The organism is Arachidicoccus ginsenosidivorans (genome assembly GCF_007971385.1).
GTDB lineage: Bacteria > Bacteroidota > Bacteroidia > Chitinophagales > Chitinophagaceae > Arachidicoccus > Arachidicoccus ginsenosidivorans.
This window is the reverse complement of sequence record NZ_CP042434.1, coordinates 5,709,473-5,767,143: the sequence shown is the minus strand read 5'-3', so window position 1 is coordinate 5,767,143 and position 57,671 is coordinate 5,709,473. Positions and strand designations below refer to the sequence as shown.

General features: G+C 39.8%; 46 protein-coding genes and 2 pseudogenes (2 of these 48 running past the window's edge). 32 read left to right on the top strand and 16 right to left on the bottom strand.

Features of this window, described 5'->3' with window-relative positions:
* The 11 genes from FSB73_RS26055 to FSB73_RS23055 all read left to right on the top strand — a co-directional run.
* Positions 1-335, top strand: partial view of a RagB/SusD family nutrient uptake outer membrane protein gene (locus FSB73_RS26055; RefSeq protein ID WP_225974314.1) — the 3' portion only. 139 nt of this gene lie to the left of the window's left edge; 335 of the gene's 474 nt are visible here — the last part of the coding sequence; its start codon lies beyond the left edge, outside the window; its stop codon occupies positions 333-335.
* Positions 335-778 carry a RagB/SusD family nutrient uptake outer membrane protein gene (locus tag FSB73_RS26050; protein ID WP_225974313.1) on the top strand — a complete coding sequence of 148 codons (444 nt, stop codon included), beginning with the start codon at positions 335-337 and terminating at the stop codon, positions 776-778. Before FSB73_RS26055 ends, FSB73_RS26050 begins: the two co-directional genes overlap by 1 nt.
* A complete protein-coding gene (locus FSB73_RS26045; RefSeq protein WP_225974312.1) occupies positions 733-1,359 on the top strand; it encodes a RagB/SusD family nutrient uptake outer membrane protein in 627 nt (208 codons plus the stop codon). The genes FSB73_RS26050 and FSB73_RS26045 overlap by 46 nt, the downstream gene beginning before the upstream one ends.
* 11 nt (positions 1,360-1,370) lie before the next feature.
* Positions 1,371-3,077, top strand: a complete 1,707-nt coding sequence (locus tag FSB73_RS23090; protein ID WP_146787882.1) for a fasciclin domain-containing protein — start codon at positions 1,371-1,373, stop codon at positions 3,075-3,077.
* Positions 3,078-3,120: 43 nt separating this feature from the next.
* Entirely contained in the window at positions 3,121-4,656 is a 1,536-nt protein-coding gene (locus FSB73_RS23085; protein WP_146787879.1) for a fasciclin domain-containing protein, read from the top strand.
* Positions 4,657-4,679: 23 nt separating this feature from the next.
* Positions 4,680-7,859 carry a SusC/RagA family TonB-linked outer membrane protein gene (locus FSB73_RS23080; protein WP_146787876.1) on the top strand — a complete coding sequence of 1,060 codons (3,180 nt, stop codon included), beginning with the start codon at positions 4,680-4,682 and terminating at the stop codon, positions 7,857-7,859.
* Positions 7,860-7,911: 52 nt separating this feature from the next.
* A complete protein-coding gene (locus FSB73_RS23075; RefSeq protein WP_225974311.1) occupies positions 7,912-9,582 on the top strand; it encodes a RagB/SusD family nutrient uptake outer membrane protein in 1,671 nt (556 codons plus the stop codon).
* An 81-nt stretch (positions 9,583-9,663) separates the two neighbouring features.
* The gene (locus FSB73_RS23070) at positions 9,664-9,936 is read left to right on the top strand and encodes a hypothetical protein (RefSeq protein WP_146787873.1); all 273 of its coding nucleotides are present in this window, start codon (positions 9,664-9,666) and stop codon (positions 9,934-9,936) included.
* A 1,313-nt stretch (positions 9,937-11,249) separates the two neighbouring features.
* Positions 11,250-12,455 carry an NAD(P)/FAD-dependent oxidoreductase gene (locus FSB73_RS23065; RefSeq protein WP_146787870.1) on the top strand — a complete coding sequence of 402 codons (1,206 nt, stop codon included), beginning with the start codon at positions 11,250-11,252 and terminating at the stop codon, positions 12,453-12,455.
* A gap of 186 nt (positions 12,456-12,641) precedes the next feature.
* Positions 12,642-13,445 carry an IPT/TIG domain-containing protein gene (locus FSB73_RS23060; protein ID WP_146787867.1) on the top strand — a complete coding sequence of 268 codons (804 nt, stop codon included), beginning with the start codon at positions 12,642-12,644 and terminating at the stop codon, positions 13,443-13,445.
* Positions 13,446-13,589: 144 nt separating this feature from the next.
* On the top strand, positions 13,590-13,895 hold the full coding sequence (locus tag FSB73_RS23055) for a hypothetical protein (protein WP_146787864.1): 306 nt from the start codon (positions 13,590-13,592) through the stop codon (positions 13,893-13,895).
* A gap of 367 nt (positions 13,896-14,262) precedes the next feature.
* On the opposite strand, the gene FSB73_RS23050 is transcribed toward FSB73_RS23055, so the two are convergent.
* From FSB73_RS23050 to FSB73_RS23035, 6 genes and pseudogenes are all read right to left on the bottom strand, one after another.
* A complete protein-coding gene (locus tag FSB73_RS23050; protein WP_146787861.1) occupies positions 14,263-14,712 on the bottom strand; it encodes a hypothetical protein in 450 nt (149 codons plus the stop codon).
* On the bottom strand, positions 14,661-15,692 hold the full coding sequence (locus FSB73_RS23045; protein WP_146787858.1) for an AAA family ATPase: 1,032 nt from the start codon (positions 15,690-15,692) through the stop codon (positions 14,661-14,663). The genes FSB73_RS23050 and FSB73_RS23045 overlap by 52 nt, the downstream gene beginning before the upstream one ends.
* Positions 15,693-16,104: 412 nt before the next feature.
* Positions 16,105-17,319 carry a beta-galactosidase small subunit family protein gene (locus FSB73_RS26040; protein ID WP_262712434.1) on the bottom strand — a complete coding sequence of 405 codons (1,215 nt, stop codon included), beginning with the start codon at positions 17,317-17,319 and terminating at the stop codon, positions 16,105-16,107.
* A gap of 24 nt (positions 17,320-17,343) precedes the next feature.
* Positions 17,344-17,472, bottom strand: a pseudogene (locus FSB73_RS27875) (hypothetical protein); the annotation flags it as partial.
* Positions 17,439-19,184: pseudogene (locus FSB73_RS23040) on the bottom strand (glycoside hydrolase family 2 TIM barrel-domain containing protein); the annotation flags it as partial. The pseudogenes FSB73_RS27875 and FSB73_RS23040, both read right to left, overlap by 34 nt.
* A gap of 107 nt (positions 19,185-19,291) precedes the next feature.
* Complete coding sequence (locus FSB73_RS23035; RefSeq protein ID WP_146787855.1) at positions 19,292-19,714, bottom strand: hypothetical protein; 423 nt, start codon at positions 19,712-19,714, stop codon at positions 19,292-19,294.
* Positions 19,715-19,951: 237 nt separating this feature from the next.
* Here FSB73_RS23035 and FSB73_RS23030 point away from each other — a divergent pair, with 237 nt between their 5' ends.
* The 9 genes from FSB73_RS23030 (at position 19,952) to FSB73_RS22990 (ending at position 29,839) form a co-directional block, all read left to right on the top strand.
* Positions 19,952-20,443 carry a hypothetical protein gene (locus FSB73_RS23030; RefSeq protein ID WP_146787852.1) on the top strand — a complete coding sequence of 164 codons (492 nt, stop codon included), beginning with the start codon at positions 19,952-19,954 and terminating at the stop codon, positions 20,441-20,443.
* Between the two features lie 560 nt (positions 20,444-21,003).
* The gene (locus tag FSB73_RS23025) at positions 21,004-21,543 is read left to right on the top strand and encodes a TlpA family protein disulfide reductase (protein ID WP_158639690.1); all 540 of its coding nucleotides are present in this window, start codon (positions 21,004-21,006) and stop codon (positions 21,541-21,543) included.
* A 65-nt stretch (positions 21,544-21,608) separates the two neighbouring features.
* Complete coding sequence (locus FSB73_RS23020; protein ID WP_146787846.1) at positions 21,609-22,226, top strand: redoxin domain-containing protein; 618 nt, start codon at positions 21,609-21,611, stop codon at positions 22,224-22,226.
* A 439-nt stretch (positions 22,227-22,665) separates the two neighbouring features.
* Positions 22,666-24,183, top strand: a complete 1,518-nt coding sequence (locus FSB73_RS23015; protein WP_146787843.1) for a DUF3375 domain-containing protein — start codon at positions 22,666-22,668, stop codon at positions 24,181-24,183.
* A gap of 137 nt (positions 24,184-24,320) precedes the next feature.
* Entirely contained in the window at positions 24,321-24,884 is a 564-nt protein-coding gene (locus FSB73_RS23010) for a DUF4194 domain-containing protein (RefSeq protein ID WP_146787840.1), read from the top strand.
* Between the two features lie 169 nt (positions 24,885-25,053).
* Positions 25,054-27,015 (top strand): ATP-binding protein, encoded by a 1,962-nt coding sequence (locus FSB73_RS23005; RefSeq protein ID WP_146787837.1) that lies wholly within the window; start codon positions 25,054-25,056, stop codon positions 27,013-27,015.
* Positions 27,012-27,329: a hypothetical protein gene (locus FSB73_RS23000; RefSeq protein ID WP_146787834.1), complete on the top strand. Its 318-nt coding sequence runs from the start codon at positions 27,012-27,014 to the stop codon at positions 27,327-27,329. Before FSB73_RS23005 ends, FSB73_RS23000 begins: the two co-directional genes overlap by 4 nt.
* Before the next feature lie 119 nt (positions 27,330-27,448).
* Positions 27,449-28,516, top strand: coding sequence for an SbcC/MukB-like Walker B domain-containing protein (locus FSB73_RS22995; protein WP_146787829.1), 1,068 nt, complete (start codon positions 27,449-27,451; stop codon positions 28,514-28,516).
* 96 nt (positions 28,517-28,612) lie between these two features.
* A complete protein-coding gene (locus tag FSB73_RS22990; protein ID WP_146787826.1) occupies positions 28,613-29,839 on the top strand; it encodes a Wadjet anti-phage system protein JetD domain-containing protein in 1,227 nt (408 codons plus the stop codon).
* A gap of 336 nt (positions 29,840-30,175) precedes the next feature.
* Here FSB73_RS22990 and FSB73_RS22985 read toward each other — a convergent pair whose 3' ends face one another.
* On the bottom strand, positions 30,176-31,399 hold the full coding sequence (locus FSB73_RS22985; protein WP_146787824.1) for a hypothetical protein: 1,224 nt from the start codon (positions 31,397-31,399) through the stop codon (positions 30,176-30,178).
* 339 nt (positions 31,400-31,738) lie between these two features.
* Between FSB73_RS22985 and FSB73_RS22980 the strand changes: the two genes are divergently transcribed.
* On the top strand, positions 31,739-32,851 hold the full coding sequence (locus FSB73_RS22980; protein WP_146787821.1) for an RNA-guided endonuclease TnpB family protein: 1,113 nt from the start codon (positions 31,739-31,741) through the stop codon (positions 32,849-32,851).
* Between the two features lie 140 nt (positions 32,852-32,991).
* Here FSB73_RS22980 and FSB73_RS22975 read toward each other — a convergent pair whose 3' ends face one another.
* Positions 32,992-33,984, bottom strand: coding sequence for a tellurite resistance/C4-dicarboxylate transporter family protein (locus FSB73_RS22975; RefSeq protein ID WP_225974902.1), 993 nt, complete (start codon positions 33,982-33,984; stop codon positions 32,992-32,994).
* Between the two features lie 274 nt (positions 33,985-34,258).
* Positions 34,259-34,702 carry a hypothetical protein gene (locus FSB73_RS22970; protein ID WP_146787814.1) on the bottom strand — a complete coding sequence of 148 codons (444 nt, stop codon included), beginning with the start codon at positions 34,700-34,702 and terminating at the stop codon, positions 34,259-34,261.
* Positions 34,703-35,220: 518 nt separating this feature from the next.
* Between FSB73_RS22970 and FSB73_RS22965 the strand changes: the two genes are divergently transcribed.
* The 9 genes from FSB73_RS22965 (at position 35,221) to FSB73_RS22930 (ending at position 46,833) form a co-directional block, all read left to right on the top strand.
* Positions 35,221-35,838, top strand: a complete 618-nt coding sequence (locus FSB73_RS22965; RefSeq protein WP_146787811.1) for an RNA polymerase sigma-70 factor — start codon at positions 35,221-35,223, stop codon at positions 35,836-35,838.
* A 102-nt stretch (positions 35,839-35,940) separates the two neighbouring features.
* The gene (locus FSB73_RS22960; RefSeq protein WP_146787808.1) at positions 35,941-36,933 is read left to right on the top strand and encodes a FecR family protein; all 993 of its coding nucleotides are present in this window, start codon (positions 35,941-35,943) and stop codon (positions 36,931-36,933) included.
* A 134-nt stretch (positions 36,934-37,067) separates the two neighbouring features.
* The gene (locus FSB73_RS22955; protein ID WP_225974310.1) at positions 37,068-40,550 is read left to right on the top strand and encodes a SusC/RagA family TonB-linked outer membrane protein; all 3,483 of its coding nucleotides are present in this window, start codon (positions 37,068-37,070) and stop codon (positions 40,548-40,550) included.
* A 10-nt stretch (positions 40,551-40,560) separates the two neighbouring features.
* Entirely contained in the window at positions 40,561-42,378 is a 1,818-nt protein-coding gene (locus tag FSB73_RS22950; protein WP_262712433.1) for a RagB/SusD family nutrient uptake outer membrane protein, read from the top strand.
* Positions 42,375-42,602 carry a RagB/SusD family nutrient uptake outer membrane protein gene (locus FSB73_RS27150; protein ID WP_317132888.1) on the top strand — a complete coding sequence of 76 codons (228 nt, stop codon included), beginning with the start codon at positions 42,375-42,377 and terminating at the stop codon, positions 42,600-42,602. Before FSB73_RS22950 ends, FSB73_RS27150 begins: the two co-directional genes overlap by 4 nt.
* A 228-nt stretch (positions 42,603-42,830) precedes the next feature.
* Complete coding sequence (locus FSB73_RS22945; RefSeq protein ID WP_146787805.1) at positions 42,831-43,685, top strand: glycoside hydrolase family protein; 855 nt, start codon at positions 42,831-42,833, stop codon at positions 43,683-43,685.
* A complete protein-coding gene (locus FSB73_RS22940) occupies positions 43,634-44,113 on the top strand; it encodes a glycoside hydrolase family 76 protein (protein WP_146787802.1) in 480 nt (159 codons plus the stop codon). The genes FSB73_RS22945 and FSB73_RS22940 overlap by 52 nt, the downstream gene beginning before the upstream one ends.
* Before the next feature lie 16 nt (positions 44,114-44,129).
* Positions 44,130-45,278, top strand: a complete 1,149-nt coding sequence (locus FSB73_RS22935; protein ID WP_146787798.1) for a DUF4972 domain-containing protein — start codon at positions 44,130-44,132, stop codon at positions 45,276-45,278.
* 43 nt (positions 45,279-45,321) lie between these two features.
* Positions 45,322-46,833 carry a DUF4972 domain-containing protein gene (locus FSB73_RS22930; RefSeq protein WP_225974309.1) on the top strand — a complete coding sequence of 504 codons (1,512 nt, stop codon included), beginning with the start codon at positions 45,322-45,324 and terminating at the stop codon, positions 46,831-46,833.
* A 511-nt stretch (positions 46,834-47,344) separates the two neighbouring features.
* Here FSB73_RS22930 and FSB73_RS22925 read toward each other — a convergent pair.
* Positions 47,345-47,941, bottom strand: a complete 597-nt coding sequence (locus tag FSB73_RS22925; protein ID WP_146787793.1) for an AAA family ATPase — start codon at positions 47,939-47,941, stop codon at positions 47,345-47,347.
* A complete protein-coding gene (locus FSB73_RS22920; protein WP_146787790.1) occupies positions 47,938-48,603 on the bottom strand; it encodes an AAA family ATPase in 666 nt (221 codons plus the stop codon). Before FSB73_RS22920 ends, FSB73_RS22925 begins: the two co-directional genes overlap by 4 nt.
* Before the next feature lie 1,106 nt (positions 48,604-49,709).
* Between FSB73_RS22920 and FSB73_RS22910 the strand changes: the two genes are divergently transcribed.
* Positions 49,710-50,771 (top strand): AAA family ATPase, encoded by a 1,062-nt coding sequence (locus FSB73_RS22910; protein ID WP_146787787.1) that lies wholly within the window; start codon positions 49,710-49,712, stop codon positions 50,769-50,771.
* 296 nt (positions 50,772-51,067) lie between these two features.
* Positions 51,068-51,277 (top strand): carbohydrate-binding protein, encoded by a 210-nt coding sequence (locus tag FSB73_RS22905; RefSeq protein ID WP_146787784.1) that lies wholly within the window; start codon positions 51,068-51,070, stop codon positions 51,275-51,277.
* A 373-nt stretch (positions 51,278-51,650) separates the two neighbouring features.
* On the opposite strand, the gene FSB73_RS22900 is transcribed toward FSB73_RS22905, so the two are convergent.
* The 5 genes from FSB73_RS22900 to FSB73_RS22880 form a co-directional block, all read right to left on the bottom strand.
* Positions 51,651-52,538 (bottom strand): glycoside hydrolase family 16 protein, encoded by an 888-nt coding sequence (locus tag FSB73_RS22900; RefSeq protein ID WP_158639688.1) that lies wholly within the window; start codon positions 52,536-52,538, stop codon positions 51,651-51,653.
* A gap of 50 nt (positions 52,539-52,588) precedes the next feature.
* Positions 52,589-53,341 carry a hypothetical protein gene (locus FSB73_RS22895; RefSeq protein ID WP_146787778.1) on the bottom strand — a complete coding sequence of 251 codons (753 nt, stop codon included), beginning with the start codon at positions 53,339-53,341 and terminating at the stop codon, positions 52,589-52,591.
* Positions 53,342-53,636: 295 nt separating this feature from the next.
* A complete protein-coding gene (locus FSB73_RS22890) occupies positions 53,637-55,019 on the bottom strand; it encodes a RagB/SusD family nutrient uptake outer membrane protein (protein ID WP_225974308.1) in 1,383 nt (460 codons plus the stop codon).
* 17 nt (positions 55,020-55,036) lie between these two features.
* Positions 55,037-57,346, bottom strand: a complete 2,310-nt coding sequence (locus tag FSB73_RS22885; RefSeq protein ID WP_146787774.1) for a SusC/RagA family TonB-linked outer membrane protein — start codon at positions 57,344-57,346, stop codon at positions 55,037-55,039.
* Positions 57,307-57,671: the end of a SusC/RagA family TonB-linked outer membrane protein gene (locus FSB73_RS22880; RefSeq protein WP_158639687.1), read on the bottom strand. The gene runs 787 nt beyond the window's last position; only the last 365 of its 1,152 coding nucleotides appear in the window; its start codon lies off the right edge, out of view; it ends in the stop codon at positions 57,307-57,309. Before FSB73_RS22880 ends, FSB73_RS22885 begins: the two co-directional genes overlap by 40 nt.

The window sequence follows — 57,671 nt, the reverse complement described above, 5'->3', positions numbered from 1 at the left end:
CCGTTATCGGCGTCTATGCCTCATTAATGGGTGATCCCTCTAATGGTGCAAAGAACCTGGATATTACTTTATTTAAGTGGGGAGAATTGCGTGGTGATATGCTGGCCGCTTCTCTTGGTGCCAGCAGTAATGATATTGAAGTCATGAATATGACTACCCAGACTGCAAACCCGATTGTGGATTGGAGTCCGGTGTATAAAATTATCAATCTATGTAATACGGTTATTGCATACGCGCCTAGCGTATTGGAAAATGACCAGACCTTCACAAAGGACATGTTAAATGGATATATAGGCGAAATGAAGACACTTAGGGCATTAATGTATTTTATTTAGTGCGCAGTTTTGGAGAGGTGCCGCTTAAATTAGACCCCACTTCAAATGATGACCAGATTGTCCAAATGGCGAAAAGTTCGCAAGCAGATGTGTTACAACAGATCGTAAAAGATCTTAAAGATGCAGAGCCGCTGACCCTGACCACTTATGGGAATCAGGCTTCCGATAAAGGGCGAATCACCCGCTATACAGTAGACGCCATTGAGGCAGACGTATACCTCTGGATGGAAAACTATCCTGATGCGGTGACTGCCTGTGACAAGATTATTAACGCAAAAAATTTGGCCTTATTGCCAGCAGCACTGCCTGGTTTACCACCCTATTTAGAAACGGAAATTCTACAGAAAGCATTTTTGAAATTCAGTTTGACCAGCAAAAACTCAACGATTTTTATAATATGTTTGGGGCATCATCCAAGGAGTTTATTGCTTCCAACAAGGTAATGGATGAGATTTATACTACAGAAATCAGTGATTCTACCAATGCTCAGGATATCCGAAGTGCCGGCGCCTCGGTTCGGGCGGAGGATAATGTAATCTGGAAATACGTAGGCAGCAATGCCACCAGTATGATCGGAAACAGTGATTCTTATACCCATTGGTTTTTCTACCGTTATGCGGACGTACTATTAATGAAGGCGGAAGCGCTGGCGCAAATACCGGGTAGAGGACAACAGGCACTTGATCTAGTAAATGTCATCCGCAAAAGAGCAGGTGCACCGGCATCTACCCAGGAAAGCCCTGATGTGAATAACTCAGATGAACTCTCCAGATATATATTAAGCGAAAGAGCCAGAGAATTTGCCTTTGAAGGCAAAAGATGGTATGATGTATTACGCTATGCCAAAAAGAACAATTATGAACATATCAGTTATTTACAAGATTTTGTCGCGGCACTTGTCCCAGCAAATATGGTTCGACTGGTAAAAGAGAAAATATTGGATCATAACAGCCATTATTTTCCGATTTATACCTATGAACTAGAAACCAATAAGTTACTTATTCAAAACCCATTCTACCAATAAACCTATCTGTCATGAAAAGTGTTAGACTATTATCAGTGGTTACCTGCGCATTACTGCTTTGTACAGTGATCGTATGTTGCACCAAAACCAGGTTGACAAGAACTACCTCAACTAGCCCAAATATAATGGATTATTTAAGAAGCGATTCCTTAAACAGGTTTACCCAGCTTGTGAAGATTATTGATCGGGCAGCCTACGCAACTGAATTAAATACCTATGGTACTTATACACTATTTGCGCCAACGGATTCAGCGGTAAATCGTTATTTAATGGCACATAATATAGCCTCCATAGAAGGTCTTACAAAAGAGCAGTGGCAGGAGGTTTTGAAATTCCATTTACTGGAAGAAAGCCTGCCCAGCAGCACTTTTACTGATGGTAAATTACCGGCCATTACCGATTATGGTCAATATTTGATAACAGGCATAAAAAATGTCAATGGCGTTTCTTCCTATTTTATCAATAGGCAAGCCTTGGTGACTCAGGCCAATATTACGGTTGGCAACGGAATTATCCATGCCGTGGATCACGTACTGGAACCCTCCGTGTCAACTATTGCCGAGTTACTGTCTAAAGATACGACCTATTCTATTTTTACCCAGGCCGTTAAAGAAACCGGTTTTTATGATACCCTAAATGCCATGAAAGATCAAGGGGGTAGTCAGATCTGGCTTACGGTAATTGCCGAAAGAAATCAGAGCTACCGAGATTCTGGCATAGCAAACTATAGTGCACTTAAACAACGCTTCAGTAATACCGGTAATCCTAAAAATGTGTTAGACAGCCTGCATTTATATGTGGCTTATCATATTATACCCGATGTCAAGTATTTAGCAGATATCGTCAACACCAATTCACAGTCCACTTTAGCGCCTTTAGAAGTTTTGACCGATAAGCTGGTGGGTGATACCGTTTTAATCAATGACGATTCTTATTCTACCCTGGAAGGGACTGTCTATGAGCCAGGCGTTAAAATAGATTTATCCTCCAGCGATCAATCGGCGACCAATGGTGTATTACATACTGCCCAGGGCGGCATTAAGATTAAAGTCAGGAAGCCTTTTCCCGTTTATTGGGATTTATGCGCAACACAACCTGAGTTAACACGACTTTCGTCCATCTACAGGAAACAAACCTTTTTATTCGATTATGGAGACGGAAATACTTTTGCTGGTATTAAGTGGGAAAAAAGTTGTTTAAAATATAGAGCAGGTGTCAATGGATATTTAGGGGATTATTGGCAGGTCGGCATGGGACGTTCCTCCAGTAATACAGATAATCTGGGGACCTGTTCAGGCAATAGCTGGATTGAATTTACCACGCCCTTACTGGTTAAAGGAAAATATAAAGTCTGGTTCTGTTATTATAGACAAAATTCAACTACAATCTCAGTGCAGGCATTGTTTGATTCTGTTCCTCTGACAAGTGCTTTAATTCAGTTTGACAAAAAAATCTCCTCAGTGGATTTTGCTAAAGAATCAGAACTGGCTGCTATTGGCTGGAAATGGTGGGCAGGTGTAAATAAAAAATCCGGTTCCACTGCAGCGCGTATGCTGGGTGTGGTGGATGTAAAAGAAACAGGTCAACATAAGATCAGGTTTGAGCTGGTATCCGGTGCCAATGCGGATTGCAATTTTGATATGGTTCAGTTTATTCCGGTAGATTGGCCCAGTCAGACTAGCCCTAGGTTCAACCCTGATGGATCCGTCGAATATTAAAATTCAGCTGCTTCCAGTTCTTTAAACTATTAATAACAATTGAATGAAGAAATATATTATAATGATGATGGCCACAATATTAATTGTTGCCTCCTGTAAAAAGTGGGATGATCATATAGCCTTGAACACTCCAGGCTTAAATGAAACCTTATTTGCCCAGATCAAAGGCAATAGTGACCTGTCTTTATTTGCATCATACATAGAAGAAGCAAATCTAGATACCTTACTGAATTCCTCCATGAATCTGACGGTGTTTGCCCCATCCAATGAGGCTTTAAAGCAATTACCCGATTCTATTGGGCAAAACCCCGCAAGTCTACGTAGGTTTCTTTTGAATTTAATTGCCGGTAAGGCCTATTATACAAGAGATGCCAGTAGTGATTTACGCATCAGGATGCTCAGTGGAAAAAGAATTCAGTTTGACCAGGGTAAATTCCAAGAGGCCAATTTGACAAAAAGTGATATGGTGGCTAAAAACGGGGTTTTACATATTATCGACCAGCCCGTATTGCCACTGCCCAATATCTGGGAATATCTCAATGCCACGAAAGGGGAATATAAGCAAAATGCCTATATCGCCTCTTTAAACTATAGAGGTCAGGATTTAAGTCAGGCAGAAATTGACAGTATTGATTTAACAACCGGTGTCCCTGTTTATAAAACAGGGACCGGCATTGTAGAAATCAATACATTTAAAACGAAAGTATATGATGTTGCAGATGAGGATTCCTTATATACCTATTTTGTGCTGACAGATGCTGCTTTTGAAAGCCAACAAGCTAGTATGAAACCTTATTTTAAGGCGCTTAGTGAAGATACCTCTATAAGCAATGCAAATTGGAGTGTTGTGAAAGATTTAGTTGTAAGTGGGTTACATGAGAACTTATCCGCTACGACACAATTCGTTACCAAATCTAATGTTCATTTTTCAATAAATCCCGCTTCGATTGTTGCCACCCAAAAAGTAAGTAATGGTATAGTGTATGTGATGAGTTCCCTATCCATGCCCATAGCAGAGAAAATTCCTGTTGTGTATATTCAGGGAGAAAACCCGATCGGCTTTTCTTCTGAAACCGAGAGTGCACTAGAAGATATTTTTTACCGTAAACGATTTAACCCTATCACGCGTGATACTTTTACGGATATTTATGTAAACCGTGGTTCATCCGGTGCCAATTTTTACGCAGATTATGCGACCAATAATTTATATACTGCTACTTATAAGGTGTATTGGGTGGCTCTTAATGATTATGTCAGTTCAGGTCAGGGGGACGATGCCTATGGAACTACTGGAAATCTCAATCAAATTGTAAAGGTGATGGCCAATGACTCACTCTCTACAGTGTTGTTTAATGAGACAGGAGTGGTAGAGCCCAATACCTATACAGAAACCTATATTGGAGAATTTACAAATGATGGGTACAACTGGTTGCTTTCATACCCCAGGGTTATGCCAGATGGTAGCACCTACGAGGTGAATCCTGCAACCAAATTTATCCGATTGCAGGCGCCCTCCAGTAATAGCAGCCCTTATAATCTGACACTTGATTATTTGAAATTCGTCCCAGTTTTTAATTAATTTATATACTTCCTATGATTATTATGAGAAAATTATTTTATATATTAATTGGAGGATTAATCGGGTTGCCATTGCAGCATGGATTTGCTCAAAGTGTTAAATCCGTCCATCCGTCCATTACAAAACCAAAGGACACCCTACAGGTATCAGGTGTTATATTAGACGTTGTCAGCAAAAGGCCGCTTTATGGAGTGTACGTTTCCTATAAGGATTATGGTGCTGCTATTACGGATTCTTTAGGTCATTTCAGTATTGCTGTTCCCAATATGCAGATTACTTTAATGGTTAAGGCGGAGGACTATAACAATCAGCAGGTAGCCTTAAAAGGACGCAGCTCTATTGAGATATTATTGCAGAAGTCCGGTGCTGCCAGCTTCTATAATGAGATCGTAACACCTTCCAGACAAGTCAGTAGATCAAAAATAACAGGCGCTATGGACGCCATTGAAACAAAGGGCAACTGGAATGCCGATCCCGGCTCCGTTGATAACTTTTTGCAAGGAAAAGTAAGCGGTTTAAATGTAATTAGGCGCTCAGGTACACCCGCTGCGGGAGCTAATTTATATTTGCGCGGCTATAATTCCTTGTACGCTTCAAATCAACCTATCATCATTGTAGATGGGGTTTATTATGATAATGCTACCTACGGTGCCAGCTTGAATAAAGGCTATTATAACAACCCGCTATCCTTTATTGATTTAAAAGACATTGATAAGATTACCGTTATAAAAGACGCTACCTCAACTTATGGCTCAAAGGGCGCTAATGGTGCGATTATTATCACCACTGCCAGGGCGCATGAAGAGGCGACCTCTATTGATGTTTTACTCTCCGGGGGCGTTAATTTTAGCCCCAAGAGCCTGCCAGTGATGGACGCAAGCGATTTTCGCTCCTACCTGTCTGAGATGTTACAATCCAAGGGTATGACAGATGCAGATATCTCAGCATTATCCTATATGAACGACAGTACCTCTTCAATGGATTATTATAATGTACATCAAAACAATAACTGGCAAAACAAAATATTTAGAAATTCATATATGCAAAATGCTTATTTGAAGATAGCGGGAGGAGATAATATTGCCAAATACGCTTTGAGTATCGGTTATGGTAATAATAAATCTCCCTTACAAAATACCGGGCTGACCCGGTATAATATGCGCTTTAATGCGGATCTTAATCTGACAAAAAGACTTATTGCTTCTGCCAATGTTAGTTATTATAGAAATGAGCAAAATATTAGAAATACTGGGATTGCACCCACGACCAATCCCATTTTTACCAGTCTTGTGAAAGCGCCTTTTTTTGCAGATCATCTGATCTCCGCCTCAGGAGTCGTTTCACCACAATATGCAGACCACGACACGTTGGGTATCAGCAATCCTATTGCCATTATCAACAGCGAAAAAGGGCAGAATAATAGTTTTAGGTATAACGGAGGTATTTCATTTAAATACTTATTAAGTAAAAATCTTTCACTGGCCACAACGGTGTCCATTACGAGTCAAAAAATCCGGGAAACCTTTTTTGTTCCCCAAAGAGGAATTGTAAGTGATACCTTAATGAATGACTTACTGGCCAACAACCGGTCAGGCGCTCAGGTAATTAAATTGTTTAATGTCTATAATGATTCCAGGATCAACTATAATCAGCATTTTGGCTTTATCAATGATCTGGATGTGACCTTTGGGTTCCGATATAATAAACTTAAATCTGAACAGGATTACGGATTAGGCTTCAATGCAGCGACAGATCAATTGACCAGTGTCGGATATGGACTAAATACTTTAAGGCAAATAGGAGGTTCGATTGGCTCGTCCACCTGGATGGAGACCTATTTAAATGCAGCTTATGGCTTGCAGGATAAGTATTTTTTGAATGTAAATGCCTCAATGGATGCTTCCTCAAAGTTCGGCAGAAATGTAAATAGTGGGGCATTAAGGATCGCGGATCGACCATTTGGTGTGTTTCCTTCCGCCGGGTTTTCATGGCTTGCCTCCTCAGAAAAATTCATGGCAAACGCTAATTGGCTGGATCTGTTAAAATTCAGGGTATCTTATGGTATGATGGGCAACGATGATATTGGTAATTATACTGCGCGTAGTTATTATACTGCACAAAATCTATTGGGTATTTCAGGGCTTGTTAAAGGAAACCTGGGTAATGAATCGCTTATGTGGGAGCGTGTCTCAAAAGCTAATATCGGTTTAGATGTCGATTTGTTGAATAACCGGCTTAGTTTAACGCTGGATGCTTATCATAATAAGACCAGCCATATGGTTATTTATGAACCCGGACCAACGGTTTCCGGACAGGACTATATTATTACCAATAATGGGGGCATGAAAACGAGTGGTGGTGAAATTTCCCTAAATGCGGTACTCGTGAATAAGCGACGATTCAATTGGCAGCTAGGATTTAATATCGCCAAATATACATCCATTATTACAAAATTACCCACCGGGCCTATTTATACAGATTTTGCAGACGGCGTTATTCTGACCAGTATTGACAACGCCCCAAATCTGTTTTTTGGCTATAAAACAAACGGAGTTTATAGCTCTGATCAAGAAGCTACAGCCGCTGGTCTAAGTAAATTAAATAGCAACGGAACTACGTCTATTTTCCACGGAGGCGATGTTCGTTTTGTAGACCTGAACGGGGATAAGGTCATAGATGAGCAGGATAGACAAGTCATAGGTAATCCTAATCCTGACTTTTATGGAGGGGCTAACACTGCCATCACCTTCTCTAATTGGACATTATCGGCTTTGGTCACTTTTATGAAAGGAAATGACTTGTATAATTACGCCAGACGTCAACTGGAATCAGAAAACAACTTTTATAACCAAACAGCGGCGATAAAAAACAGATGGCGTACGGACGGCCAGATCACGGCTATTCCGAAGGCCACATGGGCTGATCCTATGGGCAATAGCCGGTTTTCTGACAGATGGATTGAAGATGGATCTTATATACGTTTAAAAAACCTTTCATTATCCTATAACATACCCCTGAAAGCAAATAAAGCACTCAAATCGATGAATGTCTTTTTAACTGGAACAAATTTATTGACACTAACAAAATATTTAGGATACGATCCTGAGTTCAGTGCCACTTCAAGCGTATTTGGGCAGGGAGTAGACACTTTTTTAGAACCCCAATATAAAAGCATTGAATTAGGTGTGAAAGTGGGACTTTAATGTGAATAAAAGTGAATCATAAAGCGAATCAGTGTACCGCAATAAATAATACATGATGAAAATAAATAATTTATTACTGGCATTTTCTTTCATCGTTCTACTGGGAACTTCTTGCAAGAAAATGATAGATGAAGAGACCAAGGACGTTGTTGAGCAGAAAAATATGTACAAAAATCTCTATGACGCTGATGCAGCCATCATTGGATTATATGGGCAATTTCAGCAGTTGGCTGCTCAACATGTCGTATTGAATGAATTAAGAGCTGATTTGATGACCGTTACAGCTAATGCAGACGATTATTTAAAACAGATTGAAAACCATGAGGCAAAACTAGGTAATCCATATATAGATCCTAAACCTTATTATAAGGTGATACTTGCCTGCAATGACATGTTATATCATTTTGATATCATGGTTCAAAACAAAATTTTGGATAATACTGAGTATGGCGTACGTTATGCAGATGTTGCCTCTATTCGCAATTGGGTTTATCTTCAGTTAGGAATTCAGTTTGGTCATGTGCCTTATATTACAACTCCTATACAGGATGTTCAGACCTTGGACGCAGTTGTAAATTCAGGTAAATATGCACCTATAAGTTTTGATCAGCTTTTAGATTCTTTGGTCAGTGTCCAGCAGCAATTAGCGATTCTTAGTCCCTACCCAGAAGGAAGTTCTCTAATTACCACCGTAGATGGTTACTCGACCGGGCGGTTTTTTATCAATAAGGAAGTCATGCTGGGTAAACTTTACTTATGGAGAGGAAAAGGAGATGATTACCACAATGCGGCTATCGCTTTCAAATCTGTTATGGAAACTGGCGGTACCGGAGATTATTATACCTATAGAATGACAGGTGCTTCTAAAGGAGATAATAATGATCTGGCGGTAGGGTATATCAGATACCAGGAAGAAAACGAAGGTAGTTTAGTGGATAATAACAGTCAGGGGTGGCGTTCTATTTTTGCCAGGGAAGAAGATCAACTCTTTGATAGAGAATGGATTTGGTATTTACCTTATAGTACACTTTTTAAACCAGAGAATCCATTTATGAAACTATTTTCAAGTACCCAAGGGAGTTATCTGCTGAAGCCTTCTGTTCAGGCAATTGATAACTGGAATAACCAGCTCCAGAAAAATGACTTTCCCTATGATGCTCGTGGGGTGAAATTTTCTTATAATATAGTGAATGGTCAGCCAGAGATTATGAAATATCAATTTAATCCAAATGCACAAAAATGGTTTTTATATAGGGCAGGGGAGTTACATCTGGATTTTGCGGAAGCGGCTAACAGAGATGGTCACCCTGCAATTGCAGACGCAATTTTAAATCAAGGGATACAACCTTCTTTAGGAAACGCAATCATTGATCAGGGAATTCCTTATGTGTTTGATGCAAGGAAAAGTTCCAATCCAAGTATTGCCGGCGATTGGTATTTGAATGCAGGTGTTCGTGGGCGGGCTAATTTATATAGCGTGCCCGTTGAAAGTGGTAGCACGATTTCTATCGAAGATCACATAACAAACGAAAGAGCATTAGAATTGGCTTTTGAAGGTAAAAGGTGGTCTGATTTGTTAAGGATTGCCTTAAGACGAAAAGATCCATCCTATCTGGCTGACAAAGTGTATCAGAAACTTATAAAAGAAAATAATCCCAATGCTACTGCAGTCAGAGCAAAATTAATGAATCAACAAAATTGGTATTTGCCCTTTAAATGGTAAGCATTGATGATGTCTGTACTATTTTAGTTATTGTACTATTTAGTGGTTGTTAATCCGTTTGATAAATTAAATAAACGGTTAATGAAAGAAATGAGTAAAAATAAGTGTTTTGAAAAATCACAGATAACTGTAGAAACTTTTTTAGAGGGACCTAAAATAACCAGCAGGATTGGCTGTGTGATTTGTCGCCATCCGATTTGTTACTTAGTGCAAAACAAGAGGCGATCGATTAATGATCACCCTTTTGCAGAAGATATTATTTTTCTTTGCCAAGAACATTATGAAAAGTGGAGTAAAGGTGCACATAAATTTTGTCCACTCAAAAAATGCTTCAAAATTCAAATATTTCTTTAAAAGATAATGAGAATGATCTCCCTTTTCAAATTAAAGCTTTTGAAACAGTGAGCATAAGAATGGGGCAATTTTACAATCTTGTTCATGTGATTCCTTAAAAGAGAGGCTAAAACCTTTGCTTACCATTGATGAAATCACTGTTTTGGGCCTAAATGTTCTTGATGCGCAGTTATTAATTACGCTATTACTTTTTGATAAATATAATAACAGATTATTAATTGTAAGGAACAGTTTAATAGAATATGCGTCTCCCGATATTCGAATATTATTTTTAAAAAATATGTTGACCATTCTGCAAAATAACGAGGTCATATTTTCAATGCACTATTATTATCCAAATAAAATTGAATTGAAAGTGGTCAAGTTGATGCTTAATGGCGTCTGTATCTCCGTAAAAAATAACTTGATCTTTATTAATGAAAACCCAGTAAAGTCGTTGGATAAGAAAAGTGGGATAGATTTTTCCTTCATTCATATTGGCGCTTGCGATAAAAAAACCGCACAGCAAAGTTTATCTTCCTAATGTCGACAGGTATGAAAAATAGAGGTGTCTGCTTTTAAAATTAAAAATTGATTCTTTTGTGAAAAGTGTTGACCAATTCTTTGTTTGGACACTTAAAAACAACACACGAAAAAGTGGATGAATGTTTTGAAGCAAAAATGGGCCATAAATTCCCACACAGATTTTTTAAATATAAAACTGCCCCAGACCCTGTAATGGATAGGGGCAGTCTCCTTTCATGTTGATTCTATTATTTAATTACTGTACAATAACCTTTTTAGAAATAATCTAACCAATTGATTTATTATTCACCTTAAAATACAAACCCTTAGATAATCCTTCTGTGGTAACTTGCTCGGTATTGCTGGCAGCTGTCAACCGTTTAACCAACTTACCACTAGCTGTAGTGAAAGTTCCAAGTAAAACAGCACTCACAAAAAGTACAAACCTTTTTTAATAAAAGAAGTAAATTTTCTTTTCATATTTTCCGAATTAATGATGAATAAACAAGAACCTTAAGTTGAAATTTCAATAGGATTTGTAAAAATATTCATAACAAATAAGATGATTTGTAGCTATTTGGCGACAGCTTGTAGCTTGGATGTATTGTAAACGGCTTACGCAATTTAAGTTCAATGCTATAATTGAAGGCGTCCAGGCGGGGAACAGGCCACTACTAAACTACTGATTTATGTATTAAGGAATTTCAACATTTATAGCCATTACTGGCCTCAAATTTGAGTCTACTTTATACAATGGAATGATTCAATGAGCGTCTTCTTTTAATAATGTTATGCATTAAAACAACAATATGAACCTGAAATCCAGCGAACCCTTCTGGTTGGTGAAAAACGGTATCCTGAACTCCTATCCATCCTTGAGTCGTGAGATAGAAACAGATATTCTAATTATTGGAGGCGGCATTACAGGTAGCCTAATTGCCCATCAATGTATGGAAGACGGGTATAAGACCGTTTTAGTTGATAAAAGAGAAATTGCTAATGGCAGTACCTCAGCCACTACTTCCATGCTTCAATATGAAATCGATACGCCTTTATATAAACTAATAGAACAGATTGGCGAAAAAGGAGCGGTAGATAGTTACAGGGCCTGCTACCAGGCGATTGATAAGTTGGGCGAGATCGCCCATCATATAAAATCAGACTGTGGTTATAAAAAGAAGGATTCCCTGTATTTTGCAGCAAGAAAAAAAGACGTTTCCTGGTTGAAAAGAGAGTTTGAAGCAAGAAAAAAATACGGATTTCCGGTAAGTTGGCTGGAAGCCAAGGACATTCGCCAAAAATATCACCTTAGCAATACCTATGGTGGCATTTTATCCCGCCAGGGCGGCAGTATGGATGCCTTTTGTTTCACCCACGACCTTTTGGCATATAATCGTAAAAGAGGGCTGTTAATTTATGATAAAACAAATATTGAAAAAGTCAAATATCACAAAGGTAGTATTCAGGCTCAGACAGAATATGGTAATAGCATAAAAGCAAAAAAGGTAATTTATTGTAACGGTTATGAAAGTGTAGAAATTATTAAGGATCGATTTGTAAACCTATTATCCACTTTTGCCATTGTAGGAGAAAGATACGAAGGCGACCAGACTTACCTGAAGGATATTTTGATCTGGAATACGGCTAGACCTTATATATATATGAGGACCACAGATGATAATAGAATACTCATTGGTGGCGAAGACGAAAAATTTGTCAATACAACCAAGCGAGACAGACTGCTGCTGAAAAAACAGCTCAAATTGGAAAAACATCTTGAAAATATCCTTCCAGAACATGACTTTAGGACTGATTTTGTCTGGGCAGGCACTTTTGGAGAAACCAAAGATGGACTTCCTTACATAGGCACACATCCAGATTTTCCGGCTGCTTATTTTGTTTTGGGATTCGGTGGAAACGGCATTACCTTTTCAGTGACAGGGATGTCTATGGTATCTAATATGCTGAAAGGAGAAATCCATCCATTAACGGAGTATTTTAAGTTTAGAAGATAAAAAGAGAGACTAGGGTAGGGTTGTGCAGGGCTGTTTAGTTGGCTTCATTAAAAATGATTTCTTCCTACGGATTAATTATAAGTGGGTTATGGGGTGTTATTTTAAAGAAAAGCGCAATTTTTTTGATATATTTGAAATTATTTTTATAATTTACTGGAATAGCGTTAAAATAATAATTATCCATTGATGCAAGACCGCAATATCGCAACCAAGACCTTAGTCGCCCTTATGTTGGGTGTCGCGGCATTATTATCTTTTGAACTAACGTCTTGTCACAAAAAGAACGAAAATACACCCGATGAACCGCCACCGATTGTAGTACCCAAAGCAGTTATAAAATCATTTTCTCCAGATCATGGTTACTATGGTGATACCATCACAATTAAGGGAAGTTATTTTCTAAACGGCGATAGTGTCTTTTTTGGCGGAGTCTCGGTAAAAACAGTTCTTGAAAACGATTCTGCACATTTTAAGGTGATTATACCGGAAGGCGCACTCAGCGGAAATTTGCAAATATTACGAGGTACTGATTCGGTTGTCTCTGATGCCACCTTTCAAGTAGATCATCATATTTATATCAGTGGAGACGATTACACCTATGGCTATGCCGCTTATTTTGTAGATGGTAAGATTTATATTTGTAACAACTTCGAAAATTCACAAACTGCTGGTATTTATGCTTCGCCCAGTGATGTATATGTTGCAGGATGGGATAACAACCAGGTTGTGTGCTGGCAAAATCAAGTACCTCATAAATTTACCACAGACATCAGAAGGCAAACGGATGTAAAAGGTCTTTTCGTTTCAGGTAGTGATGTATATATAGTGGGCAATGCTCCCACCTATGACCTATCCGCCACTTATTGGAAAAATGGTCAGGAAGTGAACCTTACGCCTACTGGGCAAGGTAGTAGCTTTGGTAACGGCATATTTGTGACAGGGAGTGATGTGTATGTTGCCGGATTGAAAGGCAATGGGCAAGCTCTCTAATGGAAAAACGGCGTTGAAGTACCGCTGGTAGGTTCCAACCAATATCCAGGGGCAACCAGTATTTTTGTAGATGGCGATGACGTATATGTAGCGGGTGCAGATTATTCTACGGCCAGGTATTGGAAAAACGGCGAAAAATTTGATTTGACCAGTTCGGATACCTGCATTGCTTCGACCAATTCCATTATTGTTCAAAATGGCGACGTATACATTACAGGCATGGAAAGGTCCAATCTGGATGGACTATACAGGCCAGTTTATTGGAAAAACGGCGTGACACACTTTTTGAATGAAGGTACTGAATATGCCAATGCTACCGGGATAAGCGTTGTGGATGGGAAGGTGTATGTTTCTGGAATGACCGATTATTATAGGGCGGCATATTGGGTGGATGGTAAAAAGCAGCTAATTGCCGATTTTGGACATACTTCAGGTATTTATGTAAGATAATCCCAGAACTAAAAGGAGCTTACTGATATAAAAGCCCCCGTTTTTTCTATTAATTTAAATCAGCCTTAATTAAAATTTTACTGTTCAACTAGAAAAGTCTCCGTACAGCGGAGGCTTTTCTAGTTGAACAGTAAGGCATTTGGACACTATTATAAATAAAAAAATCAAAGTTTGGATGGCTTGGTTGGATAAAGCTTATAACGCCATGTAAGTTATTTTGCCAGGAGCGATACCAAGATAAAGACTACTTTTTTCCCCTTAAAAGGATGTAAGCAATGAATTAGTTTACTTTTTTAAATATTTGTTGCTGCCAAATCAACCTATTACAAGCCCATTAATATTATAGAACTTAAACCTGTTCAGGTGCCTATTCAAATAATTGATCCATTGTGATCGAATTTTGGACGAGTCTATTTGAATATTGATTGGCTGTTAGGCCAAAGGTCGTAATAAAGGTTATAAATAAAGACTTCTTTGTTTTCGTTTGTTCTTTAAATACACTTTTTTTATTTTCAAGTTGCTGCGCATATTGTTTGGTAATCAGATATTCCGTTTTGGCGAATTTAATTTCACAAAGGTTAATGACAAAATCCTTACGATCAAATAGTAAATCAATTTGTGCTCCTTTACCTTTGATTGGACTGCATTGCCAAGTGGCCTCCTCCGTATAAATACTGCGAATACCCAAAGCTGTTTTTATTTGTGGCGTATGTTTTAAACATATCCGTTCAAAAGCTATGGCACTCCAGATCTTCCAGGATTCATCTAAGCCAAGATTTTCCCATATTTCCTCCCCAGATCCAGCATTTTTTTCCATAAATTTGAAGTAGAAATGGGTGAATTCATCGGAAAGTTTATATATGATTTCTTTAATATTTTATCATTAGGTTTCCATGGAGTTACAAACCCTGATTCGATTAACTCATCAAATATTAATGTTACGGTTCCTCCAGAAGATAATGTCGTTTTTTCAATTATATTTTTCCTAGTAAGACCAGAATTATTTTGAGCTAATACGCGAACGATGGATAGATGGCGTGTAGGATCTTTGAACAGAGAACTGTATAGGTTTTTAAACTCTCCGTTAAGCAATCCATCTTTTGTAAAACAAATTCGGTTAATTGCTTGAGCAACGCTTTCTCCCTTTTTGATATCCTTTAGATAGTGCGGGATGCCTCCCACGACCATATAAATTTGAACAATTTGATAACGCGCCAAATTTACTTGCTTACTGTGTAGAAACGCTTCAGTCTCCTTCAAGGTAAATGGAAGTAATCTTATTTTTCTTGTAATGCGGTTATGTAATCCCCCTTTATTATTAACAACGTGCTCTATCATCCAAGACGCTGCACTGCCGCAGATGATGACTACTAAGTTGTCCTGGTCATTCGCCCAGCTATTCCACCAATGATCAAATGCCTGAAGAAATCCAGATTTAGGCGTATTTAGCCATGGAAATTCATCCAAAAACACCACACATCTCTCCCTCATCAATTTAGGTGTAAGAAAATTTGAAAGTTGGTCAAATGCTTCTGGCCACCCTTCTGGAATTCTATATAATTTTGGATTGCCTGACGCTTTGCCTAAAGTTGAACTAAATTGTTCTAATTGAACAGGAAGCGTTGCGTCCTTTATGCCAACTAGTTGGAACTGCAAATGGTCTTTGAAATAGTTCCTTATTAGAAAAGTCTTTCCGACTCGTCGCCTTCCAAATATGGCAATAAGTTCTGGAACACCGGAATCATAAGCTTCTTTAAGTAGTTCCTGTTTCTTTATTCTACCGATGATCTTTTTCATACTTTTAACAGTCTACACATATTTTCTTGTTTTTAATACGTGAGACGGATGTAATTGATTAACTTCAGCCAAAACGAATAAACAATATTGAGTTATGGCTGAGTATATTAACTTTGTCTTGTAATTCAGTTAGTTGTCGCCTTATTTGCTAGCTTATAGTTGATGATTTAAAACGATTGTAATTTAATAAGTAAACTTCAAATTAATTTTTATTAATTTATACTTGATTATTAGGGGTTTATATGAATGTTTTTCATGGCTTCTAAGTGTCCATAAAATAGGGAAACGTCCCCAAAAAATAAGTCCAGTAAGATTTCCTAAAAGAAAAAACTTACTGGACCTAATTTTTAAATGTAACGATAGAAATTCAATTTACGCTGCTCAGGCAGTTGCCACTATACATAAACAACTACTACTCAGCCGGCGCAATAAGGAAACTATAGCGTAAGGTCGCATTTTTGGGCATTTCATACTGCTCCAGTGGCTGCGGTCCACAGCTGGCATTACCCAGGCCGCGTTGCAGACAATCCAGTGTTAGATATACCTGGGGTTGACTTACACTATCCAGGGCAAAATCATGGAATGCTTGCCATGCGTTGTTATCGGTAAAATGCAGCGCACTGAAGCTCAAATGATCCAGAGAAACCACTTTAAGCCCCTTGTTTTGTGCATTCGTTAAAGATACCCATCTGGTATCTTCTCTTTCACCCATACTCTGTGCATGAACATAATGTTCGTGTCCCATCTCTGTCACAGTTTTGTGGTAAATACCTAAAAATGCACCTGATTTACGGTCCGGGTAGTTTTCAAAGGGGCCGCGGCCGTACCAATTGACCTGCTCTGACTGCGGCACCAGACTCATCCTAAGACCAAACCTAGGCGGCATATAGCCATTTCCAGTATGAAAAGTGCTGGCTACCTTTATTTTCCCATTAGGATAGATGGTATAGGTCACCTCATAAGGGAAAACAGCCTTCTCTCTAGTGATGTCTGCTTCCATTTTGGTTTTTACCAGTATTGTTTTGTCGGTAGCGTTCGTGCTGACGGAAAAATCCTTAACACTAATGTTAGTCTTACTAAATCTGCGTACATCATTATCAATACTGCGGTACCAATTAAATACAGGTCCTTCAGCATTATATATCTGTTCCTGATGATTGTATTGCAAAGAAGTCAGCAGACCACTTTTCTTATTAAAGGTGATGGCAAAGCCAGGGCCTGTAATAAGTAGACTGTCATTAGACTGCGTCATAGCGGCAGGCGCAGCAAATGCCGCCCTGTCGTAAATTTTATGAAAACGCGGCTTTTTGGAAATAGGAATTTGTTCGGCCGCAACCAAATAACCAGCGTCCGCCCACCTGGAAGGAGATTTTAAGGTCGCTTTGATATTTAATAAGAATTCATGGCCATTGGCATCCATTTCAGGTAGTGCCGGCTGGAAGCTAAAGCTACTGTCTGGTGCTACAGAAGGTACTGCTATACTGGCTGAATCTACAGCTATGCCATCCTTTAATAAAACCCATTTAAAATCAAACTGATTTAAATTCAAAAAGTCATATTTATTTGTGATCGTAAAGGCCCCGTCGTAACTGAATTTAATATATTGGTATACCTTTTTTACTTCCATTAATTTGGCAGTCACTCTTCTGTCAGGTGTAGTAAGACCGTCATTACAAAAAGTGCCATCATTTGGTTTATCGCCAAAGTCGCCCCCAGATAATAATGATTCAGCGGTTCGCCTTGTTTTACCAGGCTCTGATCCACCCAGTCCCAGATACAACCACCAATCATCCGTTTGGAATGTTCAATATAATCCCAGTATTCCTTTAAATTACCCATGGCATTGCCCATAGAGTGATCATATTCACAAAGAATAAAAGGTTTATTCGTATTTGCTTCATCGACCCTTTGCATATCCTTTAAAGAAGGATACATCCTGGAATCCACATCCGCTACTTCATTATAACCTTCATAATGCACCGGCCGACTGGTGTCAATATCCTTAATAGCTTTATAAACCGCTTTAAAATTCTGACCCGCACCGCTCTCATTGCCCATAGACCACATAAAGATAGAAGGATGATTCTTATGCTCCAGAACATTGCGCACATTTCGATCTACATAGGCTGGAATCCAATCCGGATCATCACTGATGGATTGATTGCCATGGCACTCCAAATCAGCTTCCGCGATAACATATAAGCCGTAATAATCATACATGGTATACATCCTCGGGTCATTAGGATAATGACTGGTTCTGATGGTATTGATATTATGACGTTTCATCATCAGAATATCTTTTTGCATAAGTGCTACCGGTACGGCTTTGCCGTACCTTGGGTCCAGATCATGGCGGTTAACACCTTTAAAAAAGACTTGCTGCCCATTGATAAAGACCCTTTTATCCTTAATGACCACGTCTCTAAAGCCAAATTTGCTGCTAAGGACTTCTGTGTTCTGTCCTTTGTCGTCCTTTAAAGCAAATATGGCTGTATAAAGATTAGGCCTTTCTGCAGACCAGAGCAGTGGATGTTCAATACGAGCACGAAGATTCACTACACCCTGGCTTTCTTTGCCATTAATAGCCACCTTTGCATTAAAGGTATGAACCGTCTTACCGTTTGGATCCAGAATAGTTACCATTATTTGCCCGACCTTATTTAACCTGGCTGCATTATTTTTTAAATAAGTATTAATGGTGAGTTGAGCGTTGCTATAATTACCACCGGGAAAAGTCGTTTTAATAAAATAGTCCCTGATATGCAATTTAGGCGTAGCAAATAGATAAACCCGGCGGTGAATACCGCTGAGCCGAAACATATCCTGATCCTCAATATAACTGCCATCGCTCCAGCGGTAAACCTGCACCGAGATATCATTTTTGCCCTTTTTTACATAGTTAGTGATGTCAAACTCGGCACCATTATTGGCCCCCTGGCTATAGCCCACCTGCTTGCCATTGATCCAGACATACATGGCGCTATAAGCCCCGTCAAAGTGCAGAAAAATATTTTTACCATCCCAGTTGGCAGGAATATCAAAGGACCTTTTATAAGATCCGACTGGGTTGGGCTCTTTTTCACTGGTCCAGCCTTTGACTGGTTTTATAAAAGGCGGATCATTTTTAAACGGATAAGTAATATTGGTATAAATAGGGGTACCATAACCTTCCATCTCCCAATTAGACGGGACAGGGATCTCTTTCCAGCCAGAGACATCGTAATTTTTTTTGTAAAAGTCTACAGGCCGCTCTGAAGGCTGTTTTACCCAATTGAATTTCCAGTTACCATCCAGTGATTTCCAAAGTGCTGATTTTGTTTGCTCCCAGGGAAGGGTATAAGTGGGATCCTTTTTTAGCGCCTCCACAGAGCTAAATGGTATATATAAACTATGGGCTGGAAGCTTATTGACCCCAATAATCTTTTCATTTTCCCAATTTTCTTTACCAACTGAAGGCGGGAGATCGATTTTTTCTTTGACCGCCACAATCATCCACTGTTGATCGGCGCCCGCAGCACCCTCATTTAGAGGTCTTTGGGATAATTTATTGTCAGCAGGTCCGGCAGTAAAAACCAGGCGGTTTTCACCATGGCCCTCAATTAGAAAAAGCGCTCCATCGGCAGTTGATGAGCCAACTGGTTTAATTTGCCACTGCTGATTGCCATTGCCTTTACTTTGTGACCAGAGCAGTAGCGGATTGCCTTGACTAGGCGACTGATTGCCATTGTCAATACCCAGATGGGAGAAAGGGTTACTAAAGCAGTAGCGCCCCCAGCTGTCTTTTGAACCAACCATAATTGCTGCAAATCACCTTTTTTTTCCTTACTTAAGAATATAGGGTCATTATTGCCAGCATTTTCTCCTATGGTGGCCACACGACCATCCCGGCTGACCAGGCGATAGAACTGATCTGGTTTAAAGGACTGGCCAAAGCCAGTCGCTGCAAGGCAAAGCATCATAATGAGCGTACCCAGCCTTAAAGACCCGAATAAGCCCCATCCTGATAAGTAGTTTTTCTGCATAATTGTGCTTTTGTTTGATGATTTGAGTGGACGAATAAAATTTTTTTGGTGTTGATTTGAAAATCTACAAAAGGTAAATATCGGAAAAAATATGATTTATGCAAACGTTTATCCTAAAGTGCCCTAAAATTAAAGAGAACCTTGTCAATAAAAGGCGGCAGAGGGAATTATTAGATAGACGTTAATTTCAGGGCGCTTTTTTGTCCCAGCAAAAGAAAACCCGTATAATTGCGTCAAATGGCAAGTACCCATATAGCGAAACCTACCCCACAGCGCATAAAAGCTAAAGAACTGAATACAAAGAAGTCTTTGGCTAAAATTCTTATGGGTTTTATTGCCCTTATATGTCTGCTGCTCTCTTCCTGTGTCATAAAATCGCAACTGAAGCGTTATTTAGGGTTTAGCAACGAAAGCATTTTTCTGTTAAGCTCCAGTAACACTACCAAAAAAACGAATCAGTCTGAGCATCAGCAAACCGCCCTAACCTCCACTTTCAATTTTTGTCAGCTCCATGCCCCTTCAACACTTTTATCAGATGGCGCGCACATTGGCCAGGGAGCCCAGCGCCTTTTAGGGCATGGTTTTACCTTATTTCTATCCAGTACATTTCTGCTACTAATGACAGGACTTACCAGTCCAAATGATTTGCTCAAGCTACAGTGCAGCGAAAAGTGGCCGCAGCCAGCCGCCATGCCCTTTTTTATTCGCCATAGACGGCTCCTTATATGATATTAATTTGATACCAATATCAGCTTTTCAACTCCTCTTTGAAACGTAATATGACTAATCCATCACGCACAACCTAGATGGCTAGGGACTTATTTGTTTAAGCAGTGACAAGCAGCGACTAGCAGCAATTAACAGTAAATAACAGTAAATAATAGCCGCTAAATAAAAGTGGACAATAGCAGGAGCAATCCGCCCACATTTAAGTGCCGCTGTTATGTTGCCAGTCTAGCCCATCAAAAGTAGTTTATATACAGGGTGCAAGGAGCGCAAATAAAGTTCCCCTACCTGTCTAAAAAGCCACTGGGCTATTGGGCTGCAAAAATGACCACCTGCCAGCCTGATGGCTGCTTCATTAAAATAATAATTTAAAAAACCTAATATATATTATGCAACAAGTACAAAAAATATACAACAACCAATGCCCTTTTGATGAGCATGACCTTATACTTCCTCGGTTCTTAAATAAGCAAAAAAATACAAACAACATTAGCAGTGTAAAAACCAGTCTCCTGGAACCTTTATTCAAGCCTCAGCCATTGAAAAAAATATTCACCTTAATAATGGGATTATTTTTCAGCATAGCACTACTTGCCTGCCAGAGCGGCCCTGAACAAACAAAAGGACCGGATAAGAAAAATGCGCCGGCCACAACTAACTCCATGACTGATAAAAAGAAGGAGGCAGACCAGATGCCCGATCTGAGGCTTGAAGATGCTAGCGGAAAGGTGGTTCAGATAAGTAATCTGAAGGGTAAAGTCATATTTATTAACTTTTGGGCGACCAGGTGCGCGCCCTGCAGAGAAGAAATGCCTACCATAAATAAACTCCGTGCTCACTTTAAGGACAATAAAGATATTATATTTTTGATGGTGGATGTTGATGGGAAAGTTGAAGCATCCTCAAAATATGTTAAAAACAAAGGATATGACCTTCCTGTCTATAAAGCCGCTGGTGCTATTGCGCCGCAATATCTCGGGCAGGCCATCCCAACAACCATTATACTGGATAAACAAGGCGTCCTTGCCGCCAGAATTGAAGGTGCGATGGATTATGGTACTACGGAGGTCGTAGAAGCGATAAACAAATTGATTAATAAATAATCCTAAGGTAGGGTAAAAGCGACTATGCTAAGAAAGGCTTTTTTTAATGCTTATAAAAATAAAAAATGGCAATAAAGAATAGAAACAAAATCCAGCCGATTGATCAAAATAATAAGGAGACGGCACGCAGTCCGGCAGTGCCCCAAAAAAAGACTTTCAGAAGCGTTTTTACCCATCGCCTTAGGAGCCGGTTAGTCAATATAACCCTTATTGTTATCACTGCCGTTTTGCTGTTTAGCGGAGATGCAAAGACCTGGTTGCTGCAAAAATTGATGCTTACCGGATTATTCAATGCACGCATTGACCAGGCAACCGGTCAAGCATTTTCTAAAAGCCCTACCAAATCAGATGCATCTTATTATGATGCATCTGATTTTACCTTCCAAAATGAAAATGGTCAAAAAACGCAGCTTAGTGAACTTAGGGGAAAAGTCGTTTTTATCAACATATGGGCAACCTGGTGTCCGCCCTGTCGGGCGGAACTGCCGTCCATAGCGAAATTATACCTTGAGTTTAAAGACAATCCCGAGGTCTTTTTTTTACTGCTCAATGAAGACGATATTATGGATTACCAGAGTGGCAATGTACAAGCATTTTTGAAAAAGAGTGGTTATACCCTCCCTGTTTATCGATTAATTACTACCCCCCGATCTTTTATAAAGGAACGCTGCCAACAACCATAGTATTGGATAAAAAAGGACGGATCCGATTCAAAAAGGAAGGCGCCCATAATTTTTCAGGGGACGAATTTATAAATGATATGGCCGCACTTATCAGAGAGTAGCGGAGGAGATATGTGCTGACGACCAGCTATTTTCGTGCTATTTCCCTCAAAATAAAACTACCTGACAACTCCTTATTCTAATCAGGGAGCCCTTGAATTTAATTTGCTAAAATATTTAATATTTTTTGCACAAAAATGTGTATTTTGCAAGTTTATTTTACCATTATAAAATTGTATTTTTGTTGGTTTGAACGAGTTAAGATTTAAACGTTATTTAAAAAGATTAAGCATCATTAGACTAAATAGTTGATTGGTAAGGGATTCTGCCTTGTAATAGGTCGTTTTTAAGCAATTTTGACCGACACTTCTACCATTATTTATCATTTTTCCAAATTAAAATGAATTACGAAAAAGCATTATCCTTATATAAAAGTGATAAAACCCTGCAGCTACTCAGGGCCGAGCATTTTCCTTTATTAGTCAGTTTTTTTTATTTGGCTTTTAAGCAAAAGGAAAGAATCGCCTACCTGGAAAGTGAGTTACAAAGTCTGCTAGGTGACTTTTTATATGCATTACAGCAAAAACAGATAACAGATTATCCCAAGTCGCCACAGGATTATTTAATCAGATGGGCAGAACAGGGCTATTTACGCCGCTATTATGAAACAGCAGACGAACCCATGTTTGAACTTTCCGCCTCCGCAGAAGGTGCATTAAAATGGTTGGAAGATCTGAATAAACAGGAATTTATCGGGACACACAGTCGTTTGCTGCAGTTTTTCCAGCTGCTCAAACAAATCGTCAGTGGTACCGCCGGACCCCAGGAAAGATTAAAAGAATTGGAGGCCGAAAAGCAGAAGATTGAGGATGAGATGACGCAGATCCGGGCCGGTAATTTTGTCAAAACATCCAGTACACAGATTAAAGAAAACTATTATTTAGCGGTAGAAACCGCCCAAAGATTATTATCTGATTTTAGACAGGTAGAAGAGAATTTCAGGATTTTAGATAGACAAACCCGGCAAACCATTGTCAAAAGCAATCTGGCTAAAGGGAAACTGCTGGATCAGGTATTTGAACAGCAAGACTACCTCTGGAATACGGACCAAGGTAAAAGTTTTAAAAGCTTCTGGGAATTTTTGATGAGTCAGCAAATGCAGGAAGAATTAGAAGAATTGCTAGAGAAAGTCAACGATTTGCCAGAAATCGAAGAAGTCAAACGAGATAAAATAGTCGATAAGATCAAAATCAATCTAGTCGATGCTGGCGATAAAGTCAATAGAAGCAATGACGGCCTGATCGAACAACTCCGTAAGTTTGTTGAACAAAAAAACCTGACTGAGAGTAGAAATATCATCAAAAATATAGAAAAAATAGAAGCCTTATTACTTGATTATAAAGAGCAGGTGGCTGACCAGCCTTGGTTAATGGAAATTGACGGCTTTTATAAACCGGATCTTATAATGGGAAGACCCCTGTTTAGCCCACCTGTAAAAGTAGCCTTTACAGGCAGTAGCGTCCAGCAAGGTCAGGCAAATGTGGATACCAATTTATTATTCAACCAGTTTTATGTAGATCTGGAAGTGCTTAGAGGTAATATCAGGCAGGCGCTAAAAGCCAAGCCCCAGGTATCTCTGGGCCAGCTCATTTCCTTATTTCCCATAAAAAAAGGTGTGGCAGAAGTGCTGGGTTATCTTCAGATAGCCACCAACCACAAAAAACACCTTATTTTACGCGATCAGGAAGAGGTATTAGATCTTGGCGCAAAAAATAAGGAGGATATTGAGGCCTTGGCAGTTAAGGAGATGAACCTGGAAGACTTGACTTTAAGGGAGAATGCAATTGAGCAGACACCTAAGCTACCTGGAGCTGGCAGGTATCAATTAAAAGTGCCAGTGATCTTATTTAACCGGTAACATTCGTATTGCTCATTGCCTTTAGTAAAAAAGAGGCTTTGCAAACAAAAGGCAGAAAGAAGAAAACGTACATAATATAAGAAAAGCAAATTCGCTTTAAGTAGTAAAAAAAATTAAACGCGTAGAATTTAATTTATATGGAAGCAAATTATTCATTGAGCCTGATTTCACTTTTAAAGGGCATTGTATATAACCATCAAAAAGAGGTCTGGGAGAATCTGCTTCAATTTGAAGCGGATATAAAAAACTATTTTAAGGACCTGAGTCTGGAAGTATACATTGACAAAACAGAAGGGTACAGCTTTTTAAGGCAATATGAATGGGAAGATGAGCCTGAAGGTGCTCAGCTCCCCAAATTAATTGAAAAAAGACAATTAAGCTATCAAATCTCTTTATTATGCCTAATCCTTAGAAAATATATGCTGGAGCAGGACGCGCAGGGCGGCGCTGTCAGGGTTATTATCACTGAACCGGATATTATTAACCGCGCCAGACTGTATCTGCCAGCGGCAGAAGATGAGGCCAAGCAACAAGACAAGATTGTCAGCGCCATTAAAAAGGTCATTGAGTTAGGGTTTTTGCGTAAAATTGGCAGCAATGAATACGAAATACACCGCATTATCAAAGGGTTTATCAATGCAGAGGTAATAGAATCAACACTTAATGCCTTACAAAAATACGCAACAGAAAAAAATGAGTGATTGGGGCAGACCTATTAATCGCTACAAACTTAATAATTAGAAAAACAACAAGTTATCAACGATAATATATATATTTAAAAATGGGACAGCTGGAATTATTTAACGCAAGTGGAAGTGCAATTGGAGAACCACTTTCAGGATATAGACTCTGGTCAATGGAAGTGCTTAATTGGGGAACTTTGACAGACAGATCTGGTCGCTGGGACTGGAAGGTCACAATGCACTTTTGACAGGGGATATTGGCTCTGGTAAATCCACCCTGGTAGACGCCCTCACCTGCTTATTGGTTCCTTATAAAAAGATCACTTTTAACAAAGCTGCCGGCGCAGAGGGCAAAGAGCGTGATCTATCCAGTTATATAAAGGGGGAGTTCAAAAAGGAGAAAGAAGAAACGACCAAAATTGCTAAAAAGGTTTTTATAAGGCCAGATAATGATACCTATACGGTGATTATCGGTCATTTTAAAAATCAAGGCTATAACGAAACCGTTTGCCTGGCCCATATTTATTGGATTGGAAAGGATAATAAAGTAGAAAAACTATTTATAAGCAGCAGCACACTGCTTACCGTATCCAGGCATTTTAACGGTTTTGCAGATGTAAATGAACTAAGGAAAAATCTTAGGAAAACCCCTGGAGTCACTTTATTTAATGACAACTTTACGCAGTATAGTGAACATTTCAGACGGCTATTCGGTATGAATAGCGAAAAAGCGATTGATCTGTTTAATCAGACCGTCTCCATGAAAGCTGTCAGCAGCCTGACCAACTTTGTCCGTGAACAGATGCTGGAGAGAACCGATATTCAGGAAGAAATCAAATCCCTGCTAAAACGCTTTGAGGATCTAAAAAAATCCCATGAGGCCGTCGTTCATGCCAGAGAACAACATGCTATTCTGAAGCCACTGGTGGAAGCAGCCGTGAGTTATGGACAGGTAAGCGAGCAAATCGAACAAGTTGAAAAGTTATTGCAGGTTGCTCCTTATTGGTTTGCAGAAAAGAAACTGCAATTGATTATTACAGCCATGGAAGTTATTGAAAAGGATCTGGAAAAACTGGCGGCCAAAGAATTACAGCACACGCAAAGAGAGCAGGAACTGGAAACCAAAAAAGAAGGCATTGTTCTGGAAATCGCGGGCAACGGCGGCAAGCGTATTGAGCAAATTGGCCAGCAAATTAAAACCCATGAAAAAGACAAGGCCATTACGCGCAAAGAATATGAAGATTATGATAAACTAATCACTAGAGCCGGGCTTAGTAAAACAGAAAATGAGGCAGATTTTTACCATAATCTGCAGCGTGCAGAGCGAGATCAGGCTGCCTGTCTGGCATTAAAAGATACACTGCGTTTAGAGCGTGACCAGGCTGTATCCCTGCTAAGAAGGCTAGAAGGTGAACTAAGAACAGAACAAGCGGAACTAAAATCTCTAAAAGCCAGAAGAACGCAAATACCTGCCTGGCTGATACAATTTAGAACCCAGCTTTGTAGCGATCTGGAAATTGATCAAGCCGATTTACCCTTTGCCGGTGAACTATTACAAGTACAGGCAGCTGAAAAAGACTGGGAAGGGGCCGTAGAGCGACTACTACATGCAGCGGCCATCAGCTTACTGGTACCCAGTCAGTTTTATAAAAGTGTCAGCCGGTACGTAAATGACAACCAACTTCGCTCCATAGATGGAAGAGGTATAAAACTGACCTATCTGGAAGCTGATTTAAGTAATGTGAAATCCTTAAGTCAGGAACTGGATACAGACAGCGTATTCTATAAAGTGGATATTAAACCAGACAGCCTTTTTTGTGACTGGCTGGAAGCGCATATCAAGAAAAACTTTGGTGATTATATCTGCACAGACGTGGACGGACTAGCACATGTGGCTTATGGACTTACCAGGCAGGGGCTGATTAAAAGTGGTCGCATCAGACATACCAAGGATGACCGTAGTAATGTACTTGACAGACGCCATTTTGTGCTTGGCTGGAGCAATGAGGACAAAATTAAATTGATGGAGTGCTCGGTAGAAGATCTTGAGCAGCAGTTAACTCAGGCAAGTGAAAAGAAGTCCTCCATTGAAAGCAAGGAAAATAAAAATGAAGATCAATATAATATTTTAAATAACATTCTTTTTTGAAAGATTATGCCAGGATCAACTGGCAGCTGCATGCTGCCAGCATCCATGAATTGGAAAAAGAAAGAGATGAATTGCTTTATAACAACGACGTGTTGGCCAGATTAGAGGAGAGCAAAAAAGAAGTTATTGCCCAAATTGAAGCCAGTAAGTCGGAAGGGAGAGCCATGGTGGAAAAAAGAGGAGGTTTGAAAGCTTCCTATGATCAGTATTTGGATGAATCCGCGGCGCTGAGATCTGATTTGCGGGAACTAACCCAAAGTGAAAAGATGAGTGGTTTGCCCAACTTGATCAGAGGCTGGCAACCGTCCAATTAAACCTTAGAGGTATTGACAAACGAAAAGAGGAGTTTATTAAACAATACAGAGGTGATAGCGGGGAACTCAAAAAGCTCACAGGGCGTCAGCGGGGATTTGCGACCCATGCTGAGAATAAAATGCGTGATATTAAGACACATTCCCCGGCAGAATATGATGAACTGTCCGCTACCATAGAAAACCGGGCAGAATACATTAAGAAATTTGAACAATTAACCCGGGAAGATCTAAAAAGACACGAACAGCGTTTTAAAACCCAGCTCAATACAGATGTAATTCGCAGTATTGCAGTATTCCATAATCAGTTACTGCGCTATGAACAAGATATTAGAGAGAAAATACGGACCATTAATCAGAGTCTTGAACAAATCGTCTATAACAGCGTACAGGATACCTATATCACCATTCTTATGGATACCACCAGCCATAAAGAAGTGCGCCAGTTTAAAGAAGATCTTAAAAACTGTTATTCTAATACCCTGGGACAGAACAGTGATCTCTATACAGAGGAAAAATACGAGCAGGTAAAAACCATCCTTGACCGGTTTGCCAGCAGCGAAAATATTGACAAAGAGTGGACCTTAACCGTGACAGATGTTAGAAAATGGTATGAATTTAATGCCATGGAAAGATACCGCCAGGATAATGCGGACAAAGAATTTTATGAAAGTTCCGGCGGAAAAAGCGGCGGCCAGAAAGAGAAATTGGCCTATACCATTCTAGCCAGTGCCTTGGCTTATCAGTTTGGCCTGAATATAGGAGAGGCTAAAAGCAAAAATTTTCGATTTGTCGTAATTGACGAGGCATTTGGTAAGGGGAGCGATGAGAGTACTAGGTATGGACTGGAGCTATTTAGAAAGCTAAATCTGCAGCTTTTAATCGTAACCCCATTGCAGAAAATTCATGTAATTGATAACTATGTAAATTCATTCCATTTTATCAGCAATCCGGACGGCAATAATTCTCAGGTTACAACGCTGACCAAACAGCAGTACTTAAAGGAAAAACAAAAGCGGGAGGGTAGCGCTGACATGGAAGAAACTGAAAATAATCAAAATATTACTGAGACAGAAGATTTGGGCTTGGCGGGTAAAGCGCAAAGTGACGCCAGCAGTGGAGCAGTTCCTTTTGTCGGGGCAGATAGGCAAGAAATCGAGCCGGGCTACCACCGGCTAAATGAAGGGTAAATTACAGCAGAAACTACTTCCTGAATATCGCCCGCTGGTGCCGATCAAGATATTGCTGGGCACCAGCCAGTAGGTGAATCATAAAAATAAACCAAAGTGATTGGTCCAGAAGAAATAAAAAAGCAAGCCTTAAAATGGTGGCCTGAGTTGTTAATAGCAGCGGTTAATGGACAAGATTATTTCCCAAAAAGCATTACCCGGATCGGGAAAATCCAGCCGGGTGATATTTTAGGCAGTTATGCTGCAATACAGCAGCAGTTAGCTGCTTTATTGCAGCATGCAAAACCCAATATAGCCAAAAGTTATGTGGTCCACCTAAAAGACTATCATTTTCAGAAAACAGGGACGCAAAGATTACCTGATTTTATTGAATTTGAAAGCCTGGAGGATTATTTGAATTTCACAGGTAAGCTTAAAGAGTGGCAGGCCTTTCAAATGCATTTACCGTTGATTGAAAATACAATGCCAGCCCTCAAAGATTGGTTATTACTAAATGCGGGTTGGTTAACCAATCCTAATGTGCATTGGACAGCTATTTTACAGGTATGTCTTTATTTTGTGGGTTGCCCACGGCCTAATTTATATATTCGGCAATTGCCCATTCAGGTACATACCAAGTTTATTGAACAAAATGCGGCTTTAATAAGTTCGCTGCTTGATTTTCTACTGCCAGATGATATTAGAAACCCTAAAGAGCACAGAGTAGATAGAAGATATTACTTAAGATACGATGAGCCGCTTATCAGAATAAATAATTTGGATAAAAACCAAAACCTGCTTGAAATTAAGCAAAGAAATTCAAGTCAATCAAGCCATTCAAGTCAATCAGGCCTCAAATTGGCTGATATAAGTATACCAATTAGTGATTTTAATCATTTGGTATTGCCAGTAAATCACGTACTGATCACGGAAAATAAAATGAATTTTCTGACGCTCCCTGATTTGCCAGGCGCCATATCCATCTGGAGCGGAGGGGGATTTCAGGTGAGTAGCTTACGAGACGCGAAGTGGTTAGGAACAGTAAATATTTATTACTGGGGTGATATCGATGAACATGGTTTTCAGATACTGCATCAGCTCAGAAGCTATTTTCCGCATACAAAAAGCGTTATGATGGATGTAGTAACCCTGGAAGCCTTTAGTGAGCATCAGGTAACAGGCGCAAAAAATAAGGCAGAGACGCTCAGCTTACTTACACCAGCGGAACAAAAATGTTACCAGTTAATTAAAAGCAGTTCACTTAATCGTTTGGAACAAGAGAAAATTGACCAGGTATATGCAAAAAACTACCTACTGAATGAGATAATGGGAAGGTCTATATAACCTTACTGTTATGACATTCTTACGGACCAAAATACCGGTAAAATTATGTTTTTGCAGCCATATTAGCACGTGTGGACAGAAATATTTTAAGTCGAATTAAAAACGGCAATTGGGAATAAACCTGTTTTATAAATGCCTGGCTTTATTCCAGTATTTTTGCCATGGCCTGCTCCATTTCCTTAGGATCGTTCCTTAGAAATAGCTCGAAACTTACATGTAGCGGAAAGTAAAGCAGATTTTGCCAAACTTTTTGCATTACCTTATATTCTTTGAATTCAGGTATATGCGTCAATGCTTTATATAAACGCCATAAAGTGCCAATATTTGTAGCGCCTGCTAATGAATTTCCCAGGGTGAAATAATAAAAAAATATTCTCGATAGTTAAATTGCTTTTTTTGCGCCAAATGCTGTTCTAAAAGGCAACCCTGCGCCAAAAAATTACTGATTAGCTCATCGTCTTCGGAAAGGACAATATCCGCAAAGTAATAAATTAGCCACTTCGAGTTTTTAGGAAGTAATTTATGGTAAGTTGAAGACACCTCCAATGCTTTTTGCTGCTGATTTAAATTTTTATAGTAAGTATGCAATAGTATCTTGAACCGCGGATTTTGAGGATATTTTTGAATCATCTCTTCTAATATGGCTACCATTCTTAAAGGCACATTTTGTCCAGCTGTATCTTCAATGCCATACCATAGTGCATTTTCTACCAGCCATTCATGACTTGTGCTTTTATAGGTTGATTTGTCTGGAACCATAGTTAAATTGGCTGGGGAACTTTCAAGTATTGCAAGGGCGTTGTCCCAATCTTTATACCTGGGCCACTCCTGTAAAAATACTTTTTCAAAGGTGTAAGCAAGCGGTATAAACCAGTCATCAAATATCGCGGCCTTATCATCGGAATTGGCCATTAATTCTAGTTGAAAACTTTTCCAGTCAGCAGCTGTCCATTGCTGAACGGTTGTTGGGTCATATAAAACAGCTTCATTATCTGATAATTCGCTATCTGAAATATCGTCTATATCCTGCCATTTTTCTGGCAATTCAGCTGTGTTTTCTTCAGTCTGGACCACCTGAAAAGATGCTAGCTTTTCAAGGCTGATTTCTTCCCAGCCTTCCAGCTGGTCCGGTAGGATACGTTTTGCAATATTAAATTCCTCCGGTAGGTTCTCGCCGAAGCAATGAACACAAAGTGCGGCGTCATAGACTAGCTGTTCCAGCGCTTGAAGCTTGTCAAATGGGGCAAGTTCATAGTCTTTAAATAATTCATCAAAGTCTTCCTGAGATAAATTATAGTCATAAAATACATCAAATAATTCCCCAAAATCATCAGAAATACCAAAATAACCAAACGAAATATTTCCTGTGACATGTCTTCTGGTAAAGACAGCCATTAGGAATTTATCGCCTTGGTCTTTATAATGGCCAAAATAACATCTATCAAAAGGTAAATTACGCAGCCTTTCAGATTCAAAATAACTACGCTTACTTACGGTAGGGGTGGGAACCATCGTTTTTGATTTGCCTTTGCCGTTTTTCTTCTTGTTTGATTTTGCCATGGCACAAATATAATAATATGAGCGTTACAATCTATTTTGCCTTGTAATTGTAATAATTTACTACATGTTTGGTGCGGGCAAAAATTATAATTTAAACAAACAACGATCTGTTTGAGTTCAATTTGATATTACATTTTAAGTTGGTTTGGATGTCTCCATTTTTTGTAGAACATTAAATGACCTTGATCTCAAAACTAAATTATCATTGTCTTTTTTCTTGGGTTGAAACCACCGCCTTTAGGCGGAGGCTTAAGTTCAAGAATTGGCTTGAAAATAATTGTAGTTTTTTGTACTAAATATTTGTGTATACTAAAAGATTTATCTATCTTTGTCAAAGATATGGTAGTTGTAGCACAAATAAAGTTAGTTCCAGATCGGGAGCAATTTGGTCTGTTAATGGAAACATTAACGGCAATGAACCTTGCCTGCAACCAAATATCAGCGGTGGCTTTTGATAACCAGTGTTTTAATAGAATAAGGTTGCATAAGCTAACATACTACGCTATACGGGAGGATTTTGGACTTAAATCCCAAATGACCATCCGGGCTATTGGTAAGGTTGCAGATGCATACAAGGTTAAAGCCAAAAAGGCTACAGGTCCAATCGATACCCAAAGAACCTTCAGATTAAAAGGGGCGGTAGCATTTGACTGTCGTATGATCAGCTTTGATCTCTCCAGTGATAGCCTAAGCATACTTACGCTTGAAGGAAGGCAAATAATGAAATTCGAGGTTGGAGATAATGCCCGTAATTTGTTGGCATTTCAAAAGGGAGAATCAGATTTGTTTTTTCGTAACGGTCACTTTTTTTTAAATGTCAGTTGTGATATCCCGGAACCCGAATTAATAGATCACGAAAATGTGATCGGTGTTGATTTGGGCATCAATCAGTTAGCGACTTTATCTACTGGCGAGTCTTTTGATGGCCAGCAAACTGAAAAGGTACATAAAAAGAACCAGGCCAAAAGAGCTGGTCTTCAAAAAAAGAAGACCCGTTCTGCAAAAAGAAAATTGAAAAAAAACTCTGGCAAAGAGAAGCGTTTTAAAAGAGACGAGAATCACAAAATAAGTAAAAGAATAGTGGACGAGGCCAAACGCACCGGATCTGCAATAGCGTTAGAAGATCTAACTGGTATTCGCAGACGGCAAAGGGTTCGCAAGAGCCAACGTTCCAGGTTTTCTGGTTGGGCATTTCATCAATTACGCCAATTTATCATCTATAAGGCTAAGCTGGCCGGAGTACCTGTATTTTTGGTACCCCCAGCCTATACTTCCCAAAGATGTCATAAATGTGGTCATATTGAAAAGGCAAACCGGAAAACTCAAAGCGAATTTGTGTGCTGCAGTTGTGGTCACGGTGACCATGCGGACAAGAATGCAGCATTAAACATCGCCGAATTAGGCTGCAGTCAATCAGCCCATGGTCGCGTTGTCGGATTTATCCGACAGTAGTGACAAGCCCTCGCCTTCTAGGTGAGGGTATGTTGACATACCATAACGGAAATCTAATATGGACTTAACAGGTCGTCTCCTCTGAGCCTTATTTGGCCGCCTTAATCTGTCGCTGACAATACGCAGGTCCAACATTCATCTTACGCCTTTTCTTTTACCAGCAAATGACTGATAAATCCAATCATAACCGCCGTCCAGGTGATAATTGCAAAAAAGATAAAATACTTAGGTATAACCTTCAAAAAGGTCAGATCCAGGGTTTCTGAAAGCCGAAAGGTACAAGCCGTATACATGCCTAAAGGGAAAACAAATGCCCAGTAAGTAGGGCTATAGCCACTGGACGAGATCGGCGGCTTTACTTTCCGGACGCCATGACGCCAAATGCCCAGCATGATCAGCAGGGGTATCCACCAAGTGCCTGCCGACCAAAATAGCAAAGTTAGGCCTTTAATAAAGGGCAGTAATGCAGCTATCAAATGAAATTCTTTGCCATTTAATAGGAGCAAAGAACCAGCAAGCGTAGTAATGGCAGTAGCCCCCATATTAATCCAATAGGCGGCCCCCAGATCTTTGGCATGCAACTCAAAAAAGGAGATTCTGTAAACAATGAGCGACATCAGATAAAGATAAAACACACAGCCTGTGAAAAATAAACAAGTGGCGACAAACATGGCAGCCTCACTACTGGGAGCAGAGTAAATGGTCAACACTGCAATGGCTTGTATAGAAACCACTGTTAATAGCCAGCTGCCGCTGATGCCCTCTTTCAGGTTTTTTTTGTGGTTGGTTGTGGTAACATAGAAGAAAAAACCGTAGTTAATAATCAACCAAAAAATAACCGCAAAGGTCAGGATTATTTTCCCCAGACCAATCCAATTATTAAATAAAATGACTTCATTGCCGATCATGCACATTGCAACGACAAAGGTGAAAACACCGGGTCCTTTTTCATAACTTTTAAAATCCTTTATAAAAGTAGGCCATTGGAATAGTAGCCTTTGCAACATAAAAATGAGCAAAAGAACAAAAAGCAAAACATCAATTACAAATAAAGACCAGGCCAGCCATGAATAACCCTCAAGGAGTGCAGCAATTGCTATTATACCGGTAGCCATTACCATGGCAAAATCAATTGGAGAGAAATAATTTTCCGCTCTTGTCCAAATGTTGAATGACTGATTTGCAGCTATCCTCTTGCCAGGTTGATCATATTTTTTTTAAGATTTGTCGCCATTAACTTTACTTGTTTTTAAAACACTATTGTAATTTAGAAAAGTTCAATCAGCGTCACTTGCGATTCTATGAAGGTTGTCGGGTCATGATAATTAGATTAGATTAGATTAGATGTGTGTATAGTCCAAATTTAGTTTGTATCAATAATATAAAAAATAAAACTGCTTGTTATATTTATTTTTTACTTGCAATGAACGATTTTACTTGTTGATAGTGGCGCTCTAGTCTTTTGGCATATGGCCTGTCCGACTTAAGCGTTTCTTTGAAAAACTTCAACCAATGCTTTGTGTAATGGCCCTGTTGACCAAAAGCATAGAGCGAAGGACCTTTAAAATCATTGATCGTCGCATCATTTTTATCATCAATACCCATCCAGTCCATATAAAACGTCAGTGGTTCCCAACCATATGTAATAGTGGCTTCTGTTGCCTTCGTTTGTAAATTAGTGACATAAATGTAGACATTCCTGCAATCACAGGTTAAATCATCACAATATAATTCAATAAATGCATAAGTGCCTGGAGCAATTCCATATTGATTTTGTGGAGCTAATATAACTGACCTTAATTCGGTTTTTGCTATTTCCGGAAGTAGTTGATGAAATGCAGCGTGCGCCATGAAGTATATATTTTAATTTTTCTTTAAATAAGGTGGAAAAATAAATATTTAATTTTTTTTTTAGTTGCTTTTTGTAATTAAATTTATTGAAATAATATATAAGTCTTAGATATAGAACGTTTTGTGATGCATTGGCTTTTTCATATATTGGAACTATCATCTGAAATTTATTTATAGTTCTCTATGCTAAATATTTGTATATGTTATTGAATTATCCAATCAAATCAAAAATAGGCAGGTTGCAAAGTATTGGAAAGTACATGGGATAACTATATTTCATGTATGACAAATATGGCATTACCTTACGATGGAAATTTTTTTCCAGCCAGTCCATAAGGCTATTGAAGAAATTTGAAAACCATCGCTGTTTTTATTTTTTTTAACAGAAAAGCTTGGCAAAATAGAAATTAATCTTAACTTTCCGTGCAAAACTTGCAGGATAAAATACCTCAAAATTGGTCGTTCATCCTGATTGTCTTGATTTTAAAACTTGATTATTACCCCAGATTGGTACAATAATGGAGACAAGCGAAGAAATTCTCATTGCTCAATTGCAAGATGGCACGGAACAAGCCTATAAATACATATATGATCATTATTATGTATCGCTTTGTCATTTGGCCAATAAGTACCTTAAAGACAGTGCACAAGCTGAAATGATTGTGGGGGACACCATATTTCATCTCTGGGAAATCAGGGAGAAGCTCCAGATAAAAACCAGCTTATTAGGCTATCTGGTGAGCGCAGTCAGAAACAGAAGTATTAATTACTTGTCCCTGGCACGGGTCAAACGAGAAGTCCCTGTCTCTCAACTTGCTGGAGAAGCCTACTATGAAAATGATCATTACGCGACTTCCTGTGATTTTGCACTTGAAGAAGTCTATGAAAAAGAATTAAATCAGGAATTAACGCAAGCACTTAGTTCATTACCTGCCGATTGCAAAACCGTTTTCTTAAAAAGCCGTTTGGAAGAAAAAAAATACGAAGAAATCTCCGCAGAACTTGGTATTTCGGTCAACACCGTAAAATACCATATCAAAAATGCCTTAAGGCATTTAAGGGAGCAAATCCATAAGTACCCGGCAATTTTCGTATTATTATATATTATTTTTGAAAACGACTACCCGCCCTTCTGATTTTACTGTCTTAAATAAAAGCCAAGTAAAATCAGACAGGAAAACCAATATATCGATACCTTAATAGCAACCTTTCTAGGCAGTGGACTGAGTAAGGAAGATATGCGCTTACTCACTCAGTGGATTAACCAATCCAGTGAAAATAAAGATTATTTTAATAGTAAACTCCAGGACTGGGCTAGTAAAACAGATACCGCACAGTCTCATTATTATAATAAAGATGAGGCTTATGCCCGGTTTGCAGAAAGGGTGAAATCAGCACAGCGACTCTTAGAACCTCCTGCCAAGCCAAGGAGTAAAGTTCCCGTCCATCCACTGTCAACCAATAAACAAAAACTATATTATAAGTTAGCCAGCGTTGCAGCCGTTGTTGTTCTGATACTCGGCATAACCTTTTACCTTGGACAATATACCCCTGGTAAAAGCAAAAAGGGATTGGACACCAACCAACTATCCTACAAAGAGATTAAAGTCCCTGACGGGTCCAGGCAAAAGTTGGTTTTGCCCGATAAAAGTGTCGTATGGATCAATGCAGGCTCCTCCTTTAAATATCCTGCTAGTTTCAGCGGGAAAACAAGAACAGTATATCTAAACGGGGAAGGATATTTTCAGGTGGCAAAAGATGCCAGCCATCCCTTTATCGTCCGTACCATCAAAGGTGACATCACCGTTACCGGAACGACCTTTGACGTATACGCTTATGACAACAAACCCCGTTTTGAGACTGCGCTGTTAGAAGGACATGTTCACGTGCAAACGCCGGATGGACAAATCGTTCATTTATTGCCCTCCCAAAAAGCCGAACTAAAAAATACCACATTAACTGTCTCCCCAATAGAAAATCCAGATGAATACAGATGGAGCGAAGGATTAATCTGTTTTGATAATAAAGGAATCACCGAAGTACTAGAAGAGTTACAAACCGCCTTTGGCCATAAAATCAGTATTCGGCATTTAAAAGAACCGCAACTACTGCTCACCGGAAAATTCCGGATAAGTGATGGCCTGGATTACGCACTCAAGGTACTTAAGGATAGCTATGGATTAGAATTTATAAAAGAAAAAAAAGACACGTCATATATCATTATAAACTAAAAAAAATGAATGGATAGAAAATAAGCGGAAAGTGGCTCTGCTCCGCATAACTGGGCCTCTAACAAGTTTTGTTTATGAAAAAAATCAACAGTAGTCAATTGTCATCTGGGAATCATTAAAAATCAAAAATATTCATGAGTAATACAGCAAAATCAGTGCTGCCCGCCCGACAAGTGCGCAGCAAAGCAGGCCATTACCGGTCTATGATGAAAAAGTGGATAAAGATCATGTGCCTGATCCTTGTGATCACATGCTATACACAACTAAAGGCAGGACAGACGACCTATCAAAACGATAAAGTGACGATCAGTGTCCAAAATACACCCTTAAAAGAGGTCTTGAGAAAAATAGAGCAGCAGACCAGCTATCTTTTTATTTACGCTAAAAACATCGATGCGAACAGATCTGTTTCGCTAAGTGTTCAGCAGCAAAGCGTTTCTGTTGTACTGGACCGATTGTTAGCCCCTTTAAACCTGGGTTATAGAATAGAAGGACAACATATAACCATTATTAACCAAAGAACGCCTGAAAAAAAGCCCGTTTCCACTGGACAGACCAGGCAGCTGCGCGGGCGCATCATCGATGGGAAGACAGGAAACGCCATCTCAGGCGCCAGTGTTCGCGTCCAGGGAACGACAGAAGGAACCAATACGGACAAAGACGGATTATATACCCTGAAGACCACCATAAAAGAAGGCGTATTAGTCGTGAGTTATGTCGGATACAACGATGTAGAAATTAAAGTAAATGGCAAAGAAAACTTTTACGAAGGCGCTTTATATGAAAAGGTGAACGATTTGAATGAAACGGTCGTGGTGGCCTACGGTACACAGCGAAAAATCAGCAATATAGGTGCCCAGGCGACCATGAAAACCAGTGATTTAAAAATTCCTTCCTCCAATCTGACCGCAACACTGGCAGGTCGCTTAGGGGGTGTGATCTCCGTACAACGCTCAGGTGAGCCTGGGAAGAATTCGGCGGACATCTGGATCAGAGGCATTGCCACACCCAACAGCGCCACGCCCTTGATTTTGGTGGACGGGGTGGAACGCTCCTTTAATGACATTGATCCCGAAGACGTAGAGTCGCTGACCATCCTAAAAGACGCCTCCGCCACCGCCGTATACGGCGTGCGTGGTGCCAATGGCGTTATTATTATACGAACCAAACCCGGGAAAATAGGTAAACCCACCATTAATGGGGATTATTATGAATCCTTCATCAAGTTCACCAAAAAAGTAGAATTGACTGATGGTGTTGGTTACATGCAGGCCGCCAATGAAGCGTTGATCAACGATGGACTTACGCCAAAATATACCCAGGATTATATCGATAATACCAGACTTGGAAGAGATCCTTATTTATACCCTGATGTAGATTGGCTGCGGGAGACCTTTAATGATTGGGGCCACAACCGCAGAGCCAATGTCAATGTCAGGGGTGGTAGTGAAAAAGCCATCTATTACGCTTCCGTCAGCTATTATAATGAGACCGGTATGATGGCTACGGACAAAACCATAACCGGATATAATTCCAAAATGAAATATGACCGGTATAACTTTACCACCAATATTGCCATAAATGCCACCGCTACCACCAAAGTGGAGATCGGTGCACAGGGTTATTTAGGCGAAGGGAATTATGCCGCCATTGGCTCCCATGATGTTTATAATTCAGCCATGGGCATATCCCCGGTAGATTATCCAAAAATGTTTTATGTCCGTGGAGAACCCTTCGTGCCAGGCATCAATCCCAATGGAGGCTTTCGCAACCCATATGCAGATGCCACCAGAAGAGGCTACAATAACCTTTCAAAAAATCAGGTGTATTCCAACTTAAGGGTAACCCAGGATCTGGATATGATCACCCCCAATTTGAAACTATCCGGTATGTTCGCCTATGACGTTTATAACGAGGTTAGCTTAAACCAGAGCCGCCGGGAATCTACCTACTACTTTACAGATATCAATGTACCCTATGATATGGAAGGGTATCCTATTTTGACCAAGACCTACACAGGCTCCGACGTGCTGGATTACAGCCAGGGGTCAAAAGGCAATAAAAAGACCTACCTGGAAGCCTCCTTTACTTATGACCGGGCTTTTGGCGACCATAGAGTTAGTGGCTTGTTATTATACAACCAGCAACAACGACTCGAATATCCACAAGGTACCCTGGAAAATGCCATTCCTTACAGAATGCGCGGACTGGCCGGCAGAGCAACCTATTCCTGGAAAGACCGTTATTTTGCAGAGTTTAATATTGGTTATACTGGCGCCGAGAACTTTTCACCTAAAAAGCGCTATGGAACCTTCCCAGCCTACGGCGTAGGCTGGGTGGTCTCCAATGAAAAATTCTGGGAACCAGTAAAAAGCGTCTTCTCCTTTTTGAAGTTCAGATACACTGATGGCCGTATTGGCAACAGTAATGTATCAGACAGACGCTTTATGTACTTAGACCAGATCAAAGGCAATGGTTCATTTGGCTACGTATTTGGGCCCAATGGAGATAAATACGGCGGTTATGAGATTGTCAATAACGCTGTAGACCTTACCTGGGAAGAATCCCGCAAGCAAGATTTTGGGATTGATATGCGTTTTTTCGGAGACGACCTGTCCATTGTCATAGACCTGTTTAAAGAAAGACGCTCCAATATCCTGATTAAACGGGAAAATTCCATACCCTCATTTATTGGCTTTAATATGGCCTCCCCTTATGGCAACGTAGGGATCGTAGAAAACAAAGGGCTGGACGGTACCATTGAATATAACCGGCATATCAATAAGAACTGGACTGTTAGCCTAAGAGGCAACTTCACATACAATAATGACAAATGGGTCAAAGGAGATTTGCCGGAACAGCGTTATCCATGGATGAATCAGATCGGACAAAAAATCTTAGGACAGACGGGTTATATCGCAGAAGGGCTCTTCACCCAATCGCAGATAGATGATATGGACCGCTGGAATATCCTATCTGAAGAAGATAAGCTCATCACTCCCAGACCCTTTGCCTCTCAATTTGGTAATGTCAAGGCAGGGGATATTCGTTACAAGGATTTAAACAATGATGGCAAAATCGACGCCTATGATAAAACCTATATTAACCGAGGCGATGTGCCGGCCATTGTGTATGGTTTTGGTTTTACCGTGAAATACAAAGAGCTTTCTGTGGGTGCCCTTTTCCAGGGAGTAGCCAAGGCACAACGAATACTTAGAGGTAATAGCATTCAGCCCTTTAACGGCGGTGGAGGCGCAGGTAATCTTTACGCAAATATAGAAGACCGTTGGACAGTGGATAATCCCAATCAAGACGCCTTTTATCCAAGACTTTCCTATGGAGCGGAGACTGCCGACAATCAGAACAACTTTCAGCCGAGTACCTGGTGGGTCCGCAATATGGATTTTTTAAGGCTCAAGACCCTGCAGATCTCCTATAACCTCCCTAAAAGCTGGGCATCCAAGCTGTCACTAAAAAATGCAGCCGTCTATATGATGGGTTATAACCTGTTTACCATAACCAAATTCAAACTCTGGGATCCAGAACTCAATACAGACAACGGAAGCCAGTATCCCAATACCAGCTCCATGTCCCTGGGCGTAAACTTCACTTTTTAAAAAAACAGAGATGAAAAGCAATAGATCAATATTTAAAATATTTAACCGCCATTCAGTGCCGCTTAAATCAAAGGACCTTGGCGGGAAGCTAAAAGCACCTTTGCAAGGACATAGGGTTTGTTATGCCTATTTCTTTGCACTAACCCTCGCCTTTGTCCTTACCTTATCTTCTTGTTCCAAGTATTTTGATCAGGTACCCCAGGACCGGTTATCCATGTCCGAAGTCTTTAAGACAAGATCCGGCGCTTTAGGTTATTTAGGCAATGTCTACACCTACATTCCCGATGAATTCAATCAAAGACAGGTCCATGAAACAGTGCTCTATAGAACCCCTGGTCCCTGGACAGCCGCTTCAGACGAAACAGAATATGTATCTCCCGGCAATAAAGCCAAGCTGATAAACTACAACACCCTGGACGCCACCGATGAGACGATGGTTAAGTGGCGTTGGAAGAGTTGGTACACAGGCATCCAGCAGGCCAATGAATTTATGGCAAGCATCGATAAAACACCTGCCGACCAGGTCAGCACCTCAGAAAAAGTCCAGTGGAAGGCTGAAGCCAAGGCACTCAGAGCCATTTATTATTTCTACCTGGTCCGGGCTTATGGACCGGTACCGATTTTGACCGAGGAGTATACCCAAAATACACCTACAGAAGAACTGCAGCTTCCCAGAAATCCGGTAGATGAATGTATTAGTTATATCGTTACACAGCTAAAAGAAGCACAAAAGGAAGGCTTATTGCAAAGTGCTACTTCAGATGCGGTAACGGGTTATGGGAGAATTGACCAGGCCGTAGCTCAGGCTTTTGTTATAGAAGCACTGACCCTTAGAGCCAGTTGGTTATTTGACGGAGAAAGTAACTATTATGCCAATTTAGTTAACCTGGACGGCACTAAACTTTTCCCCGAAACACCTAATGCAGCCACCATTAAAAGCAACTGGCAGAAAGTCGCCGATGAATCCGCCGATTTCTTAAATAGATTTGGCAGTCGTTTTAAACTGATGTATACAGATAATAGTGGTAAATCTGTTCCCAGTCCAGATGATGCAGGCTTTGACCCTTATGAATCTTACAGACGTGCCGTACGTACCCCAAGAAGCGAGATTGGCAACAATACAGAAATGATATTCTACCGGATCGATAACTCCGCAGGTACAATGGAATATGACCGTATGCCCAATGATCACCGAATCAGCGACGGCAACTACAAAGGCGGAAGTCTTCTGGGTGCTACTCAGGAGCAGGTAGACGCCTATTTTATGAGTAACGGACTTTCGCCAATCAACGGCTATAAAGCAGATGGCGTAACACCAAATATCAACGAAGCCTCCGGTTATGTAGAGGATGGATTCAGTAAGTCAGATTACAAATCTTCTACGGGACAATTATATGCCCCCGCCGGTACCCGAATGATGTATGTAAACCGCGAGCCCCGGTTTTATGCAGACATCACTTTCAATGGGCAGAAATGGTTTGACGGAACCAATGGTGGCAATATAACAGATTTTTATTATAGTGGATCCTGTGGTAAGCTCTATGGCGTCAATGATTATAGCAGTACAGGGTATCTGGTGCGTAAGTGCATGGGAGCCGGTAATCGCAATCAACCCTTGGTCTGTGTGCTGCTGCGCTTGCCCAATATTTATTTCAACTATATGGAGGCCCTTGCTCATATAAGTCCTTCCAGCCCTGAGCTGTGGAAGTATATGAATATGATCCGCAAACGTGCCGGCATCCCCATGTATGGAGAAGGCGCAAATGCATTACCGCGGCCAACTAGTTTCGATGACGTCATGGAACTGATCCGCAAAGAAAAAGAATAGAACTGGCTTTTGAAAATACCCGCTACTTTGACCTGCGCCGCTGGGGACTGGCCACTACCTACCTGAATAAACCCGTTCATGGCATGAATGTAAATGCAGATGGTAATGACTTTTTCACCCGCACACAGGTTGTTGACCGGTATTTTGACCGCCAGTATTTCTTCCCCATTCCACAAGGGGAGATCGATATAGACAAGAACCTGGTACAAAATATAGGGTATTAAATTTTAAAAGGAAGATCAGGTGTAAGAGGTTCAGAGGGTTCGGATAGGTTAAATTGTACAGATCGTTCCTCGATTTAGGTAAGTCAGTTTAAGTAGCAAGTTTTTAGGTAAATAGTTAATAATGTTTTTTGGGGGCCTGGTGTTCGCCAGGCTCCTAAAAAAGCCTTAAACAAATAGCCACTGCAACCAGTACACTGATCACTTTGATACACATAAATATTTATGAAAATGAAAATATATATCGTTTCTGCTACTTTTTTGCTCCTCGGCTGTATTGTCAGCAGTGCCTGTAATCATCAGGTGAATAAAAAGTATGTGCTGGATTATGATATTGTGCCAGCCTATCATAACGAAGATACCTGGAAGGCCTATGACGCCTTTAATCAGTATCTGTTAGATCCAGTAACCAGCGTTTATAAAGTTAATAATGACATTGCCGACGGCGCCAATTCTAAATCCACTATCGGCGCCATCTGGACCCAGGCAATATATTGGGATATGGCCATGAATGCCTATAAACTGGCAGAGCAGCAGTCAAATACCCAGCGTGCCACTCAATATAAGCAACTGGTCGCTGATATCTACAAAGGGGACAGTGCTCATTATGTTGGTTTTGATTTTGATAACCAGGATCCAAACGACGGCTGGTTTATATACGATGATATCATGTGGTGGACGATCTCCTTTTCCAGAGCCTATGGCCTGTTTAAAGACCCACAATATCTAAAAAGAGCCGATGAAAGCTTCTGTAGGGTCTGGTATGGTTCCTACAAGCTAAAAGACAGAGGGTCTTATGACAAAGTAAATGGCGGTATGTTCTGGCAATGGAATAACCAAAATCCGCCCGATAACAGCGGAACTGGGAAAATGTCCTGTATTAACTTTCCAGCAGTTATCGCCGCGGCGACATTATATAATAATATTGCAGCCTCCGATGTACAACACCAGGCAGACGACAAAATTGGTTTTGACGGCAATCCCGATTACCCAAGATGGCTTAGCCGGGATACCTACCTGAAAATGCCAAAGAGATCTATGAGTGGGGCGTCAACAACTTATTTGATAAAGGCAGCGGCAATGTAGCAGACAGTCGCCATGAAAACAGTGTAGACTGGCATGCGACCCTCTATAATCAAGGCACATTTATTGGCGCTTCCTGCATACTCTACAAAATTACCGGTGAGCAGTCTTATTTAGATAACGCTATACTCGCGGCCAATTACACAATGAACGTGATGTCTGCTCCATTGTTTATCCTGCCCAATGGCGGTGGAACCGAGCAAGGTATTTATACAGCCATCTTTGCTCAGTATATGCAAATATTGATCAAGGATTGTGAACAAACAGATTTTCTTCCCTGGATGGAACGCTCTATTGGATATGGATGGAACAACAGAAATGATAAAAACCTGACCATAAAGGATTATACCAAGAAAGCGGGGCCTACGGTTAGTTGTTATGACGCCTCAGGTATCCCGGCTTTAATGTTGTTATTTCCCTCAGAAAAATAATTAAAAAAGTAAGCAAATGAGAAAGCAAATGAGAAAGATGATTTTATTGCTGACCCTTGGATGCACTTTACTGATGCTGCAGATAACCTCATGCAGCGAAGAAAAGCACCATTTTGAGGCTGCAACAGAAATAAAGGATGCCTATATCGTCAAACTGGATACCCTGGTATCTAATATGACCACCTTGTCACAAAACGCAGATTACGGGACACACGCAGGACAGTATCCTACGGAAAGCCGTGCAATTCTGACGGATGCCATTAGTAATGCCAACCGCTATGTGCTGCTGATCAAATATCAGGATCCTGCGCCCTCAGAGAGCGAAAAAGAGCGCTATATTACCCAGATCAATAACGCCATAGAAAAATTTAACAACAGCCTGCGCACAGAAGATGCTGAAACCATACCAGCTGAGCTCTTTGTTGATGGCAAAACCACACAGTCTTATATTGACTTTGGCAGAAGTCGGGATTATACCGTATTTGGCGAAACTGGAAATCAATCATTTACCATAGAATTCTGGGTGAAGATTATGGAGCGCGGCCCTTATGATAACAGTATCTTTTTATGCACCTATTTGTCCAATGGAACAGACCGGTGGAGAAACGGCTGGATGATGTACTGGAGAAAGTCAAATAACGGTATCTATCGGGTTACCTGGGGTGGTATCGTCTCCGACAGCCGGTACGGCCTATGGGAACCTAATTTTCCAGCACCAGCTGAACAACAATGGCAACATTTTGCCTTTGTCTATAGCGATAAAGGTCTGGAAGGCAATCCTGCCTTAAGAGCCAAACTCTACCTGAATGGAGAAGTAGTTGCCACTCAAAACAATGGCAATACAGCAGAAGTGTATAATTCTTCCGACTACGATAACTACGACAAACCCATGACCGCATTTTGCCGCTGGATCAATATGGAAAAAATGGAAGAAGGCTTTTCCGGATACATGAAAAAGATCAGAATCTGGAAAGAAGCCAAATCAGATGATTATATCAAATCTTCTTACATGGAACAGACCGATATCCGGGGTAAAGAGCCAAATCTGGTAGCGGCCTGGGATTTTAGCAGCAAGCCCACCGGTAGTGATAATGTCGTATTGGATCTGACTGGTAAACATGAGGCCAAACTCATTGGCACCTATAAGTGGGAAGTCATACAATAGAAAATACAGACTCGAATAATAATTAGATAAATCTATTTATAATATGAAAGCATTGATAAATCATAGATCAGCAAGGGTATCGGGATCAACAAAATCGAAAAGAACGGCCTATTCAAATAGGCCAAAAGCAGGGATGCTTTTACTTGTGATCAGTTGCATGCTCACCCTGGTTTTTGCCATAGGATGTACCTCTGAAACCAAAGACCTTGGTTTTATAACCAATACCAGTTTAAGCACGATCCAAACCCAGCGGGATAACTTACAGGCCTTGCTAAACAGTTCCAAATATGGAACAGCGCCTGGAACCTATCCGGAAAATTCCAAAGACATCTTAACCAAGGAAATCAAATCCCTGGATGAACTAATCGACAACCTTAAGGCAGGAGGTTCGATTTCCAAGGAGGCATTAGCCGAAACGGTGACCGGCGTCAACCAAGCTATAGATCAGTTTAAAGACAGTAGGCTGTATAACCTGTCTGAACAGGCCAGAAGCTATGCTAATATGCTCAAGGCAAAAGCTAAACAATTTGATGTTTTGCTGAAAGATGATACCAAGTGGGGTAATCATAAGGGCCAGTACCCGATTGACAGTAAGCAATATCTGGAATCTGCCATTGCCGCTCTCAATAGTTTGGTGGAAAATATCCTGTCCGGTTCTATTACAAATATGACCCAGGAATTGTATGACGATGCAATGCAATCGGCAGATCAGGCCATGCAAAAGGTCGAAGATACCAAATGGCAGGAAGATAATATTGTCTGGAATCTGTTTGTGGATGGCAATAATGGTGGTTATATAGATTTTGGTTATAGCCCGGATTATGTAAAGTTCGGACCAGATGGACAACAGGCATTTACCATTGAACTTTGGGTCAATATTACCGAGTATGTCACGGAATCTGGCCAGGATAATAGCAGTTTTTTGTCTACCATGACCAAAAAAGATTATTATAGCGGCTGGAGAGCACAGGACAGGAAAAAAGGGTTATTAAGAACCATGGTTGCCCATTGGGAAGACAGTGGCCCATCCAATGCAAAAGAGTGGGAGCCAGGCTGGAAAAAGGAAGACAACTGGACGATGAACAGATGGACACATTACGCCTTTTTATTTAGAGATCAGGGATTACCTGGATTTGATACACCTACCGACGTAAAATGTTATTCCATGATTGATGGTCAAAGACAGGGGGAGATTATCCGTGTCGGAGAGCCTTGGAGAACTTATATTTCGGATAATTGTATCAAATACCAGGTGCATATGACAGGATTTTGTTCACTGGATGACGATGGTAACCGCCATGAAGCATTCTCCGGTTATATCAAAAAAATCAGGATCTGGAAAACCAATCGATCAGAGGATCAGGTCAGAAATGATTATTTAGGCCTATCTACAGACGTTACTGCAGACAATCCTGATCTGGTAGCCGCCTGGGATTTTGAAAAGAAAGGCAATAAGCCTACGGCTACTGAATTTAAGGATCTGACCGGCCGCCATAACGCTAGCCTTAAAGGAAGCTTTAAATGGGTAGAATCCTCCGAAGTGCCACAAAATTAGCAAAGTGCAAAGGCAGGAAGAAAAGTGAATTGAACTCTTTTAGACCTTGGCTTTATTGCATGTATTTGTAGAAATATTCGAATGGCCACAATAAAATAATAATTTATTTTATTGTGGCCATTCGATTTTATGAGACCTAATTTTTTACGACAAAGACATATTTACGATGCGGCTGATCCAAATGATGCACTTAACTGAGCAGCTTTTGTTAGATATTTAACTTTCTTGGGCATATCTTTCTGAATTTTACAGCTTCTTTGAACGCCTATTTTTACAGGTCGTTGTCGTTATAATTAAAATTTTCAACTATTATACTTGTGGCACCTTAGTTATTTTGTAGGCGCTTTCACGAATCAATAATATCCGTCGCTTCTTGGGATTTAGCTTGAGGACGATATAATAATCAGGGTGAATTTTATTTATCGCCTTTTGTAATTCATAAAAATATCCAGGTTCGGTCTTACTACCTTCACAAACAATCAATAAGAGTTTTCTTTGTGGTATAAGCATTTTATTCAAATACGTTATCAATATGGTGAAGGTTAGGGAGCGCACCAAATTTTCCAGCCATATACCATTTTTCAAAGGGTATATCCTCTTTTATGCCTTCAAAATCCTGTAAACAATATAATTCACTGGCACCATTGTCTTTTTTTTCTGTGAACCAAATTTGGTCTCGTCTTAATAAGTTTTTTTCTAATAAAGATATATCGTGCGTTGAAAAAATTAATTGGGCTCCCTTATTGTTATAGGAGGATAAAAACAATGTTAACAAGAACCTAGTCACATGAGGATGCAGGCTTGTATCAAACTCGTCAATTATCAGAACACTCCCATTATTGATCGCATCCAAAATTCTTGCACCCAGTATAAATAATGTCTGTGTTCCTTTAGATTCTTCTGAAAAGGTTAATGATTCTATTTTTTGTTGCAACATCCCATCATCATATAAATCATGTTCTGCATGGATAATATACTCAGAAACAAATCCTAATTGAACTGAAAATTGATCCTTTGTTGCTTTGTCACTTATAGTAATTCCTTTAATTTTTGTATCTATGGCTGTTATTAAGTTTGATACTTGTCTTTTGAGTAAGCTGTTCTTCAATAATTTTTTGAGATCTCTGCTTGGATTGCTGCATTATCTTTTCTAAGAGAAGATCCATAATTGTTTCTGAAATATTGATATACAGGGGTTAGTATGTCGTCTGGGTCTTCGGCGAATCTAGAAAGGAATAATTGATTCTTGAAAATAGTGAATTCTTTCTTTCTATATTTTATGATAACGGTTGTATTGTCATTCTCTTGCAAATTTTTTTCGTTAGTATCTTCATCTCTAAAATAAATATTAGATTTTCTATTGTTTGGGTAATAGTCTAAAGATTCACTTATGACTTGGTTTTCTTGAATTTGGAATTTTAGGTTATATTTGATTTTTTTGGGACCTAAAAAGGTAATTTCAATTGATGAAGGATGGCTTTTTGTTTGCTTTTCGAACTTGAATGGTTTATATAATCTGATAGGAGTGTCTACAATAGGCCTGTTTACAATGAAGTCTATTACATCTAGTATTGCCTTAATTAAGTTTGATTTACCTGATGCATTTGGTCCATAAACAATTGCTGCTTTTAATATTTTAAATTGTTGGCCCGCAGTATTTTCAAATTCTATTAAATTATTTGTTTCGGATTTGGCTGATTCAGCTTGCATACTGAAAACTGCCTTATTTTTATAGGAACGGTAATTTGTGAATTTGAAATCTAAGATCATAATTTGTTTATTTTGTACAAAATAAATAAATAAAAATGCATAATTGATTATTAATTACTAAATGTGTAAAAAAGTGATTAATATTGAATGATTTTTGTAATTGATTCTCATTCTAGGCGGCCATATAGCTTTTGTGTTGGGCACTAATTCTTGTACCGCCACTATCTTTTCCCCTTGGATGATATTTTTTGATGAAGTCTAATGCGATTTGAGTCATCAATGAAAAATTTTGTGTAGCTTCAGCCGCTCTTTTTTATTTTTGACCCTCCCGGAATGCATCATCAAGTGTCCAATATAATTTGGCTTCAACACCCAATGCCTTCGAATAGCGCCGTTGAACTGCTCCGCAATGTCTTTTTATTACTGAACTAATTACATTCTGCCAGTTCTTCTTTCCCTGCCTTTTAGTCTACTCTCTTACTGTGAACCATGGTGATACAAAATAGTTGTTTGCATTCTTTGCGACTACATACCCATTTCAGATTGTGGACAACTTTGGTCGTTCAGTGTTAGCCAATGTGATCGGTATGATTGTTTCCACATTAAGTACCTGTTTACGTTCCATTCTATGTTCCTTATAATAACGAAATTAAGCTAATGCTATACTGATCATCGTTTTTTTCGTCCCAATGAATAGCAAACACACAGGCAAACCAATACATGTAGATAAAAATGTTAATATAATTTATTCTAAAGAATCGATGTGGATAACCTAGACAATTATGGCTTAAGCTCTTATTCTCAAATAATTTGTCTATTTTTGTCGAAAATTGACAAGTCAATATAAGACAATGAATAGCCAATTCGGTTCAAAAATTAGAGCACTTAGAGAACAGCAAAACCTTTATTTACGGCAAGTCGCTGCCTATCTTGAAATAGACACGGCGTAATTGAGTAAAATAGAAAAAGGATTGCGGCATATGAAAAGGGGCTAGGTTGAGGTGTTGGCAATGAAATAAAAATTATGGAATTACAGAATTAGTAGTTTTACAGATTGTGAACCAGGTTATGGATATTGTGAAGGATAATGATGCGGCCATGCATGCTTCAAATATTGCCGGAAATCAGATTTTATTAGAGCATACAAAAAAAATAGATTTTATTTTATGGACTATATAGAAATAAAAGGTTATAAGTCTATTAAAGACGCGTCCGTAGACCTTGCGCCTATTAATATTTTAATTGGGGCAAATGGCAGTGGAAAAAGTAATTTTGTTTCTTTTTTTGATTTCCTTAATAAATTGTATAATCGTAAATTGAACGAATATGTTGCTCTGAAAGGCGGAAGTGACAAGATTTTGCATAAAGGAATTAAGAGTTCAAATACTATTTCGTTTAAGTTGGAATTCGATCGTGGCTTAAATGGTTATTCTGCAATATTACAATCTGGCACAGATGGCTTTGTATTGTTGAAAGAATGTTTAATGTATCAAGGTGATTCAAAGAATATAAGTAGGTCAGAAACAGAAGCAAATATTAAGTTTACTGATCATTTGGGAGCTAAATATATTATTAAATCTTTAAAAGGCTTTAGAAAGTATCATTTTCATGACACTGGTTCTAATTCTCCTTTTACCAAATATAGTAATATTGAAAATGATATATATTATTTCTATCAGGACGGTATGAACCTTGCTGCATTTATGTATTATATTCAGGAAACAAACAAAAAGGTTTATAATAGAATTATTAAAAATATTCAATCCATTGCACCATATTTCTCAGATTTTTATTTTGCTCCCAATAAAGAAAATAATATTCGATTGCAATGGATAGACAAATATAGTGACGTGGTTTTTGGTGCAAGTGATCTATCCGATGGTACAATTCGCTTCATTGCGTTATCTTTGCTTTTTCTGCAGCCAGATTTACCAGGTACTATTATCATAGATGAGCCTGAATTAGGTTTGCATCCAGCTGCAATTTCAAAATTAGCAGGGATGATTAAGTCAGCATCAGAAAGGGATTGTCAAGTTATTCTAGCCACACAGTCAACTAACTTAATCAGTTATTTTCAAGCCGAAGATATTCTAACAGTAGACCAGGTAAATGGACAAACAATATTTAATAGATTAAACAATGAAAATTTACAACAATGGTTGGATGATTATACCATTGTTGATTTATGGAAAAGAAATATTATTACTGGGGGGCAACCAAATTATTAATATGTGATGACTATTATAATTGTTTTCTAGCCTAAAACAGCATAAAAGTTTTGTAATAATGTTTTGACACCTCACCTAATACCTTTTAAAACTGTAGGGCCGAATAAACAAAAATAAGCATTGATACCAGTTATTACGGCATCTACCAAGTCGTCTCGATTAACAAAAATTACCTGGAATCATTTGCCAGTGAACCCATTGAGATTTCTCCCGCCCGTTCAGTTATCAGTTTACAGGTAGAAGATTTTGGCCTAAGTCCATAAAATGCCAATCCGGGATTTACAGGTAGCGGATATGTGAAAACAACCACAGAAAAAAACAGGCAAATTCGGGTACATGTCAATATTAAACAAAAGGGCACCTATTTACTGAGCTTGCGCTATGGCAATGGCAGTGGTCCTATAAACACGGAAAATAAATGTGCGATCAGAACCTTGCTGGATGGAAGCCATAAGCTCGGCACGCTTGTGATGCCCCAGCGCGGAAAAGATGGGTGGAGTAATTGAGGATGGAGCAATAAGGTTAGATGTGAGCTCGATAAGGGTGACCATGAATTAGAAATTTGTTTAAAACCTGCAGATGAAAATATGAATGTTGACGTCAATGAAGCGCTTATAGACGAGATACAGATTATGAAAATAGCAAATGATTGATGACCATTAACCTTTGGGCAGTATTTATCAGGCCCCCAATCTGAGACTCACATCGTCCGATAACTTTAGCGGTTATGATGGCTGATCTTTCTCAAAACGCAGGGACACCAGCATGTTTTTTGCAAATAAAAAACGGGCTAAAATTAAAGAATTTGTTATTGGGGGCTTTGTGGGGATTTTTTGAGACTGTCAAAATAAAAGCTGATATCTCTTTTTTGGCTAATGACTAAAGCTTCCTTAAGATGAATCCATCCAGGTACAAAGTGGTATTTCCCCTATTCTGAAATGCCACTTTAATTGTCTTTGTATGTCCCTTTGGCGCCTCAAGCGTTGTAAAACAAAGTTTGTTGCGCTTTATATTTTTACCATCTAAATAATAGTTTTCCTTGGCAGCTGTAGTTGTTTGGCCGGTAACTGCTGCAACATGATTAACCTGGCCTGATAAATTTCCAGCGCCTAATACGGAAAATTGAAGTTCATAACGAGCGCCTGAGCTGACATAGACATATTGATAAAGGCAATCACCTGGATTTAATTTGGCAGATGCTTTTCCAAATAATTTTACCGCTTTGCTCAATTTAGCGGTCCCTTGCCAAGGAAGCATATTGTCATTTAATTCAAAACCTGAATTTGGCAGCTCGTTGGCTTTATTGATGGGCCAGTGATAGGCCCTGATGTAATCCACCTGGAGAGATACGCTGCCCCCTTTTCCATAAGCCCCTAATAGTACATTCATAAAATGATCAGGACTATAAATCTGATGGGGATCATCATAGCTGTGCATCAATTTTCCATTTATATAGTGTTTTATAGCGTTAGGTGTCCATAACAGACCATGTATAACCCAATTACCTCTATGTTCGTAACCCTTGGCAATATCCGTGGCAAGATTATGAACAAATCGGCCATTACTGTCCACATGGCCATGCATGACAAATTGGGCATTCATATTTTCAAACATATCGATTTCAAAGAGTTGTCCTTTAGGCCGGATCCCCGCGACCCCACTTATTGTAGTACCCTTTTGATAATAGTACCTTAAATCAGGGCCTGGGCTGTCAAACCAAAATGCTGTATTCAGACCAGAGGGATGCCCTGTATAATTTCGCCTCACCCTAACTTCATAATAGCCGCCTCTTCCATTGGGTAGCCTGTTGGTATTGGTTACCCAATCATAGGTTTGGATGGAGGATATTTTTTTGCCATCTTTAAAAAAGCGACCTTAGGCAAAGTGTCATTTACAATTAAGTCTAAATAGTTGCCATTGAGTTTATAAGCTGCTTTTGGAAGCTTGTTGTGCTGAAAAGCCTGCCACTGCATCTTATTATCAAAATCCAGGGTTGAATAATAAGTGTCGAACCACTTATTATAATTAAGTAAGCTATCGTTAAATTCATCATGGAAAAATAGTACCATTCCCTTAGGTACTGCTGCAGAACTGGGTATGTCCAATAGCTTCGCTTCACCTGGCATGAGTTGCCAACTCGTGTCAGTATAAACATTTTTAGTAAATAAAATCTTTTCGACCTGATTATTATTGGTTTTGGCCTTTATAGAAAGTGCATAATGCCTGCCAGGCTGTACTGGATGGATATAGAAACCATGGCTCTTGGCACTAACGACCTGTGATCTGGTCTCATGGCTTGTTTTATCTGTCCAATCAAGCTCAAAATAATCTGATCCTTCGGGTAATTGGTCTTGCTGCCAACTCAGTTTAATCCAGGATCTAGTACTAATTGTCTGAAAAATAGTCGAGTAATTTTTAAAAGTACGTAAATTGGGTGGTTGCTTTTGAGAAGTATTGTTTTTTGTTGTAACGTTTTTGCTGGGACCGCAGCCTGTATTAAACAGTATTATTGTACAAAGCACCAGTTGAGACACTTTGATGCTTAAACACTTTGAAATATTAAAAATCATATATTTTATTTAAGGTCAAATCCAGAAATTGGGCTAGAATAGGGGTTACAATTTTATTTTCGTAAATATTTTAATTAAGTTTCATGATACCCGATCAGGGGAATTGTTAAAAACCATTCCCCTGATCGGGTTACTCATATTTCTGTAATAAAAAGCTATTTATAATCAGGATTTTGTTTAATCACCCCGCCACTTTGTGCCACTACTGACCTTGGCAGTGGCATTAGTAGTTTACTCGCGTCACTATGTGTGGACCCATCATCGGTGGCTCTTTTCAGATAAAGACCCCAACGAATTAGATCATCCCTGCGCCAGCCTTCCCCCAGAGTTCAAAGAGCCGCTCATTTTGAATCGCCTTAAGAAAGCTGTCGTGATTGAGGTTTTTGAGCGGTGTGAGGCCGGCTCTTTCCCGAACCTGATTTATGCAATCATAGGCTTCGCTGTTAGGTGCTCCCTGGGCTTCATTAATACTTTCTGCAAGCATGAGTAAAACATCCGCATATCTGAATATAGGAAAATCAATACCGCTGTTTTGAGAATTAGCTCTTGAAGGGTCTGGACCAAATTTCATCGGAACGGCACCCGGATCGCCTGCAGCTTTTGCATCCTTATAAATGATATTGCCGTTTGCATCTTTTCCAATAGGATATTTTTCCAGTAATACTTTGAGCCGTTTGTCGCTTGGATTAAATTTGTCATAGGTTTTCCATGGCATTTTATAGCCACCCCAGGCAGTTAACGGGATACCACTCGGGTCCTGATAATCTGGAGGCAATGACATAGCCAACCAATAATTAGCGTAAGAATCCCCACCTGTAGGGGAGCAAACAACAGACAGGATTACTTCTGGATTGGCGCCTCCCTTATTGTTGATATTAAAGTTATCCTCATAGTTCTCGCATAGGCTGTAACCCAATGTCTTTAATTGCTGGCCCACAGCAACGGCTTTTGCCCAGTCTTTTTCATGCATATAAAGCTTCATAAGACCGGTAAGGGCTGCTGCTTTACTGAAACGGCCATAATCCTGACCCGTGAACCGATTTGGCAGTATAGCGGCTGCCTGCTGAAAATCCTTCTCTATTTGTGCCACCACTACCTGTTTATCTGGTCGCGGCTCATAAGGAGCATCTGGATTACTGGCATCCTCAGCATCCGTTTTAATGGTAAAGGGGCCGTAATAAAAATACAGTTGTTCTGCATATTCTGCGCGTAATCCTTGCAGTTCACCGATGTACCGGTTAAGCAGGCTATCTTTTCCATCAACATTCAGGGCCGCTATTTTAGCCAGATCCACTGTTATGATCGAAATATATGGTGTGTATTTGGTGAAATTATGGGTGACCCAATCAAAATCAGGAGTGAAGTTTAGACTTTGCATATTGGCCCAATCACCACCCCAGGCACAAATCCCTTCATCAGTAGTCATCATCGCTTGGGTTCGATAGGAATAAGTTCCCGCATCCCAACCTCCATTATAGTCCCCGCCACCTGCAAGACCGGTATAAGCTGCATTAACCAGTGCGACTGCACCTTGTTTGGTATTAACAACACTGGAAAGGTCACCATATGGTTTAAATGTAAGGTCTTTGGTGCAACCAGGAGCCAAAAGAGTGGCCGCCAGGCAGGCTGCGGCTATTGCAGCTATACCTAATGATTGCTTATTGGATAAAATATTCATGATAAGTTTAGTTAAGATTAAAAAGTACAGTTTACAGCGAAGACATAGCTTTTTACCAATGGGTAATAATTTCCTGCATTCAGTTCTGGGTCCAGACCTGGATAATCCGTAATCGTAAATAGATTCTGAGCGTCTATGGATACGCGGATATTGGAAAATACCTTTTGGCCAGAAAGTAATTTTGCCGGGAGGCTATAACCCAACATCAGGCTTTTACAACGTAAATAAGAACTGTTTATCCACCAATAACCCGCGCTGTTCTGATATTGCGCATAGGAACCATCAACGAGTGTGGTCGGTATATTACTTTCTGTATGCTGACTACTCCAGGGTTCAGCAGCACCGACCATTGCGTTCCATCCATGGGCATTCATTTGTGTTTCCAGCACTCGGGCGCCATTTAATGGCGACCAGTTGTGTTGAACCATACCTGAAAGGAAGATATTCAAATCAAATCCTTTGAAGGTAAATTTATTGCCGAGGCCAAAACTGTATTTTGGATCTGCATTACCCAGCAAAATATGATCTGCGGCAGAAATACTGCCATCAGGACCGGTTAGATTACCCTTCTCATCATAACCTGCTTTGTCTACTATAATTAGTCCTCCGGGAAGCATGCCTGGCATCCATGCAGGCGCAGTTCCAAAGGTGCCCTTGAATATGCCCGAGGACTGGTAGCCATACACCGGCTTATATGGCGCATTTTTACCGGTAGCTATCTCATATTTGGGCAGCGTTTTCAGATCCATATCTGCTCTTTCCAACCAATAATTTAAATAATGGGAAAAATTAAGCGTCGTGGACCAACTCAGTTCATTATTTTTGGAGACCAGGTTTTTACTCTCCAGGCTGAGTTCGTAACCGGTAGATCTTGTTTTGCCATCGTTAATATATACACCATTAATAATAAAACCCACTGGGTAGGCTACATATTTGAGTAGATTCCTATTAGTGGTGCTGTAATAATCGAATGAACCGGTAATTCTATTGCCCCACACGCCGAAATCAATACCTGCATTTATCCCTGCTCTTGTTTCCCAGGAAAGATTTGGATTGGCCGCCTGTGTAAGAGAAATACCGGTATTTACCTGGCCATCTCCAAAATAAGGACTTTGTGCGGAGCCATATAGGTTAAAGGCGGAGCCCAACGTGAGTGGATTGCCGGTTTCGCCGTATCCAGCTCTAAATTTAAGATAGTTGACTGCAGCAATTGATTTAAAGAAATTTTCGTTTGAGATTACCCATCCGGCTGAAACGCCAGGGAAATAACCCCATTTTTTCCCTTCAGCAAAGGTGGAAAATCCATCTCTTCTAATGGAAGCCTGAACCGTAATATTGCCTTTGTAGGTGTAAATGGCTCTGGCTACAACAGAAGAAGATACGAGTTCGGCCTGTTTGGAAGAGCCAACGCTTGGTTTATCCGCCTGGCCCATTGCTAAATTATAATATTTGACAATGTCAGATATGAAATTTTGATTGGCAGCTGAAAGATAATCGCCACCTCCAGATTCATAATCATAAGCCACCACGGCATTTAAATGGTGCCTAGGTGCAATATCCCTATTGTAATTCAAGCTATAGATCATGGTTTTTTGATAAGCTCTGGTCTCATCAATACTGGCCTCGCCATTTACCTGACTGCCAAAAAGAAAAGTAGTCGGCAAATACGCGGAAGTTCTGGAAGTAGACCAATCATAACTAAACTGTGCTTTGGCTGTCAAACCAGCAACGACTTCCCACTGCCCATAAGCACTGCTTAGGATTCGATTATTGCCTGTGGTATTAGTCAATGTACTGTAAGAGAGAGGGTTGGGTATATTTGGATAATAGGGGCTAATGGGATAAGAGCCGTCTGCCGCCTGAAGTGGCAATATCGGCGCCCAATAGATAGCTGCCGTAATAATACCTCCATTCTCATTTGAGCCCCCTGTCAAGGTATTATTTGCAGTGGATCCAGATACTAAAACATTGGCACCTACCTTAATCTGATTGGATATATTATGATCCAAATTTAGTCTGCCATTATAGCGTTTGTAGTCCGATCCGATAATGACCCCTCTTTGATTAAAATAATTGGCGGATGCAAAATAGGTGGTTTTTAAATTGCCTCCAGACATGGATAAGTTATGTTGTTCTGTAAAGGCATTCCTGGTTATGGCATCCATCGCACTTTGACCATAATCCACTGCCTGTTCTATTTCGCTGCTGCTGTATATGGGTTTAAACTGGCTTAAAGCAGGATCCTTGATATCCGTCTGACCATAATATGGGGCTATTTTGTTATCTCTTAGCCAAATTTCCTCTGCGAGTGCATTTCTTTGCAGCATATAATCCTTGGCCCGTATACCGGGTACATTTTGTCAACCCTTTGAATGCCATAATTACCGCTATAGTTGATTAATGTTTTACCCTCTTTACCATGCTTGGTGGTAATCAGCACTACACCCGATCCGGCCCTGCTGCCATAAATGGAAGTAGAACTGGGATCTTTCAGAAATTCAATGGAGGCGATATCATTGGGATTAATAAAATTCAACGGGCTTTTGTCTGCACCTCCCGTACCGTATTTACCTGCACCAATTGTTCCTGTCAGACTAGGCTGTGCAGCACCATTATCGATAGGGACACCATCAACCACATACAGAATATCCG

Coding starts and splice junctions, on each gene's coding strand:
- FSB73_RS26045 (WP_225974312.1), top strand. CDS start 733: ATGTTTGGGGCATCATCCAAGGAGTTTATTGCTTCCAACAAGGTAATG.
- FSB73_RS23090 (WP_146787882.1), top strand. CDS start 1,371: ATGAAAAGTGTTAGACTATTATCAGTGGTTACCTGCGCATTACTGCTT.
- FSB73_RS23085 (WP_146787879.1), top strand. CDS start 3,121: ATGAAGAAATATATTATAATGATGATGGCCACAATATTAATTGTTGCC.
- FSB73_RS23080 (WP_146787876.1), top strand. CDS start 4,680: ATGAGAAAATTATTTTATATATTAATTGGAGGATTAATCGGGTTGCCA.
- FSB73_RS23075 (WP_225974311.1), top strand. CDS start 7,912: ATGATGAAAATAAATAATTTATTACTGGCATTTTCTTTCATCGTTCTA.
- FSB73_RS23070 (WP_146787873.1), top strand. CDS start 9,664: ATGAAAGAAATGAGTAAAAATAAGTGTTTTGAAAAATCACAGATAACT.
- FSB73_RS23065 (WP_146787870.1), top strand. CDS start 11,250: ATGAACCTGAAATCCAGCGAACCCTTCTGGTTGGTGAAAAACGGTATC.
- FSB73_RS23060 (WP_146787867.1), top strand. CDS start 12,642: ATGCAAGACCGCAATATCGCAACCAAGACCTTAGTCGCCCTTATGTTG.
- FSB73_RS23050 (WP_146787861.1), bottom strand. CDS start 14,712: ATGGAAAAAAATGCTGGATCTGGGGAGGAAATATGGGAAAATCTTGGC.
- FSB73_RS23045 (WP_146787858.1), bottom strand. CDS start 15,692: ATGAAAAAGATCATCGGTAGAATAAAGAAACAGGAACTACTTAAAGAA.
- FSB73_RS26040 (WP_262712434.1), bottom strand. CDS start 17,319: ATGGAAGTAAAAAAGGTATACCAATATATTAAATTCAGTTACGACGGG.
- FSB73_RS23035 (WP_146787855.1), bottom strand. CDS start 19,714: ATGCAGAAAAACTACTTATCAGGATGGGGCTTATTCGGGTCTTTAAGG.
- FSB73_RS23030 (WP_146787852.1), top strand. CDS start 19,952: ATGGCAAGTACCCATATAGCGAAACCTACCCCACAGCGCATAAAAGCT.
- FSB73_RS23025 (WP_158639690.1), top strand. CDS start 21,004: ATGGGATTATTTTTCAGCATAGCACTACTTGCCTGCCAGAGCGGCCCT.
- FSB73_RS23020 (WP_146787846.1), top strand. CDS start 21,609: ATGGCAATAAAGAATAGAAACAAAATCCAGCCGATTGATCAAAATAAT.
- FSB73_RS23015 (WP_146787843.1), top strand. CDS start 22,666: ATGAATTACGAAAAAGCATTATCCTTATATAAAAGTGATAAAACCCTG.
- FSB73_RS23010 (WP_146787840.1), top strand. CDS start 24,321: ATGGAAGCAAATTATTCATTGAGCCTGATTTCACTTTTAAAGGGCATT.
- FSB73_RS22995 (WP_146787829.1), top strand. CDS start 27,449: ATGCGTGATATTAAGACACATTCCCCGGCAGAATATGATGAACTGTCC.
- FSB73_RS22985 (WP_146787824.1), bottom strand. CDS start 31,399: ATGGCAAAATCAAACAAGAAGAAAAACGGCAAAGGCAAATCAAAAACG.
- FSB73_RS22980 (WP_146787821.1), top strand. CDS start 31,739: ATGGTAGTTGTAGCACAAATAAAGTTAGTTCCAGATCGGGAGCAATTT.
- FSB73_RS22970 (WP_146787814.1), bottom strand. CDS start 34,702: ATGGCGCACGCTGCATTTCATCAACTACTTCCGGAAATAGCAAAAACC.
- FSB73_RS22965 (WP_146787811.1), top strand. CDS start 35,221: ATGGAGACAAGCGAAGAAATTCTCATTGCTCAATTGCAAGATGGCACG.
- FSB73_RS22960 (WP_146787808.1), top strand. CDS start 35,941: ATGCGCTTACTCACTCAGTGGATTAACCAATCCAGTGAAAATAAAGAT.
- FSB73_RS22955 (WP_225974310.1), top strand. CDS start 37,068: ATGAGTAATACAGCAAAATCAGTGCTGCCCGCCCGACAAGTGCGCAGC.
- FSB73_RS22950 (WP_262712433.1), top strand. CDS start 40,561: ATGAAAAGCAATAGATCAATATTTAAAATATTTAACCGCCATTCAGTG.
- FSB73_RS22945 (WP_146787805.1), top strand. CDS start 42,831: ATGAAAATATATATCGTTTCTGCTACTTTTTTGCTCCTCGGCTGTATT.
- FSB73_RS22935 (WP_146787798.1), top strand. CDS start 44,130: ATGAGAAAGCAAATGAGAAAGATGATTTTATTGCTGACCCTTGGATGC.
- FSB73_RS22930 (WP_225974309.1), top strand. CDS start 45,322: ATGAAAGCATTGATAAATCATAGATCAGCAAGGGTATCGGGATCAACA.
- FSB73_RS22920 (WP_146787790.1), bottom strand. CDS start 48,603: ATGATCTTAGATTTCAAATTCACAAATTACCGTTCCTATAAAAATAAG.
- FSB73_RS22910 (WP_146787787.1), top strand. CDS start 49,710: ATGGACTATATAGAAATAAAAGGTTATAAGTCTATTAAAGACGCGTCC.
- FSB73_RS22895 (WP_146787778.1), bottom strand. CDS start 53,341: ATGATTTTTAATATTTCAAAGTGTTTAAGCATCAAAGTGTCTCAACTG.
- FSB73_RS22890 (WP_225974308.1), bottom strand. CDS start 55,019: ATGAATATTTTATCCAATAAGCAATCATTAGGTATAGCTGCAATAGCC.
- FSB73_RS22885 (WP_146787774.1), bottom strand. CDS start 57,346: ATGCTGCAAAGAAATGCACTCGCAGAGGAAATTTGGCTAAGAGATAAC.